Source organism: Mesorhizobium sp. WSM4841, assembly GCF_055811515.1.
The window spans coordinates 1-54,916 of record NZ_JBVVQC010000010.1; the positions used below are offsets into that span (position 1 = coordinate 1).

49 protein-coding genes are annotated in these 54,916 nt (G+C 62.8%); 35 read left to right on the top strand and 14 right to left on the bottom strand.

Going from position 1 to position 54,916, the window contains the following annotated elements; all coding sequences use genetic code 11:
- From AC0L14_RS14220 to AC0L14_RS14240, 5 genes are all read left to right on the top strand, one after another.
- Nucleotides 1-1,902 (top strand): translocation/assembly module TamB domain-containing protein (locus AC0L14_RS14220; protein ID WP_473749908.1); only part of this gene is annotated, 1,902 nt, incomplete at its 5' end.
- 399 nt (nucleotides 1,903-2,301) lie between these two features.
- Nucleotides 2,302-3,954 (top strand): ABC transporter substrate-binding protein, encoded by a 1,653-nt coding sequence (locus AC0L14_RS14225; protein WP_473485179.1) that lies wholly within the window; start codon nucleotides 2,302-2,304, stop codon nucleotides 3,952-3,954.
- A 228-nt stretch (nucleotides 3,955-4,182) separates the two neighbouring features.
- Nucleotides 4,183-5,217: an ABC transporter permease gene (locus AC0L14_RS14230; RefSeq protein ID WP_473485180.1), complete on the top strand. Its 1,035-nt coding sequence runs from the start codon at nucleotides 4,183-4,185 to the stop codon at nucleotides 5,215-5,217.
- 12 nt (nucleotides 5,218-5,229) lie between these two features.
- Nucleotides 5,230-6,387, top strand: a complete 1,158-nt coding sequence (locus tag AC0L14_RS14235) for an ABC transporter permease (protein WP_473485181.1) — start codon at nucleotides 5,230-5,232, stop codon at nucleotides 6,385-6,387.
- A 48-nt stretch (nucleotides 6,388-6,435) separates the two neighbouring features.
- Nucleotides 6,436-8,652, top strand: a complete 2,217-nt coding sequence (locus tag AC0L14_RS14240) for a dipeptide ABC transporter ATP-binding protein (protein WP_473749909.1) — start codon at nucleotides 6,436-6,438, stop codon at nucleotides 8,650-8,652.
- Nucleotides 8,653-8,665: 13 nt separating this feature from the next.
- Here AC0L14_RS14240 and AC0L14_RS14245 read toward each other — a convergent pair whose 3' ends face one another.
- Entirely contained in the window at nucleotides 8,666-9,256 is a 591-nt protein-coding gene (locus AC0L14_RS14245) for a transglycosylase SLT domain-containing protein (RefSeq protein WP_473485183.1), read from the bottom strand.
- Nucleotides 9,257-9,474: 218 nt separating this feature from the next.
- On the opposite strand from AC0L14_RS14245, the gene AC0L14_RS14250 reads away from it, so the two are divergent.
- From AC0L14_RS14250 to AC0L14_RS14260, 3 genes are all read left to right on the top strand, one after another.
- Nucleotides 9,475-11,013 (top strand): trimethylamine methyltransferase family protein, encoded by a 1,539-nt coding sequence (locus AC0L14_RS14250; protein WP_473749910.1) that lies wholly within the window; start codon nucleotides 9,475-9,477, stop codon nucleotides 11,011-11,013.
- A gap of 87 nt (nucleotides 11,014-11,100) precedes the next feature.
- Nucleotides 11,101-13,542, top strand: a complete 2,442-nt coding sequence (locus AC0L14_RS14255) for a GcvT family protein (RefSeq protein WP_473749911.1) — start codon at nucleotides 11,101-11,103, stop codon at nucleotides 13,540-13,542.
- 191 nt (nucleotides 13,543-13,733) lie between these two features.
- Nucleotides 13,734-14,240 (top strand): hypothetical protein, encoded by a 507-nt coding sequence (locus AC0L14_RS14260; protein WP_473749988.1) that lies wholly within the window; start codon nucleotides 13,734-13,736, stop codon nucleotides 14,238-14,240.
- Between the two features lie 353 nt (nucleotides 14,241-14,593).
- Here AC0L14_RS14260 and AC0L14_RS14265 read toward each other — a convergent pair whose 3' ends face one another.
- A complete protein-coding gene (locus AC0L14_RS14265; RefSeq protein WP_473749912.1) occupies nucleotides 14,594-15,370 on the bottom strand; it encodes a VOC family protein in 777 nt (258 codons plus the stop codon).
- 178 nt (nucleotides 15,371-15,548) lie between these two features.
- On the opposite strand from AC0L14_RS14265, the gene AC0L14_RS14270 reads away from it, so the two are divergent.
- Nucleotides 15,549-16,265 carry a gamma-glutamylcyclotransferase gene (locus AC0L14_RS14270; protein ID WP_473749913.1) on the top strand — a complete coding sequence of 239 codons (717 nt, stop codon included), beginning with the start codon at nucleotides 15,549-15,551 and terminating at the stop codon, nucleotides 16,263-16,265.
- A 166-nt stretch (nucleotides 16,266-16,431) separates the two neighbouring features.
- On the opposite strand, the gene AC0L14_RS14275 is transcribed toward AC0L14_RS14270, so the two are convergent.
- The gene (locus tag AC0L14_RS14275; protein ID WP_473749914.1) at nucleotides 16,432-16,689 is read right to left on the bottom strand and encodes a hypothetical protein; all 258 of its coding nucleotides are present in this window, start codon (nucleotides 16,687-16,689) and stop codon (nucleotides 16,432-16,434) included.
- A gap of 248 nt (nucleotides 16,690-16,937) precedes the next feature.
- On the opposite strand from AC0L14_RS14275, the gene AC0L14_RS14280 reads away from it, so the two are divergent.
- The 6 genes from AC0L14_RS14280 to AC0L14_RS14305 all read left to right on the top strand — a co-directional run bounded on the left by AC0L14_RS14280 (nucleotide 16,938) and on the right by AC0L14_RS14305 (nucleotide 22,028).
- Nucleotides 16,938-18,302 (top strand): NAD(P)-dependent oxidoreductase, encoded by a 1,365-nt coding sequence (locus tag AC0L14_RS14280; RefSeq protein ID WP_473749915.1) that lies wholly within the window; start codon nucleotides 16,938-16,940, stop codon nucleotides 18,300-18,302.
- Between the two features lie 2 nt (nucleotides 18,303-18,304).
- Nucleotides 18,305-19,618: an NAD-dependent dihydropyrimidine dehydrogenase subunit PreA gene (preA, locus tag AC0L14_RS14285; RefSeq protein WP_473749916.1), complete on the top strand. Its 1,314-nt coding sequence runs from the start codon at nucleotides 18,305-18,307 to the stop codon at nucleotides 19,616-19,618.
- Between the two features lie 382 nt (nucleotides 19,619-20,000).
- Nucleotides 20,001-20,519, top strand: a complete 519-nt coding sequence (locus AC0L14_RS14290; protein ID WP_473526540.1) for an RrF2 family transcriptional regulator — start codon at nucleotides 20,001-20,003, stop codon at nucleotides 20,517-20,519.
- A gap of 12 nt (nucleotides 20,520-20,531) precedes the next feature.
- Nucleotides 20,532-20,990, top strand: coding sequence for a carboxymuconolactone decarboxylase family protein (locus AC0L14_RS14295; RefSeq protein ID WP_473526541.1), 459 nt, complete (start codon nucleotides 20,532-20,534; stop codon nucleotides 20,988-20,990).
- 62 nt (nucleotides 20,991-21,052) lie between these two features.
- Entirely contained in the window at nucleotides 21,053-21,430 is a 378-nt protein-coding gene (locus tag AC0L14_RS14300; RefSeq protein ID WP_473526542.1) for a DoxX family protein, read from the top strand.
- A 103-nt stretch (nucleotides 21,431-21,533) separates the two neighbouring features.
- On the top strand, nucleotides 21,534-22,028 hold the full coding sequence (locus AC0L14_RS14305) for a DUF3592 domain-containing protein (RefSeq protein WP_292191649.1): 495 nt from the start codon (nucleotides 21,534-21,536) through the stop codon (nucleotides 22,026-22,028).
- A gap of 106 nt (nucleotides 22,029-22,134) precedes the next feature.
- On the opposite strand, the gene AC0L14_RS14310 is transcribed toward AC0L14_RS14305, so the two are convergent.
- Nucleotides 22,135-22,764 carry a TetR family transcriptional regulator C-terminal domain-containing protein gene (locus AC0L14_RS14310; RefSeq protein ID WP_473526543.1) on the bottom strand — a complete coding sequence of 210 codons (630 nt, stop codon included), beginning with the start codon at nucleotides 22,762-22,764 and terminating at the stop codon, nucleotides 22,135-22,137.
- Between the two features lie 255 nt (nucleotides 22,765-23,019).
- Here AC0L14_RS14310 and aptA point away from each other — a divergent pair, with 255 nt between their 5' ends.
- From aptA to AC0L14_RS14330, 4 genes are all read left to right on the top strand, one after another.
- Nucleotides 23,020-24,348 carry an omega-aminotransferase AptA gene (gene aptA / locus AC0L14_RS14315; RefSeq protein WP_095492228.1) on the top strand — a complete coding sequence of 443 codons (1,329 nt, stop codon included), beginning with the start codon at nucleotides 23,020-23,022 and terminating at the stop codon, nucleotides 24,346-24,348.
- Nucleotides 24,349-24,417: 69 nt separating this feature from the next.
- Complete coding sequence (locus AC0L14_RS14320; protein WP_473526544.1) at nucleotides 24,418-25,668, top strand: Zn-dependent hydrolase; 1,251 nt, start codon at nucleotides 24,418-24,420, stop codon at nucleotides 25,666-25,668.
- A 64-nt stretch (nucleotides 25,669-25,732) separates the two neighbouring features.
- Nucleotides 25,733-27,184 (top strand): dihydropyrimidinase, encoded by a 1,452-nt coding sequence (hydA, locus tag AC0L14_RS14325; RefSeq protein ID WP_473526545.1) that lies wholly within the window; start codon nucleotides 25,733-25,735, stop codon nucleotides 27,182-27,184.
- Nucleotides 27,181-27,564, top strand: a complete 384-nt coding sequence (locus AC0L14_RS14330) for a hypothetical protein (RefSeq protein ID WP_473526546.1) — start codon at nucleotides 27,181-27,183, stop codon at nucleotides 27,562-27,564. The genes hydA and AC0L14_RS14330 overlap by 4 nt, the downstream gene beginning before the upstream one ends.
- Before the next feature lie 23 nt (nucleotides 27,565-27,587).
- Here the strand turns inward: AC0L14_RS14330 and AC0L14_RS14335 are convergent, their stop codons facing one another.
- Entirely contained in the window at nucleotides 27,588-27,992 is a 405-nt protein-coding gene (locus AC0L14_RS14335; protein WP_473749917.1) for a cupin domain-containing protein, read from the bottom strand.
- 116 nt (nucleotides 27,993-28,108) lie between these two features.
- Here AC0L14_RS14335 and AC0L14_RS14340 point away from each other — a divergent pair, with 116 nt between their 5' ends.
- The 6 genes from AC0L14_RS14340 to AC0L14_RS14365 all read left to right on the top strand — a co-directional run bounded on the left by AC0L14_RS14340 (nucleotide 28,109) and on the right by AC0L14_RS14365 (nucleotide 33,099).
- Complete coding sequence (locus tag AC0L14_RS14340; protein ID WP_473526548.1) at nucleotides 28,109-28,900, top strand: ABC transporter ATP-binding protein; 792 nt, start codon at nucleotides 28,109-28,111, stop codon at nucleotides 28,898-28,900.
- On the top strand, nucleotides 28,890-29,408 hold the full coding sequence (locus AC0L14_RS14345) for an endonuclease domain-containing protein (protein ID WP_473749918.1): 519 nt from the start codon (nucleotides 28,890-28,892) through the stop codon (nucleotides 29,406-29,408). Before AC0L14_RS14340 ends, AC0L14_RS14345 begins: the two co-directional genes overlap by 11 nt.
- Nucleotides 29,408-30,286 (top strand): ABC transporter permease, encoded by an 879-nt coding sequence (locus AC0L14_RS14350; RefSeq protein ID WP_473526550.1) that lies wholly within the window; start codon nucleotides 29,408-29,410, stop codon nucleotides 30,284-30,286. Before AC0L14_RS14345 ends, AC0L14_RS14350 begins: the two co-directional genes overlap by 1 nt.
- Entirely contained in the window at nucleotides 30,283-31,419 is a 1,137-nt protein-coding gene (locus AC0L14_RS14355; protein ID WP_473526551.1) for an ABC transporter permease, read from the top strand. Before AC0L14_RS14350 ends, AC0L14_RS14355 begins: the two co-directional genes overlap by 4 nt.
- A gap of 81 nt (nucleotides 31,420-31,500) precedes the next feature.
- Nucleotides 31,501-32,472, top strand: a complete 972-nt coding sequence (locus AC0L14_RS14360) for an ABC transporter substrate-binding protein (RefSeq protein ID WP_473526552.1) — start codon at nucleotides 31,501-31,503, stop codon at nucleotides 32,470-32,472.
- A gap of 177 nt (nucleotides 32,473-32,649) precedes the next feature.
- Complete coding sequence (locus tag AC0L14_RS14365) at nucleotides 32,650-33,099, top strand: CHRD domain-containing protein (RefSeq protein ID WP_473526553.1); 450 nt, start codon at nucleotides 32,650-32,652, stop codon at nucleotides 33,097-33,099.
- Between the two features lie 75 nt (nucleotides 33,100-33,174).
- On the opposite strand, the gene AC0L14_RS14370 is transcribed toward AC0L14_RS14365, so the two are convergent.
- From AC0L14_RS14370 to AC0L14_RS14380, 3 genes are all read right to left on the bottom strand, one after another.
- Nucleotides 33,175-34,824, bottom strand: coding sequence for a thiamine pyrophosphate-binding protein (locus AC0L14_RS14370; protein ID WP_473526554.1), 1,650 nt, complete (start codon nucleotides 34,822-34,824; stop codon nucleotides 33,175-33,177).
- The gene (locus tag AC0L14_RS14375; protein WP_473526555.1) at nucleotides 34,821-35,996 is read right to left on the bottom strand and encodes a CaiB/BaiF CoA transferase family protein; all 1,176 of its coding nucleotides are present in this window, start codon (nucleotides 35,994-35,996) and stop codon (nucleotides 34,821-34,823) included. Before AC0L14_RS14375 ends, AC0L14_RS14370 begins: the two co-directional genes overlap by 4 nt.
- 158 nt (nucleotides 35,997-36,154) lie before the next feature.
- Nucleotides 36,155-37,090 (bottom strand): alpha/beta fold hydrolase, encoded by a 936-nt coding sequence (locus AC0L14_RS14380; RefSeq protein WP_473485212.1) that lies wholly within the window; start codon nucleotides 37,088-37,090, stop codon nucleotides 36,155-36,157.
- 196 nt (nucleotides 37,091-37,286) lie between these two features.
- On the opposite strand from AC0L14_RS14380, the gene AC0L14_RS14385 reads away from it, so the two are divergent.
- The 5 genes from AC0L14_RS14385 to AC0L14_RS14405 all read left to right on the top strand — a co-directional run bounded on the left by AC0L14_RS14385 (nucleotide 37,287) and on the right by AC0L14_RS14405 (nucleotide 42,963).
- Nucleotides 37,287-38,306, top strand: a complete 1,020-nt coding sequence (locus AC0L14_RS14385; RefSeq protein ID WP_473749919.1) for a ribonuclease T2 family protein — start codon at nucleotides 37,287-37,289, stop codon at nucleotides 38,304-38,306.
- 106 nt (nucleotides 38,307-38,412) lie between these two features.
- Entirely contained in the window at nucleotides 38,413-40,062 is a 1,650-nt protein-coding gene (gene ettA / locus AC0L14_RS14390) for an energy-dependent translational throttle protein EttA (RefSeq protein ID WP_473749920.1), read from the top strand.
- Nucleotides 40,063-40,107: 45 nt separating this feature from the next.
- On the top strand, nucleotides 40,108-40,878 hold the full coding sequence (gene tam, locus AC0L14_RS14395; RefSeq protein ID WP_473749921.1) for a trans-aconitate 2-methyltransferase: 771 nt from the start codon (nucleotides 40,108-40,110) through the stop codon (nucleotides 40,876-40,878).
- 200 nt (nucleotides 40,879-41,078) lie between these two features.
- Nucleotides 41,079-42,200 (top strand): beta-ketoacyl-ACP synthase III, encoded by a 1,122-nt coding sequence (locus tag AC0L14_RS14400; RefSeq protein ID WP_473485216.1) that lies wholly within the window; start codon nucleotides 41,079-41,081, stop codon nucleotides 42,198-42,200.
- A 145-nt stretch (nucleotides 42,201-42,345) separates the two neighbouring features.
- Nucleotides 42,346-42,963, top strand: a complete 618-nt coding sequence (locus AC0L14_RS14405) for an MOSC domain-containing protein (protein ID WP_473485217.1) — start codon at nucleotides 42,346-42,348, stop codon at nucleotides 42,961-42,963.
- 56 nt (nucleotides 42,964-43,019) lie between these two features.
- Here the strand turns inward: AC0L14_RS14405 and AC0L14_RS14410 are convergent, their stop codons facing one another.
- From AC0L14_RS14410 to tsaA, 4 genes are all read right to left on the bottom strand, one after another.
- Nucleotides 43,020-43,862 carry an SDR family oxidoreductase gene (locus AC0L14_RS14410; RefSeq protein ID WP_473749989.1) on the bottom strand — a complete coding sequence of 281 codons (843 nt, stop codon included), beginning with the start codon at nucleotides 43,860-43,862 and terminating at the stop codon, nucleotides 43,020-43,022.
- 205 nt (nucleotides 43,863-44,067) lie between these two features.
- Nucleotides 44,068-45,027 (bottom strand): aminotransferase class IV, encoded by a 960-nt coding sequence (locus AC0L14_RS14415; protein ID WP_473749922.1) that lies wholly within the window; start codon nucleotides 45,025-45,027, stop codon nucleotides 44,068-44,070.
- 108 nt (nucleotides 45,028-45,135) lie between these two features.
- Complete coding sequence (locus AC0L14_RS14420; protein WP_123151985.1) at nucleotides 45,136-45,447, bottom strand: DUF2293 domain-containing protein; 312 nt, start codon at nucleotides 45,445-45,447, stop codon at nucleotides 45,136-45,138.
- Nucleotides 45,444-45,965: a tRNA (N6-threonylcarbamoyladenosine(37)-N6)-methyltransferase TrmO gene (gene tsaA, locus AC0L14_RS14425; protein WP_473485220.1), complete on the bottom strand. Its 522-nt coding sequence runs from the start codon at nucleotides 45,963-45,965 to the stop codon at nucleotides 45,444-45,446. Before tsaA ends, AC0L14_RS14420 begins: the two co-directional genes overlap by 4 nt.
- Before the next feature lie 144 nt (nucleotides 45,966-46,109).
- Between tsaA and AC0L14_RS14430 the strand changes: the two genes are divergently transcribed.
- Both AC0L14_RS14430 and metF read left to right on the top strand, forming a co-directional pair.
- Nucleotides 46,110-47,132, top strand: coding sequence for an ArsR/SmtB family transcription factor (locus AC0L14_RS14430; protein ID WP_473485221.1), 1,023 nt, complete (start codon nucleotides 46,110-46,112; stop codon nucleotides 47,130-47,132).
- Nucleotides 47,132-48,049: a methylenetetrahydrofolate reductase [NAD(P)H] gene (metF, locus tag AC0L14_RS14435; protein ID WP_123151982.1), complete on the top strand. Its 918-nt coding sequence runs from the start codon at nucleotides 47,132-47,134 to the stop codon at nucleotides 48,047-48,049. The genes AC0L14_RS14430 and metF overlap by 1 nt, the downstream gene beginning before the upstream one ends.
- Before the next feature lie 529 nt (nucleotides 48,050-48,578).
- On the opposite strand, the gene AC0L14_RS14440 is transcribed toward metF, so the two are convergent.
- The gene (locus tag AC0L14_RS14440; RefSeq protein ID WP_473749923.1) at nucleotides 48,579-49,496 is read right to left on the bottom strand and encodes a DMT family transporter; all 918 of its coding nucleotides are present in this window, start codon (nucleotides 49,494-49,496) and stop codon (nucleotides 48,579-48,581) included.
- Between the two features lie 232 nt (nucleotides 49,497-49,728).
- On the opposite strand from AC0L14_RS14440, the gene AC0L14_RS14445 reads away from it, so the two are divergent.
- Together AC0L14_RS14445 and AC0L14_RS14450 are read left to right on the top strand one after the other, a co-directional pair.
- On the top strand, nucleotides 49,729-50,949 hold the full coding sequence (locus AC0L14_RS14445) for an alanine racemase (protein WP_473749924.1): 1,221 nt from the start codon (nucleotides 49,729-49,731) through the stop codon (nucleotides 50,947-50,949).
- A 155-nt stretch (nucleotides 50,950-51,104) separates the two neighbouring features.
- Nucleotides 51,105-52,652 (top strand): acyl-CoA synthetase, encoded by a 1,548-nt coding sequence (locus AC0L14_RS14450; RefSeq protein WP_473526563.1) that lies wholly within the window; start codon nucleotides 51,105-51,107, stop codon nucleotides 52,650-52,652.
- Nucleotides 52,653-52,843: 191 nt separating this feature from the next.
- Here the strand turns inward: AC0L14_RS14450 and AC0L14_RS14455 are convergent, their stop codons facing one another.
- Nucleotides 52,844-53,542 carry an SDR family oxidoreductase gene (locus tag AC0L14_RS14455; protein ID WP_473749925.1) on the bottom strand — a complete coding sequence of 233 codons (699 nt, stop codon included), beginning with the start codon at nucleotides 53,540-53,542 and terminating at the stop codon, nucleotides 52,844-52,846.
- A gap of 154 nt (nucleotides 53,543-53,696) precedes the next feature.
- Here AC0L14_RS14455 and AC0L14_RS14460 point away from each other — a divergent pair, with 154 nt between their 5' ends.
- Entirely contained in the window at nucleotides 53,697-54,605 is a 909-nt protein-coding gene (locus AC0L14_RS14460) for a LysR family transcriptional regulator (protein ID WP_473749926.1), read from the top strand.
- The last annotated feature ends 311 nt before the right edge of the window (nucleotides 54,606-54,916 follow it).

Genomic DNA, 54,916 nt, shown 5'->3' on the forward strand with positions numbered 1-54,916 from the left:
ATTCGCGGCATCGATGTCGATCTCAAGCGTGACGGCGACTGGACAGGCTTTTCCGGCGGCGCCACCGTCAAGGACATTCCGGCCAGGGCCGCCGGCCGCGTCAGGATCGCCGACGGCACGACGACGGTCGAGCTCACCTCCGGCCAGGCGACCATGCGCGGCATCAAAGCAGCGATCGCGCAGGCCTCGACCATCACCATCGCCAACGGCACCACCAGCCTGGATCGGCTCGCGCTCAACCTCGGCGGCGGCACGGCGACGGTTTCGGGTAAGGTCGGGGAGGCGCTCAATCTCAACGCGACTCTGGCGCGGGTGCCGATGTCGCTCGCCAACAGTTTCTCGCCGGGCCTCGATGCCGCCGGCTCGATCTCGGGCACGGTGAAGGTGACGGGCGCGCCGACCAATCCGGCCGTCGCCTTCAAGATCGACGCCGCAGGCGTCCAGACGTCGCAGACCCGCGGTGCCGGTTTCGGCGGCATGGGCGTTTCGTCCTCCGGCACGTATTCGGGCAACAGACTGACCTTCGACGCCAACATGAGCGATGCCGCCGGTCTCGGCCTCAAGGGCGGCGGCACGATGACGACATCAGGCACGCCCACCCTTGATCTCGACTTTTCCGGCAAGGTGCCGTTCGCCTTCCTCACCCGGACACTCGCCGCGCAAGGCCTGTCGTTGAGCGGCACGGCCGACGTCGATTTGAAGGTGCGCGGCCCGGCGACGTCGCCGGTGATCACAGGCACGGTCCGCACGTCGGGTGCCCGCCTGATCGATGCACGCTCGGGACTTGCGATCAACGATATCACCGCCGATGTGGCGATCGGCGGTGGCGTGGCCAGGATCAACCGCTTGACCGGCAATTTGTCGACGCGCGGCAGCCTGTCGGCCAGCGGCACGGTCGGCATCAATCCGGCGCAAGGTTTTCCGGCCGATCTGTCGGTCAAGCTCGTCGACGGCCGCTACACCGACGGCAGGGTGGTCACTGCCAATCTCAGTGGCGACCTGACCATCAAGGGGCCGCTCGCGTCGGCGCCGGTGATCTCGGGTACGATCAACCTGGCCAAAACCGTCATCACCGTTCCCGAAAAGCTGCCGGGCTCGCTGGCGGCGCTCAACGTCAAGCACAGGAACGCACCGGCAGCCGTGCGCGCACAAGACAAAGCGTTGCGCCCGGCGACGGCGAGCGGCAGCAGCGGTGGCGGCGGCCTCAACCTCGATGTCACGGTCAACGCGCCGAGCCAGATATTTATCCAGGGCAGGGGTGTCGATGCCGAGCTTGGCGGTTCGCTGCGGCTGACCGGCCCGGCATCGTCGCCGCAAGCCGTCGGCACCTTCACCTTGCAGCGCGGGCGGCTGACGATCCTCGCCAAGCGGCTGACCTTCACCGAAGGCACGGTCGGCTTTTCAGGCTCGCTGGTGCCTTATCTCAACCTCACGGCGACATCGACGACGAGCAGCGCCACCGTCACCATCGTGGTATCGGGCGAGGCGACCAATCCGAAATTCAACTTCTCGTCGGTGCCGGCGCTGCCGGAAGACGAGGTCCTGGCGCAGTTGATTTTCGGCCGCTCGATGTCGAACCTGTCGCCGCTGCAGATCGCTCAGCTTGCCGAAGCCGCCGCGCAGCTGGCCGGTGTCGGCGGCTCGACCTCGCTGCTCCAGAACTTGCGCAGCGCGATCGGCGTCGACGATCTCGACGTCATCACCGACGAAGAGGGCGGCACCGCGGTGTCGGCGGGCAAATACCTCAACGACCGCACCTATGTGACGATCCAGAAGGGCGACAAGCCGGGTTCGGGCAAGGCGGCGATCGATCTCGACGTCGGGCGCGGCGTCAAATTGCGCGGCGAGGCCACCGACGCCGGCGAAGCCAAGGGCGGCGTTTTCTACGAGCGCGAGTACTGAAGCCGGCCGACGCGAAAGGGTCTGGCAATCCGACGGTCGTCGCCGTTCTGGCACCCTGTCCGGGATCGGCTGGCGCTGTGCAAAGTTTCGCGCATGACGCCGAAAATCGGAATCGATTTTCGGTTAGGAATTATGCGCAAATCAAAGTGCTACAGCGTCCTTTGCGCGCCCAGCAGGACGCGCGGCGCTGTCGTGAATGTCTCAGTTTAATCGATGCCGGAGATTCGAACGAAATCTGCCGGGCAATAGCAATTTTGCGCCAAGACTGTCGTTATCACGCGAACTGCTTCCCTTCCAAAGTTGCACATTCCTTGGCATGTTCCCAACCCGTGCCGTTTTTGACATCATGGCCCGGATGCGGAATGGTAAAAGGCAGAAAGCCAACAATGGGAGTTCGTGATGACAATCTACAAGAGTAATGGCGATCGCGTTCCGGATCACATCCATGCAATGGCCGAAGAAGCCAGGGCCGGACGTGTCGATCGCCGCGAGTTTCTCGCTTTGGCCAGCGTCTTCGGCGCGTCTACGGCGATGGCCTATGGTATGCTCGGCCTCGCCGACCCGACGCCAGCGAGAGCGCAGGACGTACAGGGCAAGAAGGGCGGCATACTGAAGGTCGCTATGTGGATCAAGGATGCGAAGGATCCGCGCAAGGCCGACTGGTCGGAAATCGCCAATGCCGAGCGCCAGGCACTCGAGCCGTTGGTCAAGTACACAACCGAATACACGTTCCGCCCCTACCTGCTCGAGAGCTGGGACGTCAACGACGATGCCACCGAGTACACCCTGCATGTGCGCAAGGGCGTCACCTGGAACAACGGCGATCCGTTCACCGCGGACGACGTCATCTTCAACTTCAAGCGTTGGGCCGACAAGAAGGCCGAAGGCAATTCCATGCCCGGTCGTCTCGGCTCGCTGGTCAAGGACGACAAGCTGGATGAGAGCGCGGTGACCAAGGTCGACGATTTGACGGTCAAGCTGAAGCTCAGCACGCCGGATATCGCGCTCATCCCCAATGTGTGCGACTATCCCGGTCTCATCGTCCACAAGACCTTCGACGAAAAGGGTGGTGATTTCAAAGCCTGCCCGATCGGCACCGGCCCGTTCGAACTCGTCTCCTACGATGTCGGCCAAAAAGTCGTCTACAAGCGCCGCGAAGACAACAAGTGGTGGGACGGCGAGGTCTTTCTCGACGGCATCGAGTTCATCGACTACGGCACCGATCCGGCGGCCACGGTCAGCGCCTTCGAATCCGGAGAGGTCCATACCAATTTCGAGACGTCGGCCGACTATGTGTCGATCCTCGACGGTGTCGACCTGGTCAAGTACGAGGTGGTCACCGCAGCGACCATCGTCTGCCGCACCAATGTGGCCAACAAGCCTTATGACGATCAGAAGGTCCGCAACGCGCTGCAGCTCGCGGTAGACAACGCTGTCGTGCTCCAGCTCGGCAACGGCAATGCCGGCACTGTCGCCGAAAACCACCATGTCAGCCCGGTCCATCCGGAATACTACGAGCTGCCAAAGATTGCCCGCGATCCGGCCAAGGCGAAGGCGCTGATGGAGGAAGCCGGTCAGGCCGATTTCGAGCACGAGCTGATCACGGTCGACGAAGACTGGCACAAGAATACCGGCGATGCGATCGCCGCGCAGATGCGCGACGCCGGCATCAAGGTGAAGCGCACGGTGCTGCCGGGTTCGACGTTCTGGAACGACTGGACGAAGTATCCGCTGTCGATGACCAACTGGAACATGCGGCCGCTCGGCGTCCAGGTTCTGGCGATCGGCTACCGCACCGGCGAAGCCTGGAACGAAACCGCCTGGTCGAATCCCGAATGGGATGCCAAGCTCAACGCCGCGCTTTCGGTCGCCGACGCCGCCAAGCGCAAGGAGATGATGAAGGACATTGAGCAGATCCTGCAGGATTCCGGCATCATCATCCAGCCCTACTGGCGCAAGCTCTACAGTCACTCGGTGGCTGGTGTTAAGAACTACGCCATGCACCCGACCTTCGAGCGCGACTACGGCAAGGTCTGGCTCGACGAGGCCTGATCGGATCGATCGTGGAAGGGGCGGTTCGCCCCTTCCACCCACGCCATGCATGATTCCACAACCGAAAGTAGGCGCAGCAAAGAAAAGCGCGGACTCTTCGGATAGGGGCGTGCAATAAGACAGGGTTGATCGCATTCTGAGGGTCCGTTTGACAGCCAGCTCTGCCGATAGCGGCTGAGTTGGCTCCAAGCCGGCCTCAACCCCAACCAGACCGGCAGGGGGACCGCCATGCTTTCTTTCATCCTTCGACGCCTCGGCACCATGGCATTGACGATGCTGTGCCTGACGATGGTCGTGTTCTTCCTGATCAATCTCGACCCCAACCTGAAAAAGCTGGCGATCAGCCAGACTGAAATGCACACCTCGGCCGAGCAGCTCGAAAGCTGGCTGGTCAATCATGGCTACCGCCAGAATTTCTTCTCCCGTTATGGCCAATGGCTGGGTATCGTGCCCAAACAGCCGGTCACAGACCCGGCAACGGGCAAACCCGCGCGACGTTTTTCCTTCTGCAACGATCCTGTCGAGCCGACGTTCTCCGGCGTGCTGCAGGGTGACTTCGGCTGCTCGACCAAGTTCAAGACGACGGTGGCATCGAAGCTTTTCCCGGCGCTCGGCGCCACCGGCATCCTGATGTTCTGGGTGCTTGTGGTGATGGTGCCGATCTCGCTTCTGATCGGGATCCTCGCCGGCATGCGCGAGGGCTCGCGCACCGATCGGACATTGTCCGTCGCCTCGATCGCCTCGACGGCGACGCCCGAATATGTGTCGGGCGTCATTTTTACCGTCATCTTCGCCTCATGGCTCGGCCTGCTGAACGGTTCGGCGGCTTCGGCCAGCCGGGGCATCACCTTCTACAACTTCACCTTGCCGGTGATGACGCTGGCGATCTACGGCATCGGCTACATCGCAAGAATGACCCGCGCCTCGATGGTCGAGGTGATGACGCAGCAATATATCCGCACCGCGCGGCTGAAGGGCCTCTCCTTCGGCAGCGTCGTGGTCAAGCACGCGCTGCGCAACGCGCTGATCGCGCCGTTCACGGTCATCATGCTGCAATTTCCCTGGCTGCTCACCGGCGTCGTCATCGTCGAGGTGATGTTCCGCTATCAGGGCTTCGGCTACACGCTGGTCGAGGCGGCCGGCAACAACGACATCGATCTTCTGCTCGGCTGCTCGCTGGTCTCGGTGCTCATCGTCCTGATCACACAGCTCATTTCCGATGTCGGCTACGCGTTTCTCAATCCGCGTATCAGAGTTCAATAGGGGATCGGGCGGATGCTGCTTGAATATATCGGCGCCTTCAATGTGGTGCTTGGCGTGCTTGCGCGTTTCTGGCCGGTCTGGATCGCCCTCGTCCTGGTGATGGGGGCGAGCTTCGCCTACAAGAAGCGGCTTGGCCTCTACGGTCAGCTCTTCGACAGCAGCGTCGGCATCGTCGGCGTCGGCATCTGCCTGTTCTGGCTGTTCACGGCGATCTTCGCGTCGACCATCTCGCCCTTCAATCCGCTTGCCCAGGTGGCGATCATGAAGGATGCGCTGCCGGGCGCGATCGAGCCGCAATCGGGACTTGTCTACCTCTTCGGCGGCGACAAGCTCGCCCGCGACGTGTTCAGCCGCATGGTCTATGGCAGCCAGATCGTGCTGATCATCGCGCCGGCGGCGACCGGTTTCGCGCTGATGGTCGGCATCACGCTTGGCCTGCCGGCCGGCTACTATGGCGGCAAGATCGATACGGTGCTGTCCTTCCTCGCCAACCTGGTGCTCGCCTTCCCGGTGATCCTCCTGTTCTACCTGCTGGTGACGCCGGGCATCATGGACACGCCGATTCCCTATGCGATGGCCGGCCTGTTCTTCCTGTTCCCGATCATCTTCTTCAGCGTGCTGTTCTGGACGCGCTACAAGAAACGGTCCGACCGCCTCTACATCCTCTTGGGACTGACGCTGATCATTGGCGGCTGGGTCTATGCCGGCCTGGTCTTCGACGCCGACCCGTTCAGGATCATCCACATCGATCCCAACCAGCTCAACATCTTCGTGGCGGTGGTGTTCGCCTCCAGCCCGGGCGTGTTCCGTATCGTGCGCGGCCTCACCATGGACATCAAGACGCGCGACTATGTTGCGGCGGCGCAGACGCGCGGTGAATCGCCCTGGTACATCATGCTTTGGGAGATCCTGCCCAATGCGCGCGGGCCGCTGATCGTCGACGCCTGCCTGCGCATCGGCTACACCACGATCCTGCTCGGCACGCTCGGCTATTTCGGCTTGGGGCTGGCGCCCGAGAGCCCGGACTGGGGCACCGCGATCAAGGATGCCAGCCGGCTGCTGCGCTCCTTCATCCATCCGGCGCTGCCGCCGACAATCGCGCTGATGTCGTTCGTGCTGGGGCTGAACCTTTTGGCCGACTCGCTGCGTGAACAATCGATGAAAGATTGATGGACGGGTCTTCGACCCTATTTAGAAGAACAAGGATTGGAGCGACCCATGAATGAGGCAGTTCGAAATCCCGCCAAGCCGACCAATGGGCCGATCATCGAGATCGAGAACCTGTCGATCTCCTTCTTCACCCGCAAGGGTGAGATACCGGCCGTTATGGACTTCTCCTGCACGGTCATGCCTGGCGAAGCGATGGGCATCGTCGGTGAATCCGGCTGCGGCAAGTCGACCGTGTCGCTCGGCATCATGCGCGATCTCTCCAACATCGGAAAGATCGTCGGCGGCCGGATAAAGTTCCAGGGCAAGGACATGGGCGAGCTGTCCGACGAGGAACTGCGCGCCATCCGCGGCAACAAGATCGCGATGATCTACCAGGAGCCGATGGCCAGCCTGAACCCGGCGATGAAGGTCGGCCAGCAACTGATGGAAGTGCCGCTGATCCACGACAAGGTGTCGAAGGAAGAGGCTTATCGACGCGCGCTGGAAATGGTGCGCTCGGTCAGGCTGCCCGATCCCGAGCGCATGATGCGCTCGTTTCCGCACCAGCTTTCCGGTGGCCAGCAACAGCGTATCGTCATCGCCATGGCGCTGCTGTCGAAGCCGGCGCTGCTCCTGCTCGACGAGCCAACGACGGCGCTCGACGTGACGGTGGAAGCCGGCATCGTCGACCTGGTCAAAGGGCTCGGCGAGAAGTTCGGCACCTCGATGATCTTCGTGTCGCACAATCTCGGCCTGATCCTGGAAACCTGCGACCGCATCACGGTGATGTATTCGGGCGAAGCGGTGGAGACCGGCAAGATCAAGGACGTCTTCGACCGGATGCGCCATCCCTACACGCAAGGCTTGTTCCGCTCGATCCCGCTGCCCGGCGCCGACAAGAATTCGCGGCCTCTGATCTCCATCCCGGGGCAATTGCCGCTGCCGCACGAGCGGCCGAAGGGCTGCAATTTCGGCCCCCGCTGCCACCATTTCGTCGAGGGTGTCTGCAACGCCGCCGAAATCCCGATGATCGCGGTCGACGGCCACGAAGGCCATTTTTCGCGCTGCGTGCGCTTCAACGAGATCGACTGGGAGGCGCTGCCGCCCGGCGCCAAGAAGGTCAACGAGCGCGTCGAGCCCGGCGCGCCGGTGCTCAAGATCGAGGATCTCAAAAAGTACTACAAGGTCGGCGGCAGCGAAGTGTTCGGCTCGAGCGAGGGCCGCGTCGTCAAGGCCAACGAGACGATCTCCTTCATGGCACGCGAATCCGAGACCGTCGCCATCGTCGGCGAGTCCGGTTGCGGAAAGTCGACGCTGGCCAAGGTGCTGCTCGGACTGGAGACAGCAAGCTCCGGCAGCGTGACGCTCGGCAACCAACAGATCCAGTCGACCGGCGTCGAGAAGCGCAGCGTCGAGACGGTGTCGTCGATCCAGATGGTGTTCCAGAATCCGTTCGACACGCTCAACCCCAGCCACACGGTCGGCTCGCAGATCATCCGCACGCTGGAAAAGTTCAATGTCGGCAACACCGTCGCCGACCGCCGCAAGCGCATGCTGGAGCTGCTCGACCTGGTGAAGTTGCCGCGGGCGTTCGAGACCCGCAAGCCGCGCCAGCTTTCAGGCGGCCAGAAGCAGCGCATCGGCGTGGCGCGGGCCTTTGCCGGCGACGCCAAGGTGGTGGTGGCCGACGAGCCGGTCTCAGCGCTCGACGTGTCGGTGCAGGCGGCGGTGACTGAGCTTTTGATGGACATCCAGCGCAAGAACAAGACGACGATGCTGTTCATCAGCCACGACCTGTCAGTGGTGCGCTACATCGCCGACCGCGTCGTCGTCATGTATCTCGGCTATATCGTCGAGCAGGGCACGACCGACCAGATCTTTTCGCCGCCCTATCATCCCTATACCGAAGCGCTGCTGTCGGCGATTCCGATCGCCGACACCAGCGTGATCAAGAAGCACATCGTGCTGGAAGGCGACATTCCGTCGGCGATGAACCCGCCAACCGGCTGTCCGTTCCAGACGCGCTGCGGCTACAAGAAGCTGGTGCCGGACAATCTTTGTGAGACGCAGGTGCCGCCAGTGAAGAATCTCGGCGACGGTCATATGAGCCTGTGCTGGCTTGCCGACGACGTGCTGGCGAAAATGGAGCCGGTGATCAAGTTCGACAAGGAGCATGCCGCCAATGAAGGCGTGCCGGACGACGCGCCGCACGGCGTCGGTCCGGGCTTTGCCGGCGTTCCGCCCAAGCGTCCACGCGGCAAAAGGCCGAAGCTGACGGATGGCTAGGTCCGAGACGCCGTCAAGGCGCGCATTGGCGTAGCTGCGCGGCGTAGTCCCGAGCCATCTGCTCGGTGGCCCGCGCATAGCGCTGCACCCCGGCATCGCCGCGGTTCCCGCGGCCATAGGCCGTCCAGCCGAGATAATAGGCCAGATAGAGATTGTAGGTGTCGTTTCGGGCGACGCCGAGCGTTTCGGCGGTCTTGGAATGATACCAGCCGACGAAATCGACGGCATCGGCGAACCTGGTGCGGCGCGCCGCCCAACTTCCCGTCTCGCTTTGATACTGCGCCCAGGTGCCGTCAAGCGCCTGCGAGAAGCCGGAGGCGCTGGAGACACGTTTCCAGGGAATGAAGCCGAGAAGCTTGGTGCGCGGCGGCCTGGCGTTGCTCTTGAAGCCGGATTCCTTGCGCACAGTCGCCATCAGCACGGGAACCGGCACGCCGTGCTTCTGTTCGGCGCGTTCGGCCGCCGCCTGCCAGTTGTCGAACCAACCGTCATTCTGGTCGAACACGGCGCAGACATCGTTGATATGGTTCGGCGGCGTCGCGCAGGCCGACAGCGCCAGCAGCACGGTAACAGCTACAATTTTACTAAAACTCGACCTACCCATTGGAGGAGGATTAGGCCGAAAACATAAAAGGAATCTTGCTGCGTTCCTTAACGACCCATCGGCCGCTTTGGTCGGTTCAGAACGAGGATAGATATTCCGACGTTTTCCGTCGCTTTTGTCGGCATGAAGCTACCAAAATGCCGCCTTGGCTAAAATCACGCCCGTTGGTGGCGGATTTCCGACAGCCCGGTCGTCGTGCCGGCGCTTTGATGCGCCGCATGACCGAACCGAGACGCAAGCGCGGCGCTGAGCGAACCAGCAACAGGGGGCCGGCCGCCATCCCGCAACTGCCGCTGCGGCGCGTGACGAATCCCTATCCGCCAATGGCGATGCTCTCGGCCGACCAGATCGAGGCGATCCATCAGGCGTCGATGCACATCCTGGAGAATTTCGGCATCGAGGTGATGAGCCCGCGGGCGCTTTCGCTGTTCGAGAAGGCTGGGGCCAAGGTCGATCATACGTCGATGACTGTCCGCATCGACCGCGGCATGGTCGACGAGGCAGTGGGGGCGACGCGGTCGAGCTATACGCTGACGCCGCGCAACCCGGTCCGTGCCGTTCATCTCGGCGGCAACACCATCAATTTTACGCTCGTCGCCGGACCTCCCAACGTGCACGACATGGAACGCGGCCGCCGCGCCGGCAATTTGCGCGACTATTGTGATCTCACCCGGCTGGCGCAGCATTTCAACTGCATCCACATGCTCGGCAACCAGGTCTGCGCCCCGGTGGAACTGCCGGCCAATTCCCGCCACCTCGACACCTATTTCGCCAATCTGACGCTGACCGACAAAAGTTTTCACGTCTCGGCGATCGGCCGCGGCAGGGCGCTGGACGGCATCGAAATGATGGCGATTTCGCGAGGGTTGACGCTTGATGAGATGCGCGACGATCCAGGCGTCACCACCATCATCTCGGTTAACTCGCCGCGCCGCTTCGACGAGATGATGGCCGAAGGGCTGATGACCATGGCCGAGTTCGGCCAATCGGTCGCGGTAACGCCGTTCACGCTGATGGGGGCGATGAGCCCGGTGACGCTTGCCGGCGCGCTCGCGCAACAGAACGCCGAGGCGCTGTTCGGTGTGGTCTTGACGCAGCTTGTCCGCCCTGGCGCCCCGGTCATGTATGGCGCCTTCACCTCCAATGTTGACATGAAGTCCGGTGCACCGGCCTTCGGCACGCCGGAGAACACCAAGGCCAACATCGCCTCCGGGCAGCTGGCGCGGCACTATCGACTGCCATACCGGACGACGCCGGGCTCGGCCTCCAACGCCGCTGACGCGCAAGGCGCCTATGAGACGCTGATGGCGCTGTGGGGCGCGGTGCTCGGCCACGGCAATCTCGTCTACCACGCTGCCGGCTGGCAGGAAGGCGGGCTGACCGCGTCATTCGAGAAGTTCATTATCGACGTCGAGATGATCCAGCACATGATGGAGTTTTTGCGCCCGATCGAAGTCAACGAGGCGGAACTCGCCGTCGAGGCGCTGGGTGCGGTGCCGACCGGCGGCCACTTCTTCGGCGAGCCGCACACGCTGGAACGCTATGCCACCGCCTTCTACCAGCCGATACTCTCCAACTGGCAGAACTACGAGGCCTGGCAGGAGGCCGGCGGGCTCGACGCCACCGCGCGGGCGACGCGGCTGTGGAAAAAAGCGCTGGAAGACCATGTCGAGCCGACGATGGATGTTTCCGTGCGTGAGGCGCTGGAGGCGTATGTGGCCAGGCGCAAGGAAGCGATCGGGCAGGGCGAGCCGTGATGGTCGAAGGCTTGCGCTCGTGTGGCTTGGCTCCTCCCGCCCCGATTCATCGTTCCCCTCCAACTCCCTGAAATAACGAGAAAACCCATGAAATCGCATGCAAAGGTCGTGGTCATTGGCGGAGGCGTCGTCGGCTGTTCCGTGCTGTTCCATCTGGCCCGCCACGGCTGGACCGACATCGTGCTTCTGGAGCGCGACGAGCTGACTTCCGGTTCGACCTGGCACGCGGCCGGCGGCATGCATACGATCAATGGCGATCCCAACGTCGCCAAGCTGCAGAAATACACGATCTCGCTGTACAAGGAGATCGAGCAGCTGTCCGGCCAGGCGACCGGCGTCCACCTGACCGGCGGCGTGCTTCTGGCGGCGACCGAGGCGCGGCTCGACTGGTTGCGCGGCGTCGTCGCCAAGGGACGCTATCTCGGCATCGACCTCGAGGAGATTTCGCCTGATGAGGCGGCCGAGCTGATGCCGCTGCTCGACCCGAAGCAGTTCGTCGGCGCCGTCCGCAACAAGGAGGATGGCCATCTCGATCCATCGGGGGTCACCCACGCCTATGCAAAGGCCGCGAGGAAGCTCGGCGCCGAGGTTGAACGCTTCACCAAGGTCGAGGACATCGTGCGCCGCGCCGACGGGCTGTGGCGCGTCATCACCAACAAGGGCGAGGTGATCGCCGAGCATGTCGTCAACGCCGGCGGCCTGTGGGCGCGCGAGGTCGGCCGCATGGTCGGGCTGGAATTGCCGGTGCTGGCCATGGAGCACATGTACCTGATCACCGAGGACATGCCGGAGGTTGCCGCCTGGAACCAGAAGACTGGCACGGAGATCATCCATGCGGTCGATTTCGACGGCGAACTCTATCTGCGCCAGGAGCGCGGCGGCATGCTGATGGGTACCTATGAGAAGGCCAACAAGCCATGGTCCGAATTTTCCACGCCCTGGAATTTCGGCCACGAACTGCTGGAGCCTGACATCGACCGCATCGCGCCATCGCTGGAAGTCGGCTTCCGCCATTTTCCGGCCTTCCAGAACACCGGCATCAAGCAGATCATCAACGGCCCCTTCACATTCGCGCCCGACGGCAACCCGCTGGTCGGGCCGGTGCGCGGCCTGCCGGGCTTCTGGGTCGCCTGCGGCGTCATGGCCGGGTTTTCGCAGGGCGGCGGCGTCGGCCTGGCGCTGTCGAACTGGATGATCGAGGGCGATCCCGGCGCCGACATCTGGGCGATGGATGTCTCGCGCTACGGCGACTGGGCGACGAGGGCCTACACCAACGCCAAGGTGCGCGAGAATTATTCGCGGCGTTTTTCCATCCGCTTCCCCAATGAGGAGCTGCCTGCCGGGCGGCCGCTCAAGACCACGCCGGTCTACGACCTTTTGTCGGCCAAGGGCGCGCAATGGGGCGTGGCCTTTGGGCTGGAAGTGCCGCTGTGGTATGCGCCCGAGGGCGTCAGGGACGAGTTCTCGTGGCGGCGCTCAAGCGATTTCGAGCATGTTGCAAAAGAAGTGAGGACAGTGCGGACAAGTGTCGGCCTGTCGGAAATCTCGTCCTTCGCCAAATACAGGGTGACAGGCGAGGGCGCGGCGGCCTGGCTCGACCGCCTGCTTGCCTGCAAGCTGCCAAAGCCCGGCCGCCTGACGCTGGCGCCGATGCTGAAAGAAGATGGCAGGCTGATCGGCGATTTCTCGCTGGCCAATCTCGGCAGCCCCAATTCCAACGGGGAGGACTGGTTCCTCGCCGGCTCCGGCATTGCCGAGCAGTATCACATGCGCTGGTTCGAGGCGCATCTGCCGCAAGATGGCTCGGTCCATATCGAGGCGCTGGGGGCGAAACTGACTGGCCTGTCGATTGCCGGTCCGAGGGCGCGGGACGTGCTGGCAAAAGTCACGCGGGCGGATGTGTCGAATGCGGCGTTTCCGTTCATGGCCATCCGCAAGGTGGATATCGGCATGGCGCCGTGCCTGGTCGGCCGAGTCAGCTACACCGGCGATCTCGGCTACGAGATCTGGGTGGCGCCGGAATATCAGCGTGCCGCGTACCAGACCCTGATGGCGGCTGGCGAAGAATTCGGCATCGGTCTGTTCGGCTCGCGCGCGCTCAATGCGCTGCGGCTGGAGAAGAACTACGGCTCGTGGGCGCGCGAATACCGGCCGATCTATGGTCCGCTGGAGGCCGGGCTCGACCGTTTCGTCGCCTACGGGAAAGAAACCGATTTCATCGGCAAGCAGGCTGCACTGGCTGAGCGCAAGCAAGGCGGCAAGCTGCGGCTGCGCGCCTTTGCCGTCGATGCGGCAGACGCCGACGTCATCGGCGACGAACCGATCTGGTTCGACGGCGCCGTGCGCGGCTGGGTCACGTCAGGCGGCTACGCGCATCATTCGAAGACGTCCGTGGCTATGGGCTACGTGCCGAAGGAAATCGCCGACGAGGCCGACGGTTTCGAGATCGAGCTCTTGGGTAAGCGCTATCCCGCGCGCGTGCAGCCGACGCCGCTGTTCGACGCGAATCTCGAGCGGATGCGGGGATGAAGGCGCCGTTTGTGGCGGCTCAAGCGCTGCGGCGGTTGTCCAGCGCCAAGGCGCCGGGACCGGCGAACAGCCATTCACTTCGCATGGCCTGCCATCAACAACCGGTGATTGGAATGTTCCTCGTCCTTTTATTCTCGCTAGGGTTGCATAAAAATCGCTATAGTTGTATTGATTGCCAGACACTCCAAACCATGTGGGTTCCGTTTGCCATGAGAAAAGTCCTCGTCAGCCTATTCGCCATCCTTGCAGGCACCTGCGTCGCCACGGCCGACGACGCCGGCTGTGCTGCTTTCAAATGGCCGGTGACGCGCGAGGAGGCCCTGTTTGCGGCAGCGCCTGCCGCGCAGCCCGGGGCTGACCTTTCGGTCGGCGAGGCTGCAGATGTGGCGTTGGCGCCGGTCGACACGATCAGCTTCACCGTTCCGCCGGAACGCGCGCCGGCAGCCGGTACATTCGGCACGACGGCAAGCGTGGCCGTGCCCCCTGAGGGAGAGCTCCAGATCAGCCTGTCTGATGAGGCCTGGATCGATGTCGTTCAGGACGGCAAAGCCGTGAAGTTGGCGGCTTTCAGCGGTATGAAGACCTGTCCGGGGATCCGCAAGAGCATGCGCTTCAAGCTGGCCGCCGGCCCGGCGACCATTCAGCTCAGCGGCGCCAAGAAAGAGACCCTTAAGATTGCGGTGCTGGCGCCGGAATGACTTTGCGCGCCCTGAGGCAATTCATTTGCTCGCATCGCACCAACGGTGCGGTGCGGCTGTTCAATTTTGATAGGTATCGGGGCCGGTTCAGCGTCCCGGCGCGATCAGCGCGAAATGCGGGCGAACCGCCGCCATGGGCACGATAGATTTCGCCTAAAGAACGTCACCCGGATCGAATGGTACTCCGGCTCCCCGAAGCTCTTTCGCTAACTCGCGCTCCCAATTCTTGCCGTCGCCGAACGACACATAGCCGATGCCGCGACCGTCCAACTCAGCGGGCCAAAAGGCCGGTCTCAAAGTTGCGGTGCTGACGCTGGAATGATCCAGCGGCAGCACTCAGTTGGTCAGGACGCCTACCGTACCGGCGCCATCAGCGCGAAATGAGCGCCTTGCGGATCCGTGCACTGCACGATCCAGCCGCCGCCGGGGACCTCCATCGGGCCCATCAGGATCTTGCCGCCATTGTCGGTCACCCGCTTGGCCGCCGCGTCGATGGCCGGAACGTTGAAATAGAACTGCCAGACCGGCACGGGAATCTGCTCGGGCTTGTTCATCATGCCGCCAATAGGTTCGCCGCCGGCGGCGAAGAGCTGGTAGATGCCCATCGGCCCCATATCCATGGCGTCGCCCCTGGTCCAGCCGAACTGGCCGGAATAGAAATCGAACGCAGCCCGCCAGTCGGTCGTGTAGAGTTCATGCCAGCCGACATGGCCGGGAGTGGTGGCCGGCACCGGCGGCTGGTCGGGGCCGTTTGGCTGCAGGAAGTTGAAGGCCGTGCCTTGCGGATCGGCGACGACGGCAAAGCGGCCGACGCCCGGAATGTCATCGGGTTCGCGATGAACCGTACCGCCGGCCTGCTTCAACGATTTCGTCGAGGCATCGACATCCCTGGTGTGGATGTAGCCGACCCAGGCCGGCGGCATGCCCATCTTGCGCACTTCGTCCGGCTGGGCCATCAGCCCGGCGACGCCGCGCTCGCCGACATTCATGACAATATAGCGCGGCATGCCGGGCGCGCCATCGAAGGCCTGCGCCTTCCAGCCGACCACATCGGTATAGAACGCCTCGGCGGCGTCGAGATCGGTGGTCATCAGTTCGTACCAGAAGAAGGGCATCGGGGACTTTGGCATTGTCGTGCTCCTTGGGTTTCCAGTGATCGATCATGCGTGATCCATTCTAGGATGATCTTCGCGACGGAATTCCGACATCTGGGCCAGAAATCGATGGCGGCAAGGCACCCTTCGTTCGCAATCTTGCGCATGCTGCGGTTTTCGACTTTGCTTATCGTCCAACGGGGGGTGTTGATCCATGCGTCGGATGTCGCTCACTTCAGAGCTTGTCGCGCTATGCCATCGGGAGGAGGCCGATCCCGGTCCCGATGGCAGCTGGACGCAACTGAACGATGAGGACTTCCAAACCCTCGCGTCGCGGCTATCTGATGAAGCAGACGCGGGCCCCTTGTGGGTGTTCGCCTATGGCTCGCTGATCTGGAAGCCGGCTTTCGAGTCCGTCGAACGACAGCGCGCAACCGCTTTCGGCTGGCACCGGTCCTTCTGCCTCGACATCGCCCGCTGGCGCGGCAGCGCTGCGCAGCCGGGACTAATGATGGCGCTCGAACGAGGTGGGCGATGCGATGGTGTGATCTACCGCTTGCCGGAGGGAGAAAAGCCGCTACAGATCGAAAGACTGTTGCGGCGCGAGATCGACGATCACGAGAGCGTCGGCTCGGTCAGATGGCTTCCGGTGCGTACGGCTCAAGGTTCACTGCGGGCGCTGGGCTTCTGGGTCGGTGTGACCGGCCGGGGGACGTCGCTCAACCAGCCGCTGGAGAGGGTAGCGCAAGTGCTGGCGCGCGCGTGCGGGCATGTCGGGTCCGGCGCCGAATATCTCTACAACACTGTCCATCATCTGGAAGAATTCGGCATTCGCGACCGCAATCTGTGGCGGCTGCAGGAGCTGGTCGCGAAGGAGATCAGGTCGATCCATGGCCGTGCCCTTGATGTCGGCCTCCTATCCGGGCCCTGAGCCCGGACGTTCACGTCGAAAACGCCGGAACAGATCCTACGTGACATCAACAGTCAGATCACCGCTACTCCGGGCGCTGAAACCGCGGACAGGATCCTGATGCCGTATTCGTGCTGCTGGACAGCTCGGCGCGCCGCATCTGCTGTGAAGCGACGTCTCCCAACTGTTATGCCTTGAAGGCAGTACCCTGTTTCGCGTTCATAATATAGCGGACGGTACCGCTTCCTCCTCGATACTCAATGCATGTGACTTCAAATTGGCCGTCAAGCTGAAGCGGCCTGATGTCGGTCACCTCGGCGCATAAGAGGCCATTGGCGTTTATGATGAACGCCGTCATTTCCTTCAATTCGCCTTCTGTCATCGCAAGCACTTGACTCGTGAATGCCATCGAGGCTGCGACAATGGTTCCAAATATTCTTTTCATTCCCTTGAATCCCAGCCCCTTGTAAGCGACATCTGGACGCTATCGCCAATCGAGGGAGTTAGCTACGACAAAAGGACCCTATCGGTACGGCAAGCCTATCTCGGTCGCTTTGGATTGAGATTTAAAACATGAGTGTATATATCATGTTTTTGTCAAGCCTTTTCAGCGGCTTGCGTCGAAAATTGACCAATTGATAAAAAAATAAAACGTGTTAGCCTTCGGCAAAACCACAAGAATGGGGAAGCGGAATGGCAACTGGTCATTTCAAGCAGGGCATCGCCGGCGGCCGGCTTTCGCCTGAACAATATGCGGATAATTTTTCCGACCTGCACCCGCCACTCGATCATCACGAGGCGCTGGTCGAGTCCGATCGCTGCTATTTCTGCTATGACGCGCCGTGCATGAACGCATGCCCGACCTCAATCGACATCCCGCTGTTCATCCGCCAGATCTCGACCGGCAATCCGATCGGCTCGGCCAAGACGATTTTCGACCAGAACATTTTGGGCGGCATGTGCGCCCGCGTCTGCCCGACCGAGACACTGTGCGAAGAGGTCTGCGTGCGCGAAGTAGCGGAAGGCAAGCCGGTGCAGATCGGGCGCCTGCAACGCTACGCCACCGATGTCGCCATGGCTGAGAATAAGCAGTTTTACCGGCGCGCCGCCCCGACCGGCAAGACGGTCGCCGTGGTCGGCGCCGGACCGGCCGGGCTTGCCGCCGCTCATCGGCTCGCCCGCCACGGACATGACGTGACCATCCTGGAAGCCCGCCCGAAAGCCGGCGGCCTCAATGAATACGGCATCGCCGCCTACAAGAGCATCGACAATTTCGCCCAGGCCGAGGTCGACTATATCACGTCGATCGGCGGCATCGACATCCAGAATGGCAAGGCGCTCGGCCGCGACTACCAGCTGTCGGACCTGACCAGGAATTACGACGCGGTGTTTCTCGGCATGGGGCTTGGCGGCGTCAACGCGCTGCGCGCCGACGGCGAGGAGGCGCAAGGCGTCACCAATGCGGTGGAGTTCATTGCCGAGCTTCGCCAGGCCAGCGATCTTGCCAGCCTGCCGGTCGGCCGGCGTGTCGTCGTCATCGGCGGCGGCATGACGGCGATCGACGCAGCGGTGCAGTCAAAGCTGCTCGGCGCCGAAGAGGTGACGATCTGCTACCGGCGCGGGCAGGAGCACATGAACGCTTCCGAATTCGAGCAGGATCTGGCCGCCGCCAACGGCGTCACCATCCGTCATTGGCTGCAGCCGAAGCGGGTCATTGCCGAAGGCGGCAAGGTCTCGGGCATCGAACTCGAATATACGGCGATGAAGGGCGAGAAGCTCGTCGGCACCGGCGAGCGGCTGACGCTTACCGCCGACCAGGTGTTCAAGGCGATCGGCCAGAGCTTTGTTCCGGCTGCGCTCAACGGCAGCGGGGCCTTGCTTGCTTTGGAAGCCGGCCGCATCAAGGTCGATGCCGAAGGCCGCACCTCGCTGGCCAATGTCTGGGCCGGCGGCGACTGCATTTTTGGCGGCGACGACCTCACCGTCTCCGCCGTCGCACAGGGCCGCGACGCGGCTGAATCGATCCACCGGGCACTGACCTCGAACGGGAGGGCATGAGCATGGCAGACATAAGCAACAATTTCGTCGGCATCAAATCGCCGAATCCGTTCTGGCTGGCCTCGGCGCCGCCGACCGACAAGGCCTACAACGTCATCCGCGCCTTTAGGGCGGGCTGGGGCGGCGTGGTATGGAAGACGCTCGGCGAAGAGGGGCCGCCGGTGGTCAACGTCAACGGCCCGCGCTACGGCGCGATCTGGGGCGCCGATCGCCGCCTGCTCGGCTTGAACAACATCGAGCTGATCACTGACCGCGACCTGCAGGTCAATCTGCGCGAGATCAAGCAGGTCAAGAAGGACTGGCCCGACCGCGCCATTGTCGTCTCGCTGATGGTGCCTTGCGAGGAGCATGCGTGGAAGGCGATCCTGCCGGTGGTCGAGGAGACGGGAGCCGACGGCATCGAGCTCAATTTCGGCTGCCCGCATGGCATGTCGGAACGCGGCATGGGCTCGGCGGTCGGCCAGGTGCCGGAATACATCGAAATGGTGGTGCGCTGGTGCAAGGCCAACACCCGCATGCCTGTGATCACCAAGCTGACGCCCAACATCAGCGACATACGCAAGCCGGCGCGTGCCGCCCTTGCCGGCGGCACCGACGCGGTGTCGCTGATCAACACCATCAATTCGATCACCGGGGTCAATCTCGATAGTTTCGCACCGGAGCCGACGATCGACGGCAAGGGTTCGCATGGCGGCTATTGCGGCCCGGCGGTGAAGCCGATCGCCATGAACATGGTGGCCGAGATCGCCCGCGATCCGGAAACGCATGGGCTGCCGATCTCCGGTATCGGCGGCATCACCACGTGGCGCGACGCCGCCGAATTCATGGCGCTCGGCGCCGGCAATGTTCAGGTGTGCACGGCGGCGATGACCTATGGCTTCAAGATCGTGCAGGAGATGATCGCCGGCCTGGAAAACTGGATGGACGAGAAGGGCCATACCTCGCTCGACGACATCGTCGGCCGCGCCACGCCCAACGTCACCGACTGGCAGTATCTCAACCTCAATTACATCGCCAAGGCGCATATCGACCAGGAGGCCTGCATCAAATGCGGCCGCTGCCACATCGCCTGCGAGGACACTGCGCACCAGGCAATCACCGCAATCGTCGATGGCGTCAGGCATTTCGAAGTGATCGAAGCTGAATGCGTCGGCTGCAATCTCTGCGTCAATGTCTGCCCGGTGGAGAACTGCATCACCATGGAGCCGCTGGCGGCCGGCGTGATCGACCAGCGCACCGGCAGACCGGTGTCGCCGGTCTACGCCAACTGGACGACGCATCCGAACAACCCGATGGCGAAGGTAGCGGCGGAATAGGGGCGGACGGGGCGACCTTTCTTATCTCTCACACCGTGTGGGAGCACTGTCGGTGGCGCTTTAGCAGTGCAGCCGTTGAGGTCGGCGCTGCTCCTCATCCGCCTGCCGGCACCTTCTCCCTGTAAACGGGGAGAAGCCCGCTGGCCGCGGCCTTGGCTCTCTATTCTGCAACGCTGGAGATTGGCGAAAACTTCGATGCCGGCGTCTTTCTCCCCGTTCTACGGGGAGAAATGCCCGGCAGGGCAATGAGGGGCGGCTCCATCGATCGGATAAAATCGCGGGCAGGGCAGCCATCCCATTCACAGTCGAGAGACTCTCGATTTCGTATTGCGGATAAAATTTATCCACGATAAGATATATCCATGAATTGGAGATCAGCACAATGAAGCTGGGCGAGGGCGTCGAAGCGGCCATCCACTGCGCCACCATGCTCGCCGGCGTCGAAGGCGCAGCGACCATGCCGGGTGCTGCCATGGCTGAAGCGTTCGGCCTGTCGCCGAGCTATCTCCTCAAGCATCTCAACGCGCTGACGGCGTCGGGCATCCTGGAATCGGTGCCCGGCCCATCGGGGGGTTACCGGCTGGCGCGGCCGGCTGAGCGCATAACGCTGCTCGACATCGTGCTCGCCGTGGAAGGACGCGAGCCGGCCTTCCGCTGCGGCGAAATCCGTCAGCGCGGGCCGGCCAGGCTCGATGCCTCGGTCTATGTCAAACCCTGCGGCATCAGCGTCGCGATGCTGAAGGCGGAGCGCGCCTATCGCGCCGCCCTCGCCGAGGCCCGGCTGTCCGACATCGTGGCGGGATATAGGAGCGATGCCGACCCCCGTTCAGTCGCCGCGAACTGCGCCTTTGTCGAGCGCCATCAGCGACCGCAGAAATCCAGTTCAACCAAGCAAGCGTGAAAGGTAATGACGATGAAGCAGAGGCTGCAATTCTTCGGCGCGGCGCCGGAAATCATGAAAGCTGTGTCGGCGCTCAACAAGGCGGTCGACGAATGCGGGTTGGAGGCAAGCCTGCTGCACCTGATCAAGCTGCTGGCGTCGCAGATCAATGGCTGTTCGTATTGCGTCGAGATGCACAGCCGCGAGGCGCGCCACGATGGCGAGACCGAACAGCGGCTCTATCTCGTCTCTGCCTGGAAGGAATCGCCGCTGTTTTCCGAGCGCGAACGCGCTGCCTTCGCTTGGACCGACGCGGTGACGAAGATCGCCGACAGCGGCGTGTCGGACGATCTCTACGCAAAAACGCTCGAGCACTTCTCAGAAGAGGAACTGGTCAAGCTGTCCGTCGCGATCGGCATGATCAACACCTGGAATCGGCTCTGCGTTCCCTTCCACGCCATTCATCCGGTAGCGGCGGCCAAGGCCGCTTGAGCGGACGGACCTGACGCGCGGCCTTTACGCCGCGCGTCTCTTTTTGCTTTGGGATCAAGAGCATGTTGTCGAATTTTGAGAATGAGATTCTTCTTGCCGCCCGCCTGCTGCTTGGTGGGGCGTTCGTCTTTGCCGGCCTGCGCAATATCCAGAATGCAGGCTTCCTGACCCAGATGATGACGACACGCGGCGTGCCGCAGGCGCGGCTGATGCTGTGGCTGGGGATCGTCCTGCAGATCGTTTCCGGAGCGCTGGTGATATCAGGTGTCTGGACCGCTGCCGCCGCTCTGTGCCTGGTGCTGTTCCTTGTCGTCGCCACCCCGATGTTCCATAATTTCTGGGATCATCAGGGACCCGAGCGCGCGTCCCGCATCAACGGCTTTGTCGGCAATGTCGCGCTGACCGGAGGATTCCTAGCGCTGATGGGCCAGGCGCTTTAAGGAGAATCGCGCAGCCGATATGGTATGAATTGTCATCTGCGCATTAATCGCTCCGTTGCGATTGCCTCGTATGATTGGCTCAGTTTCGCTTGTCGGAGCCTTTATGGAGCAAAGCTGGAATAGCTTCTGGGGAAGCGTTTCGCAGGCCTTTCACCTCGCGCTCTCGCCGCTTCGGGCGCTTGCCGAAACATTCGGCTATTTTCCGAGCGATATCCAACTCTGGTGCTTCGTCTGCGGTCTCTTTTTCCTGGTGCTTGTCGTTCCCCACACCTATGGCGATCTCGTGCTTCGGCACCGTCGCGTCTATGTGACAGGCAAGGTGGTGGAGATAAAGATGTCGGACGACTCGCCCAGGACGCCGACCATCGAATTCGCCGATCGCCTCGGCAAGATCTGGCGCTTTGAATCGCATTTGCCGGTCAATAACATGACTGGTTCGGTCGGAGCGGCGGTAAAGGTCATGTATGACCCCCTGCATCCGAACCGGGCACGGGAAGTGGGGCGGCCGATCATGAAGGCAACCCATACGGCGGTCTGGTATGCCATTATCGCCGGGCTAATGGCGCTGGCCTTCTGGCCCGGCCTGACGTCCGATTGAGCCTTCGTCTGCAACCGTGCGCACTTACGCTGCAAATCGCAGACCGCCGTCGCAGGTCAGCACCTGGCGCTTGCCGCCGAGCGGCGCAGCGCCTGAACTATCGAGGTCAGCTTTTCGGCTTCAGCCCGTCGATGAACAATTGCTCGAGAAACCTTGCGGCGTCCTCGAAGCGGCCGTCGCCGCCTCGGTTGGGGCCGAGCACGGCGCGGACCTGAACGTCGAAATCGGCATAGTGCTGCGTCGTCGCCCAGATCGAGAAGATCAGGTGCCAGGGGTCGGTGCGGGCGATCTTGCCGGCGCGCATCCAGCCTTTGATGACGGCGGCCTTCTCGTCGACCAGCGTCTTCAACTCGCCTTCCAGCATCGGCATGATGCGCGGCGCGCCCTGCAGGATCTCGTTGGCGAACAGCCGGCTTTCCCTAGGGAAATCGCGCGCCATTTCGAGCTTGCGCCTGATGTAGCTGCGCAATTCGGTCAAGGGATCGCCGATGTCGTCGAGTTCGCGCAGCGGCGCCAGCCAGGTGTCCAGAAGCCGCTGCATCAGCGTCTCGTGGATGTCCTCCTTGCGGCGGAAATAGTAGAGCAGGTTCGGCTTCGACATGCCGGCGGCTTCGGCGATCTGGTCGATGGTCGAGCCGCGAAAGCCGTTGGTTGAGAAGACCTCGAGCGCCGCCTCCAGGATCAGCTCGCGTTTTTCCTGCTGAATGCGGGTGCGGCGAGGGGCGGGGGTGTCCATGCCAATCGTCATCCCCGCAGGACATTGCCGCGAGGGTCGTCTGGACCAATTCTCTGGACCAGTTTTTCTCCTGCCTGTGGAGCGCGCTTCAGCTGCCGCATTTCCGCTAGTAATCCCTTGACCGCCGACAGGGCGGTGCTAACGTTTGTCCAACCGGTCAAAAATTTGCGTAGCACGAAAACGCAGCAGAGACCAAGTGTCGGGAAGACCAAGCGTTAGCCGCACCGAAACAGGTTACAAGGGGAAGCCTTGGTCATGTCCAACCGGCTGAAAGTCACGCCGAACGATCTCAGCGCATTCTGGATGCCGTTCACGGCAAACCGGCAGTTCAAGCAGGCGCCTCGCATGATGGTGTCAGCCAAGGACATGCATTACACGACGAGCGACGGGCGCAAGGTTCTCGACGGCACCGCCGGCCTGTGGTGCGTCAATGCCGGCCACTGCCGGCCGAAGATCACCGAGGCGATCCAGAGCCAGGCCGCCGAACTCGACTATGCGCCGGCGTTCCAGATGGGCCACCCGATCGTCTTCGAACTGGCGAACCGTTTGGTCGACCTGGCGCCGAAGGGCATGGACCATGTGTTCTTCACCAATTCCGGTTCGGAATCGGTCGAGACCGCGCTGAAGATGGCGATCGCCTATCACCGCGCCAAAGGCGAGGGCTCACGCACCCGCCTGATCGGCCGCGAGCGCGGCTATCACGGTGTCAATTTCGGCGGCATCTCGGTCGGCGGCATCGTCACCAATCGCAAGATGTTCGGCACGCTGCTTGGCGGCGTCGACCACATGCCGCACACGCATCTGCCGGAGAAGAACTCGTTCACCAAGGGTGTGCCCGAGCATGGCGCGGAATTGGCCAACGAGCTGGAGCGCATCGTCGCGCTGCATGATGCGTCGACCATCGCGGCCGTCATCGTCGAGCCGGTAGCCGGTTCCACTGGCGTTATCCTGCCGCCGAAGGGCTATCTCGAGAGGCTGCGCGAGATTTGCACCAAGCACGGCATCCTTCTGATCTTCGACGAGGTCATCACCGGCTTCGGCCGCCTCGGCACGCCGTTCGCCGCCGACTATTTCGGCGTCACGCCCGATATTATGACGACCGCCAAGGGCGTCTCCAACGGCGTCATCCCGATGGGCGCGGTGTTCGTCAAGAAGGAAATCCACGACGCTTTCATGACCGGCCCCGAGCATATGATCGAATTCTTCCACGGCTACACCTATTCGGGCAATCCGATCGCCTGTGCGGCAGCCCTCGGCACGCTCGACACCTACAAGGAAGAGGGGCTGCTGACCCGCGGCGAGGAACTGGCGCCGTATTGGGAAGACGCGCTGCATTCGCTGAAGGGCGAGCCGAACGTCATCGATATCAGAAACATCGGCCTGATCGGCGCGATCGAGCTGGCGCCCATTCCCGGCAGTCCGACCAAGCGTGCCTTCTCGGCCTTCGTCAAGGCGTTCGAGCGCGGCGCCCTGATCCGCACCACCGGCGACATCATCGCGCTGTCGCCGCCGCTGATCATCACCAAGGGCCAGATCAACGAATTGATCGACCATGTGCGTGAAGTGCTGAGGGCGGTGGACTAGATACTCCACAACCTATAGGGCGGCGACGGGAACCGTCGCCCTGTATGCGAAGAGATGAGAGGAACTTGAATGGCCGCTCCCGGCGAGAATCTGCGAATCAATTCAGACCGTTTGTGGGATTCGATAATGGAGATGGCGAAGATCGGCCCCGGCATTGCCGGCGGCAACAATCGCCAGACGCTGACCGACGCGGACGGCGAGGGGCGGCATCTGTTCAAGCGCTGGTGCGAGGCGGCGGGGCTCGAAATGGGCGTCGACGAGATGGGCACGATGTTTGCCCGCCGCGAAGGCACCGAGCCCGATCTGCCGCCGGTCTATGTCGGCAGCCATCTCGACACCCAGCCGACCGGCGGCAAGTATGACGGCGTGCTCGGCGTGCTCGGCGGGTTGGAGATCGTGCGGTCGCTGAACGAGCTCGACATCAAGACCAAACATCCGATCGTCGTCACCAACTGGACGAACGAGGAAGGCGCGCGCTTTGCGCCGGCGATGATGGCATCCGGCGTCTTCGCCGGCGTCCTCGACCAGGTCGATGTCTATTCGCATGTCGACAAGGACGGCAAGAAGTTCGGCGAGGAGCTCGAACGCATCGGCTGGAAAGGCACCGAGAAAGTCGGTGACCGCAAGATCCACGCCTTCTTCGAGCTGCATATCGAGCAAGGCCCGATCCTCGAGGACGAGGGCATCGACATCGGCGTCGTCACCCATGGCCAGGGGCTGAAATGGCTGCAGGTGACGCTGACCGGCAAGGAGGCGCATACCGGCTCGACGCCGATGCCGAAGCGCCGCAATGCCGGGCTCGGCATGGCGCGGGTAATCGAGCTGGTGCACGAGATTGCCATGGACTATCAGCCCGACGCCGTCGGCGCGGTCGGCCACATGGAGGTCTATCCGAACTCGCGCAACATCATCGCCGGCCACACCGTGTTCACCATCGACATCCGCTCTCCGGAAAAGGAGGTGCTCGACGCCATGGACGGGCGCATCCGCGAAGGCATCGACACAATCTGCGAAGCGCTCGACATCCAATATCAAATCGACCAGGTCGGCCATTTCGATCCTGTCACCTTCGACGCGGGCTGCGTCAAGGCTGTGCGGGATGCGGCAGAGCGCCTGGGCTATACGCATCGCAACATCGTCTCCGGCGCAGGCCATGACGCCTGCTGGATCAACCGCGTCGCGCCGACGGCGATGGTGATGTGCCCCTGCGTCGACGGGCTGTCGCACAACGAAGCCGAAGAGATCTCCAAGGACTGGGCGGCGGCCGGCGCCGACGTGCTGTTCCACGCGGTGGTGGAGACAGCGGTGATTGTGGAGTGAGCTAGAAACCAAGATTCCGAAAGCCGCTCACCAAGAAGCGCGAAGAGAACAAGGGAACAAAAAAATGTCCAAAGTCATCAAGAACGGCACCATCGTCACCGCCGATCGCACCTGGAAGGCCGACGTGTTGTTCAAGCACGGCAAGATCATCGCCATCGGCCCGGACCTGCATGGCGACCACGAGTTCGACGCCACCGGCTGCTATGTGATGCCGGGGGGCATCGATCCGCACACCCATCTCGAAATGCCGTTCATGGGCACCTATTCGGCCGACGATTTCGAGAGCGGCACGCGCGCCGCCCTCGCCGGCGGCACCACCATGGTTGTCGATTTCTGCCTGCCGTCGCCGCAGCAGTCGCTGCTCGAGGCCTTGCAGATGTGGGACAACAAGACCTCGAAAGCTTCCTGCGACTATTCCTTCCATATGGCGATCACCTGGTGGGGCAAGCAGGTGTTCGACGAGATGGCCACCGTCGTCGACAAGGGTATCACCTCGTTCAAGCACTTCATGGCCTACAAGGGCGCGCTGATGGTCGACGACGACGAGATGTATTCGTCGTTCCAGCGCTGCGCCGATCTTGGCGCGCTGCCGCTGGTTCATGCCGAGAATGGCGACGTGGTTGCCGCCCTGTCGCAGAAGCTGCTGGCCGCCGGCAATAACGGCCCCGAAGGGCACGCCTACTCGCGGCCGCCGGAAGTGGAAGGCGAGGCGACCAACCGCGCCATCATGATCGCCGACATGGCCGGCGTGCCGCTCTATGTCGTGCATGTCTCCTGCGAGCAGGCCCATGAAGCCATTCGCCGGGCGCGCCAGAAAGGCATGCGGGTGTTCGGCGAGCCGCTGATCCAGCATTTGACGCTCGACGAGAGCGAATATTTCAATAAGGACTGGGACCATGCGGCGCGCCGGGTGATGAGCCCGCCCTTCCGCAACAAGTTGCATCAGGATTCGCTGTGGGCCGGCCTGCAGGCTGGATCGCTGCAAGTGGTGGCGACCGACCATTGTGCGTTCACCACTAGCCAAAAGCGTAACGGCATCGGCGATTTCACCAAGATCCCGAACGGCACCGGCGGGCTTGAGGACCGCTTGCCCGTGCTGTGGACCACCGGCGTCAACACCGGCCGGCTGACGATGAACGAATTCGTCGCGGTGACCTCGACCAACATCGCGAAGATCCTCAACATGTATCCGAAGAAGGGCGCCATCGTCGAAGGCGCCGACGCCGATATCGTCGTCTGGGACCCGAAGCGCAAGAAGACGATCACCTCCAAGAAGCAGCAGTCGGTGATCGACTACAACGTCTTCGAAGGTTTCGAGGTCACCGGCCTGCCACGCTTCGTCTTTTCGCGCGGCGAACTGTCGATCCAGGAACACGAGGTCAAGGCGAAGCCCGGCCATGGCGAGTTCGTCGCTCGCGAGCCGAATGCAGCGATCAACCGGGCGCTGTCGACCTGGAAGGAAATTTCCGCGCCGCGCAAGGTGGAACGATCAGGCATTCCGGCGACCGGGGTGTGAGCTTGCGCGCTGTTTATCTCGCGGTCGTTGCGTCCGTGATGCTGGCGGCTGGCCAGGCTTCGGCGGCCGCCATCGACCTTTCCAAGCCCTATGGCAACAAGTCCGGCTGCATCAACAAGAACGGTCAGGAAGTCTATGCCGAGGACATGCTGCTGTTGACCGATAAGGAATTCATCACGGTGGCCAGCGCCTGCACCTTCACCGAAACCCAGGTGCAGGCCGACGGTTCGCTGGTGGTGAAGGCGCAATGCCAGGCGGAAGGCGAGGAGGGTGAGTCACCCGGCCAGTTCACCATTAGGCGGAGCACCAGGAATGCCAAGAGGCTGGTGATCGCCGACGAGGCCGGTACCGTTTACGGGGAAGTGTCCCGGTGCCGGTGATTGCCGCTGCCTCAAAGCCGCCCTCAGGGGACCAGCCCATCCAGTTCCGGCAGCAGGACGACGCTTTCCTGTTCGTTGGGATCGGTGCGGGCGATGACCGCCGAGGCCGGGCTGTCGCTCGGATTGGCCGGCAGATGCGGCACGCCGGCGGGTATGTAGAAGAGGTCACCGGCCTTGACCACGATCTGCTGTTCAAGCCGGTCGCCATACCAGGTATGGACTTCGCCGGAGAGCACATAGATCGCCGTTTCATGGCTTTCGTGCATATGCGCCTTGGCGCGGGCACCGGGCGGCATGGTGAGCAGGTGCATGCAGATGCCGGTAGAGCCGACCGTCTCGGCGGCGATGCCGGTGAAATAACTCAGTCCCTGCTTGCCTTCATAAGAGTTTTCGGGGCGGATAAGATGGCAGGTGGGTTTGGGCGGCATCGGGCAAACTCCGGGCGTCGATCGAGTGAGACAAGGTAAGTGGAAAGCAGCATTGTGGCAAAAGCAACGGGATTCCGGCCGGCGCGGCAGCGGCGCGAAAAGGCAGGCTGCGGCCTATGACGGGACAGTCGCCAGCCGTCGTTTCGGCAAGCAAGCTCGGCCTGACCTTCCAGACCAGTGACGGTCCGGTGCAGGCGCTGTCGAATGTCGACCTGACCATCGGCAAGGGCGAATTCGTCTCCTTCATCGGGCCGTCCGGCTGCGGCAAGACGACCTTGCTGCGGGTCATCGCCGATCTGGAGAAGCCGACATCGGGAACCATCTCCGTCAACGGCATGACGCCCGAGCAGGCGCGCCAGAGCCGCGCCTATGGCTATGTCTTCCAGGCGGCCGCGCTTTATCCATGGCGCACGATCGACCGCAACGTGGCGCTGCCGTTGGAGATCATGGGCCTCTCCAAGGCAGAGCAGGCGGCGCGCATCAAGCGCACGCTCGACCTCGTCAACCTGGGCGGCTTCGAGCAGAAATACCCGTGGCAGCTTTCCGGCGGCATGCAGCAGCGTGCCTCAATCGCGCGGGCGCTGGCCTTCGATGCCGATCTTCTGTTGATGGACGAGCCGTTCGGCGCGCTGGACGAGATCGTGCGCGATCATCTCAACGAACAGCTGCTGGAGCTGTGGGAGCGGACCAACAAGACCATCTGCTTCGTCACCCACTCCATTCCCGAGGCGGTCTACCTTTCGACGCGGATCATCGTCATGTCGCCGCGTCCGGGCCGTGTCAGCGACGTCATCGAATCGACGCTGCCGAAAAAGCGGCCGCTCGACATCCGCGAGACGCCGGAGTTTTTGGCGATCGCGGCGCGGGTGCGTGACGGGCTCAGGGCAGGGCACAGCTATGAGGATTGAGCGGGATGGGCTCCCTCCTCTCCCCGACGGGGAGAGGGTGGCCGGAGCGAAGCGGAGGTCGGGTGAGGGGGCGGCGCCGAAAGATCCGACCAAAAGAAGGGCGAAGGCAACCGCTCGCGCTCGGAAGCTGCGGGTTGACGAGACCGAGGCTGAATACAGGCTTTGGGGGGAACTGCGAGGACGTCATCTCAACGGCTACAAATTTGTGAGGCAAGTGCCGCTTGGGCCTTTCTTGGCAGATTTTGTCTGTCGCGAGAGAGCGCTGATTGTGGAAATCGACGGCAGCCAGCACGTCGATTCTCCAACCGATGCCGCGAGAACTGCTTGGCTGAATGACCACGGCTATTCCGTTCTTCGGTTCTGGAACCATGAAGTTTTGGCCGAACGCCGAGCGGTCCTTGATACGGTCTTAGCTTGCCTCGACGGAAAGATTTCTACCCCCTCACCCGGCCTCCGCTTCGCTCCGGCCACCCTCTCCCCGTTGGGGAGAGGAGGGGAACGCTGCTGATGGACTCCTTTCGCGACAAGATCGTTCCGGTGACCTCGATCCTCGCTGGCGTGGTCGTCGTCTGGTATGTTTTCGCTGTCATCCTCAACGCGCCGTTCCAGCGCGATCTCGACCGCCGTGCCGGCGAGACGCCGGGGGTTGTGGAATTCATCGGCAAGACGATGTCGCAGCCGAAGCCGACGCTACCGGCGCCGCATCAGGTGGCGGTGAATTTCTTCGAGAACACTTTTCTGCGCAAGGTCACCAGCAACCGCAGCCTTGTCTACAATGCCTGGGTGACGCTGTCCTCGACGCTGCTCGGCTTCGCCTTCGGCACGGCGCTCGGCATCGTGATTGCCGTCGGCATCGTCCATGTCGCGACGCTCGACCGCAGCCTGATGCCGTGGATCATCGCCTCGCAGACGATTCCGATCCTGGCGGTGGCGCCGATGATCATCGTCGTGCTGGCGGCGATCGGCGTCACCGGCCTGATCCCGAAGGCGCTGATCTCGACCTATCTGTCGTTCTTCCCGGTGGCCGTCGGCATGGTCAAAGGGCTGCGTTCGCCCGAGATCACCCATCTCGACCTGATGCACACCTACAATGCCAGCCCGTCGCAGACCTTCTGGAAACTGCGCGTGCCGGCGTCGGTGCCGTTCCTGTTCACCTCGATGAAGGTGGCAGTCGCCGCCAGCCTGGTCGGCGCCATCGTCGGCGAACTGCCGACCGGTGCCGTCGCCGGCATCGGCGCCAAGCTGCTCGCCGGCGCCTATTACAGCCAAACGATCGACATCTGGTCGGCGCTGGTTGCCGGCTCGATCGTGGCGGCCTTGCTGGTGATGGTGGTCGGCATTGCCGGGCGCATCGTCGACCGCGCCATGGGCGGGAGGCCGGCATGAGCTCTCTCCTCAGCCTTTCGTCGATCACGCCTCGTTCCTGGCAAGGGTATGCAGCGCTTGCGCTGCTTGCCGGGGCGATCCTTCTTTGGCCGCTTGTCGATGCGGCGCCCGGTTATGGTATCGCCACCGCTGCTTTGATTTTCTTGTTGCTGCTTCTGGCAATCGAGGCCGATAATTTCCCCCCGGCAATTGGGGTGGTGTTGCTTTTCCTTGGCGCGCACGGCGCGGCGTGGGTGCTGCTCGCCGGCATAACCGGCAACGAAGGGACCGCTCGCGCATCCTTCTATCTGCTGCTTGCCGCGGCATGGCTTCTGGCCTGGCGCTGCGTGACGGTCCTGTCCGCGCTTCGCCCGACCTCGCGCTGGGCGGCAACCGCTTTGAGGCTGATCATCCCAACGATCTTCGGCGCCTGGATCCTGATTATCTGGGAAGCGGTGACGCGCGGCGCGGGCATTCCTTTCATCCTGCTGCCGCCGCCAAGCGCCATCGGCGTGCGCATCGCCAATTCGCTGCCGGTGCTCGCCGCCGACGTGCGGCAGACCATCTTCAAGGCGGTGATCTTCGGCTACGTCGTTGGCAGTGGTGCCGGCTTCCTTGCCGCCATCGCGGCCGACCGCGTGCCGTTCCTGCGCCGCGGGCTTTTGCCGATCGGCAATATGGTCTCGGCGCTGCCGATCATCGGCGTGGCGCCGATCATGGTCATGTGGTTCGGCTTCGACTGGCAGTCGAAGGCCGCCGTCGTCATCATCATGACCTTCTTCCCGATGCTGGTGAATACGGTCGCCGGGCTTGCCGCCTCCGGCCATATGGAGCGCGACCTGATGCGCACCTATGCGTCTAGCTACTGGCAGACGCTGTTCAAGCTGCGGTTGCCGGCGGCGGCGCCCTTCATCTTCAACGCGCTGAAGATCAATTCGACGCTGGCGCTGATCGGCGCCATCGTTGCGGAGTTCTTCGGCACGCCGGTCGTCGGCATGGGATTCCGGATTTCGACCGAAGTCGGACGGATGAATATCGACATGGTCTGGGCCGAAATCGCAGTTGCAGCACTTGCGGGTTCGGTCTTTTATGGCGTGGTCGCTCTTTTCGAGAGAGCAGTCACGTTTTGGCATCCCTCCGTCCGTGGTGGATAGGGCGGTGGCGGGTTTGGAATCAGGGCGCATTGAAGGTCCTGATCCTAAAAGGGTGAACACTTAACTTCAGAGGGTAAAAACATGAAAAGACTTGTTATCTCGATGCTGGCCGGCGCGATGTCGCTTGCCGCGTTCCAAGCGATGGCCGCCGACAAGGTGACGCTGCAGCTGAAATGGGTCACACAGGCCCAGTTCGCCGGCTACTACGTCGCCAAGGACAAGGGTTTCTATGAGGCCGAGGGCCTCGACGTCGAGATCAAGCCGGGCGGCCCCGATATCGCGCCCGAGCAGGTGATTGCCGGCGGCGGCGCCGACGTCATCGTCGACTGGATGGGCGGCGCGCTGGCCGCGCGCGAAAAGGGTGTGCCGCTGGTCAATATCGCCCAGCCGTTCAAGAAGGCCGGCATGGAACTGGTCTGCCCGAAGGACGGCCCGATCAAGACCGAAGCCGACTTCAAGGGCCGCACACTCGGCGTCTGGTTCTTCGGCAATGAATATCCGTTCTATGCCTGGATGAACAAGCTCGGCCTGAAGACCGACGGCGGTCCGGACGGCGTCACCGTGCTGAAGCAGAGTTTCGACGTGCAGCCGCTGATCCAGAAGCAGGCGGATTGCATCTCGGTCATGACCTACAACGAATACTGGCAGCTCATCGACGCCGGCTACAAGCCGGAGGAGCTGATCGTGTTCAACTACTCGGCCATGGGCAACGACCTGCTCGAGGACGGGCTCTATGCCTTGGAGGACAAGCTCAAGGATCCGGCCTTCGAGGACAAGATGGTGCGTTTCGTGCGCGCTTCGATGAAGGGTTGGAAATATGCCGTCGACAATTCCGACGAGGCGGCCGGCATCGTCATGGACAATGGCGGCCAGGACGAGAACCATCAGAAGCGCATGATGGGCGAAGTCGCCAAGCTGATCGACAATGCCGACGGCAAGCTTGACCCGGCGACTTACGCGCGCACCGCCAAGGCGTTGCTTGACCAGAAGATCATCACCAAGGAGCCGACCGGCGCCTACACGACCGCCATCACCGACAAGGCCATCAAGTAGGGAGCCATCAATAGAGGCGATCAACTGGGCTTCTTCAGTTGAAAAAGGGGGCGGGCGACCGCCCCCTTTTTTGTGGGATGTAAAATAGCCGTTACCGGTGGAAACATCCACTCGCCGCAACCGTTGTTGCGGTGCATCCAGCTTCAGCGGATGTACATCGCCACAACGGAGATTTCCATGCGCATGCAATCCTTCTCGCCGATGCTTTCGGCGCTGGCCGTTTCGGCTTCCTTCCTGTGCGCTTCACCGGCCTTGGCCGACATGATGAAGATGAAGGCGACGCTCGATGGCGCTCAGCAGAATCCGCCCATCACCACAGAGGGCAAAGGCGAGGCCGATCTCGGCTTCAACACCGCCACGAAACAGCTGACCTGGAACGTGACGTATTCAGGTCTCAGTGGACCGGCGACGGCGGGACATATTCACGGTCCGGCAGCAAAGGGTGAAAATGCCGGCGTCGTCATCCCGTTCAAGGGCGCTCCGAAAAGCCCGTTCAAGGGGGCGGCGATCCTGACCGACGCGCAGGCTGCCGACCTGATGGCCGGGAAATATTACATCAACCTCCATACGGCGGTCCACAAGGACGGCGAGATCCGCGGGCAGATCGAGAAGGCAGCGGCGATGTAGCGCAACGTCGCCCGAGGGAGCGCTGCATTACCTGTCGAAGTTTGCGCGAAGGAACTCGGCCTATGCCTCTGGCGCTTACGACCTGTCGCGGATCTGGGTCATTGTCCGGGTCGGCGTGATGGCCTCGGGATCGAGCCTGATCTCGACAATCGACGGCTTGCCGCTGGCACGCGCGCGTTCGAAGGCCGGCGCGAAGTCGGCCGTCTTCTCGACCGTCTCGCCATGGCCGCCATAGGCGCGGGCGAGCGCCGCGAAGTCGGGATTCTTTAGGTCGGTGGCGACGACACGGCCGGGATACTCGCGCTCCTGATGCATGCGGATGGTGCCGTAGATGCCGTTGTTGACGACGACGACGATGATCGGCAGATCGTACTGCACGGCGGTGGCGAACTCTTGGCCGTTCATCAGGAAGCAGCCGTCGCCGGCAAAGGCGATCACGTCGCGCTCGGGAAACAATTCCTTGGCGGCGACCGCCGCCGGCGTGCCGTAGCCCATCGAACCGGAGGTCGGCGCTGCCTGCGTGGCAAAGCGGCGGGAGCGGTGGAAGCGATGCACCCAGGTGGCGTAGTTGCCGGCGCCGTTGGTGAGGATCGCGTCGTCGGGCAGCATTTTTTCGAGATAGTTCATGATCGGCCCCATCTGGACGGCGCCGGGGCCGCTTTCGGGCGGTGTCGACCAGTCGAGATAGGCGGCGTGCAGCTTCGGTGTTTCATCAGCCCATGCCGGCGTGGCGGCCGGCTTGCGCCCGGCAAAGGCTTCGACGAAAGCGGACGGCGAGGCGTTGATCGCCAGCGTCGGCCGATAAACACGGCCGAGCTCGCCGGCGTCGGCATGGACATGGACCAGCGTCTGGTCGGGGTAGGGGCTCTTGAGCAGCGTGTAGTCGGAGGATGGCATCTCGCCCATGCGGCCGCCGACGAGCAGCACGAGGTCGGCCTGCTTGATGGCGGTGGCCAGCTTCGGGTTGATGCCAATGCCGACATCGCCGGCGTAGTTCGGATGGAGATGATCGAACAGCATCTGGCGGCGAAAGGAGCAGCCGACCGGCAGCGACCAGGCTTCGGCGATGGTCCGCATTCGCGCGACGGCCGCCGCATCCCAGCGCGTGCCGCCGAGGATGACGAAAGGGCGCTTTGCCTTGCCGAGCAGCTTTTCCAGCGCATCGATCTCGGCCTCGCCCGGCCGCGTTTCGACCGGCGTGTGGGGCAGGGCTTCCGGCGCTTCGGCCAAGCTGGTCAGCATGTCTTCCGGCAGCGAGATGACGACCGGGCCGGGACGGCCGGACGTCGCCACCGCGAAGGCGCGGGTGACGAATTCGGGGATGCGCGCGGCGTCGTCGATCTCGACCACCCATTTGGCGATATCACCGAAGAACCTGACGTAGTCGACCTCCTGGAAGGCCTCGCGCTGCTTGGCGTGGCTGGCGACCTGGCCGATGAACAGGATGACGGGAACCGAATCCTGCATGGCAATGTGGATGCCGGCCGAGGCGTTGGTGGCGCCGGGACCGCGGGTGACGAAACAGATGCCGGGCCTACCGGTCAGGCGACCATGGCAGTCGGCCATCATCGCAGCACCGCCCTCCTGGCGGCAGACGATGGTGCGGATCGGCGAGTCGTGCAGCGCGTCGAGCACCGCAAGGTAGGATTCGCCGGGCACGCAATAGATACGGTCCGTTCCGTTGGCTTCGAGCGCATCGACGATCAGTTGTCCGCCGGTTTTCATTTTCCTGACCTCTCCAGTTCGGCAAGGATTTCTTTGGTGTGTTCGCCGAGGCGCGGCGAGGGCCGCTCATAGACCAGCGGCGTGCCCGACATGACCATCGGCGCGCGCACCGAGGGCAACAGGTTGCCATGGCCGTCGTCGAGGTCGAGCCGCATGCCGCGCGCGATGGTCTGCGGGTCGGCGAACATCTCGCCGATCGTGTTGATCGGGCTGGCAGGCACGCTTGCCGCCTCCAGCTTGGCCAGCAGCGGATCGCGATCGAAGGTCTTTAGCGCTTCGATTATATGCTCGCGCAGCGTCGCCCGGTTGGCGACCCGGGCGGGGTTGGTGGCGAAATCGGGGTTCGATGGCAGGTCGTCCAATCCGACGGCGGCGCAGAATTTGGCGAACTGGCCGTCATTGCCGATCGCCAGGATGATGTGGCCGTCCTTCACCGGCACCACTTCGTAGGGCGCGATGTTCATATGCGCATTGCCCATCTGCACCGGCGATTTTCCCGAGACCAGATAGTTGAGGTTCTGGTTGCCGAGCGCCGAGATCTGGCTGTCGTAGAGCGCCATGTCGATATGCTGGCCTTCGCCGGTCTTCTCGGCGTGGCGAAGTGCGGCCTGGATGGCGATCACCGAATAGAGGCCGGTGAAAATGTCCGATATGGCGACACCGGCCTTTTGCGGCTCGCGGCCGGCTTCGCCGGTGATCGACATCATGCCGGCCATGCCCTGGATGATGAAGTCATAGCCGGCGCGCGGCGCATAGGGCCCGTCTTGGCCGAAGCCGGTGATCGAGCAATAGATCAACCGCGGGTTGATTTTGCGCAAGCTGTCACAGTCGAGGCCATATTTCTTCAGGCCGCCGAGCTTGAAGTTCTCGATCAGCACATCTGATGTCGCGACCAGCCGGCGCACGGTCTCGGCACCTCCGGGCGTCGAGAAATCGATGGCGATGGAGCGCTTGCCGCGATTGCAGGAATGGTAGTAGGCGGCCGAAAGGTTTTCGCCGTCATGGCTCATGACGAAGGGCGGACCCCAATTGCGGGTGTCGTCGCCGCCATCAGGGCTCTCGACCTTGATCACGTCGGCGCCGAGATCGGCGAGCAGCTGCCCGGCCCACGGCCCGGCCAGGATGCGGGCGAGTTCGATTACGCGGATGCCTTTCAGCGGAGGCTCGGTCATGGATCACCGTGATTGATCGGGAACGCAGGCTCTAGTTTTCTTTTTATGCATGTCGTTATCCCAAAACCGCTGCGCACTTTTGGGCAACATGCACTATCAATCCCGCGTGCTGCTGTCACGGTTCTTGCAATGGGCCAACCCGACCATGCCAATGTCGATCACGCTTGTTTCAGCACCCTATCGGCCCATGCGGCGAAATCGTTCATGATGATATCTCGATTCACCTCGTTCAGGCTTTCATGGCGGGTCTCGGCGTAAACCTTTGAAACGAGATTCGAAAAGCCCATCCTGTGCAGGCGGCCAGCGAGCTGGGCGACCGCCTTGCCGCCGTCGGTGGCGGGGTCCTTTTCGCCGCCGACCAGGCAGATCGGAAGGGTCTTGCGGACGCCGGAAAAGTTAGTGTCGTCGGCACCGTCGAAGACAAAGCCGAACAGGTCGCGCCACATCGACACCGAGGCATCCCAGCCGCACAGCGGATCGGCGATGTACTTGTCGACTTCGGCTGCGTCGCGCGACAGCCAGTCGAACGGCGTCCGGTGATCGGGGACGGCATTGCCCCAGGCTTGGAAGGTCAGTCTAGGCAGCATGCGCGACGGCATGTCGGAGCCGAGCCGGAACTTTTCCCAGGCCAGGATGATTCGCGCGGCACGGCCGGCCAGCCCGGCGGAAAAATTGGCGTTCCAGATGGCGGCGGCGTGCAGCCGGTTCGAATGGTGAAGCATGAAATTCAGCGCGACGAGGCCGCCCATGGAATGGCCGAAGACGATGACGGGCAGGCCGGGATGTTCGGCGGCGATCAGATCGTGCACGGCGGCGACATCGGCGATGACCTTGGCGCCGCCATCCGATTGAGCGAACTGGCCGAGTGGCGCATCTGGCGCCTTGGTGGCGCCATGGCCGCGATGGTCATGGGCGTAGACGTGGTAGCCGCGCTCGCCCAGAAAGGTAGCGAAGCGGACATAGCGCGCCGCGTGTTCGGCCAGTCCGTGATTAATCTGGACGACTGCGCGCGGGCGGCCCTCGGCGCGTTTCACATAAAGGTTGAGCTCGGCGCCGGTCGGTGATCGCATCACGCGCTGCTGGCTGAATGACATTCTCGCTTCGTCTCCAACGCGTCTTTTGCGCCTGCGGACGTTTGTGTGCGCCGACGCCGGTTTTGCGTCAATCCGTGTTTTCCGCAGCGCCGTTCTTGTGTCGCGACGCGGGGTATCGCAATTCTGACATCGAGAATTTGCTACCGAGAGAGGGCGGCGGTTTGTTGCCGCGGCATTTTGCAACCGGAGAGTACCCATGCGTACGCTGACAGGCCTTGTTTTTGGATTGGCACTTGTCGCCGCGTTGCTAACGGGTGCTGCGCGGGCCGAGGTGAAGATGAGCGGCTCCTTCGTGGCCGACGCCACCTGTCCAGCGACGCAGGCCATCAAGAGCGGCAAGAACCCCGGAAATATCGCGACCGATGCAGGACAGAGCTACGAGCTTCTGGCTGGCAACAAGGATGCTCCCACGCACTATCTGATCCGCGTGCCGGGGGCCGATCCGGAGCGCCGCTGGGTGAAGGTCGATTGCGGCCATGTTTCGGGCGCGTCAAGGATGCCGACAGCACCAGTGCCAGCCGACCGGGAGAAGTCTGCTGCGCCCGCTTCGGGAAAACCCGAATATGTCCTCGCGCTGAGCTGGCAGCCGGCCTTTTGCGAAACCAAGCCCAGCAAGACCGAATGCAAGGCACAGACCGCGGCCGGTTTTGACGCGACGCATTTCACCTTGCATGGGCTGTGGCCGCAGCCGAACGGAAATTTCTATTGCCAAGTGGCAGCGGCCGACAAGGCGAACGACAATCCGGCGCATTGGCAGGACCTGCCGCCGGTCGAGCTCGAGCCGAACACGCGGTCGGAGCTCGATCAGGTGATGCCGGGCACCGCATCCGATCTCGACAGGCATGAGTGGATCAAGCATGGCACCTGTTACGGCAAAAGCCAGCAAGAGTATTTTTCCGATGCGCTGAACCTGGCGCGCGCGGTGAATGCTTCACCGGTGCGTGATCTTTTCACGCAAAAAATTGGCCGGGATCTGACCTCCGACCAGATCCGCGCCGCCTTCGACAGTGCTTTCGGTCCCGGCGCGGGCGAGCGGGTTCGCGTCTCCTGTTTGAACGACCGTTCGAGCGGCAGGCGGCTGATCGGCGAACTGACGCTCGGCGTGACCGGGCCGATCGGTCCGAACTCTTCGCTCAGTGAGCTGTTGCTGGCATCAGTGCCGACGAACAATGCGGGTTGTCCGAAAGGCACCGTCGATCCGATCGAGTTCCAGTGACACGTTCGAAATGCCAAAACAGTTTGCCGTTCGGCGCGGCATCGCCTACATAGCGCGCAACTTCCATTCAATCCGACATCCAGTCGACTTTTCAGGGAAAGCGCGCGTGGCACGCCAGTTCATCTATCACATGGCCGGCCTCAACAAGGCCTATGGCACCAAGAAGGTGCTTGAGAACATCCATCTCTCCTTCTACCCCGACGCCAAGATCGGCATCCTCGGCCCGAACGGCGCCGGCAAGTCGACCATCCTCAAGATCATGGCCGGCATCGACAAGGAGTGGAGCGGCGAGGCATGGCTGGCCGAGGGCGCCACCGTCGGTTACCTGGCGCAAGAGCCGGCACTCGATGCGAACAAGACCGTGTTCGAGAACGTCATGGAAGGCGTCGTCGCCAAGACCGCGATCATCGAGCGCTACAACGAATTGATGATGAACTATTCCGACGAGACGGCCGACGAGTCGGCCAAGCTCCAGGACGAGATGGACCGGCTGAACCTGTGGGATCTCGAACAGCAGGTCGAGATGGCGATGGAAGCGCTGGGCTGCCCGCCCAAGGAAGCCGACGTCACCAAGCTGTCGGGCGGCGAGCGCCGCCGCGTAGCACTCTGCCAGTTGCTGCTGCGGCAGCCCGACCTTCTGCTGCTCGACGAACCGACCAACCATCTCGACGCCGAGACGACGGCTTGGCTGGAAAAGCATCTGCGCGCCTATCCGGGCGCGGTGATGATCATCACCCACGATCGCTACTTCCTCGACAACGTCACCGGCTGGATCCTCGAGCTCGACCGCGGCCGCGGCATTCCCTATGAGGGCAACTACACCAAATATCTCGAAGCCAAGGCCAAGCGGCTCAAGCAGGAGGGCCGCGAGGACGACGCGCGCCAACGGGCGATCGGCCGCGAGCGCGAGTGGATCCAGTCCAGCCCGAAAGCCCGGCAGACCAAGTCGAAGGCGCGCATCCAGGCGTTCCAGGATCTGTTGGATGCGGCCGACAAGCGGCGTCCGAGCGACAGCCAGATTGTCATTCCGCATGGCGAGCGGCTCGGCAATGTGGTGATCGAGGTCGAGGGCCTGTCGAAGGGCTTTGGCGACACGCTGCTGATCGACGATCTCGATTTCAAGCTGCCGCCCGGCGGCATCGTCGGCGTCATCGGCCCGAACGGCGCCGGCAAGACGACGCTGTTTCGCATGATCACCGGCCAGGAAAAGCCGGATGCCGGCACGATCCGCGTCGGCGAGACGGTCAAGCTCGGTTACGTCGACCAGAGCCGCGACGCGCTCGACCCGACCAAGACCGTGTGGGAAGAAATCTCGGGCGGCGCCGAAGTGGTCAAGCTCGGCAAGTTCGAGGCCAACACCCGCGCCTATTGCGCGTCGTTCAATTTTCGTGGCGGCGATCAGCAGCAGAAGGTCGGCAATCTGTCCGGCGGCCAGCGCAACCGCGTGCACCTGGCCAAGATGCTGAAGACCGGCGGCAACGTGCTGCTGCTCGACGAACCGACCAACGATCTCGATACGGAAACGCTGGCGGCACTCGAAGACGCGCTGGAAAACTTCGCCGGCTGCGCCGTCATCATCTCGCACGATCGCATGTTCCTCGACCGGCTGGCGACGCACATCCTGGCATTCGAGGGCGACAGCCATGTCGAATGGTTCGAGGGCAATTTCGAGGATTACGAGCAGGACAAGATCCGCCGGCTCGGCCCTGATGCCGTCAATCCGCACCGCATGACGTACAAGAGGTTGACGCGGTAGGGTTTTTTTAGGGCGGCGAATTCTCAAATGATCTGAGGAGCTGAAATGGCAGACTGGTCCGCAGCCCAATATCTCAAATTCGAGGACGAGCGCACGCGGCCGTCGCGCGATCTTGTCGCGCAGGTGCCGGTGGCGATGCCGCGCCGGGTGGTCGACATCGGTTGCGGGCCGGGGAATTCTACCGAATTGCTGGTCGCGCGCTGGCCGAGCGCGCAGGTCAGCGGGTTCGACACCTCGCCTGACATGATCGAGAAGGCGAGGGCGCGTCTGCCTGAAGTAACATTCGAGCTGGCGGATGCGGCGGCGTGGCTGCCCGAACAGCCGGTCGATGTGATCTTTGCCAATGCGGTGTTCCAGTGGCTGCCGGAGCATCCGGCGATCTTCCAGCGGCTGATGGGATTTCTGGCGCCCGGCGGCGCGCTTGCCGTGCAGATGCCCGACAATATGGGCGAGCCTTCACACCGGCTGATGCGGGAGACGGCGGCCGAAATGCCGTTTGCCTCAAAGCTTAGGGGTGCTGCGGGCGGGCCGCTGCCGCCGGTGTCGTTCTACTACGATCTTTTGTCGCCGTTCTCAGACCGGCTCGACATCTGGCACACCGCCTACAATCATCCGCTTGCCGGTGCCGAAGCCATTGTCGAATGGCTGAAGTCGACCGGGCTGAAGCCGTTCCTCGATCCGCTCGACGAGGACGAGCGCCGGCTTTTCCTCAATCGCTACACTGCCAGAATAACCCAAGCCTATTCGAAGACGGCAAACGGCAAGGTGCTGCTGCGTTTTCCGCGCCTGTTCATAGTCGCGCGGCGATCCGCTTAGAAACGGTAGCCACACCGAGAGAGGCAGTGCCTGGCGGCGCTTGATCCGCACCATGCGCATTTCGGCAACGCAAGGTTGTGGTCTTTTGCCTCAGGCATTTGATTTAAGCCGGCGTAAACACCCACCAGGTACGAAAAACAGTTGCGCCCAACCTTCGCGGCGCCCAAATGAGAGCCGCAACGCCTGCGCATGGGGTGGAAATGCATCGCGTCATCATCAGCGGTATCGGCGTTGAAATCCCCGAGCCTTCGATCACCAATGAAGAACTGGTCGACAGCTTCAATGCCTGGGTCGACACGGAGAATGTCCGCCGCGAGGCTTCGGGCGAGACGCTGCTGCAGAAGTCGGACAGTGCCTTCATCGTCCATGCTTCGGGCGTACAGACCCGCCATGTGATCGAGCGGGAAGGCATTCTCGACCCGACCCGCATGGCGCCGCGGATTCCGGTGCGGCCCGACGATGCGCTGTCGCTCGAAGCCGAGTTCGGCATCGCGTCGGCCAGGAAAGCGCTCGACCATGCCGGCCTGGAGCCTGGGGATATCGACCTGGTGATCTGCTCGGCCTCGCATCACCAGCGGCCCTATCCGGCGATCGCTATCGAGATGCAGCAGGCGATGGGCACGAAGGGCGCTGGTTTCGACATGGGCCTTGGCTGCTCATCGGCGGCGGCGGCATTGCATATTGCGGTCAATCTGGTGCGGGCGGGCGCACACAGGCGCGTGCTGGTGACGACGCCCGAGATCATTACCGGCCATCTCAACTTCCGCGACCGGCAGACGCATTTCATCTTCGGCGATGCTTCGGTCTCGATGGTCGTCGAGGGGCTTGCCCAGGGCGATAAGCGACCGGGACGCTTCGAGGTGCTCGACACGCGCACCTGGACGCAGATGTCCAACAACATCCGCACCAATCTTGGCTACTACACACGCACCGCCCAGGACGATCCGTATATGATCAATCTGGAAGGCAACCTGATCAAGCAGGTCGGCAACAAGGTGTTCAAGGAAGTCACCGTCGCCGGGCACAAGTTCATCGTCGAGTTCCTGGCCGAGCACGGGCTGACGCCGCAGGCGATCCGGCGCTTCTGGCTGCATCAGGCCAATGCCCGGATGAACGCCATGATCCTGAAGCTGTCGTTCGGCCACGAGGTCGGCCATGACCGCGCGCCGATGGTGCTGGAGCGCCTCGGCAACACCGCCGGCGCCGGCGCGATCGTCGCCCTGTCGGAGAACCACGCCGACATGAAGGCGGGCGACTACGGCCTGCTCTGCGCCTTCGGCGCCGGCTATTCGATTGGCGGGGCGCTATTGCGCATGCTCTGATCGGTCTTGGCGCGAACGGCACCAGCATTAGCGGGCGCCGGTGTGTAATCGCATCAGTCTGCTTGATTGGGGCATCAGCGCTTTAGACTGGACCTGATGAGCTCACTGCGGCTAATTGCTTGGCATCACGCAAGGAGCGAAGCCTATGCCGGATCTCTTCCCCGAGACCGACAACCCGGTCGAAATCATCCCGGCGCGGAAGCTTGCCGCGCAGGTGGTCGCGGTTTACGTCGCGCCATCAGATCATTTCGAGACACGCGCGGTGGATGAACTACGGCTCGGCTTCGACGGCATTGACGGCGATTTCCACGCCGGCGCGACGCGGCGCTCCGGCGGGCGCGAGCCCTGGTATCCACGCGGCACCGAGATGCGCAACGAGCGGCAGCTGTCTGTTGTGGCGGCGGACGAGCTGGCGATCGTTGCCCGGCGGATGGGCATCGCCGAGATCAAGCCGGAGTGGATCGGCGCCAATCTGTTGATCGAAGGCCTGCCGCATCTCTCCATGCTGCCGTCCGGCACGCTGCTGTTCTTCAGGGGAGGCGTCACCATCAAGGTCGACGCGCAGAACGGACCTTGCCGCATCGCCGGGCGATCGGTCGCCGAAAATGCCGGAATGGCCGACCACGAGGCCGGCGCGCTGCTGTTCCCGAAGGCGGCAAAGCGGTTGCGCGGCCTCGTCGCCTGGGTCGAAAAACCAGGCCGCATCACGACCGGCGAGGAGATTTCGGTGCGTGTGCCCGAGCAGTGGATTTACCGGGCTTAGGGCGGGTGAGGCTGGGGCTACGCCGCCATGGCGGCGTAGCGATTTCCGGATCGGTCTTAGGCGGCCTTGCGGTTCTTGTTCGCGCCCTGCGCCATGATGGACAGGTGATCCCACTTTTCCCACAGCGCGATGCGATTGGCATATTCCTGGTTGGCCATCGGCAGGCCGCCATCGCCGAAGAACACCCTAAGCGGCGGTTCGGCCGCATCGACGATTTCAAGCATTGCCGGTCCGGTGGCGGCGGGATCACCGGCCACCGAGCGCTTGCGGCGCTCCGCCATCGCGGCACGAGCCGGCTCATAGGCAGCGATCGGCTTCGAAACCTTGGCGGACGGTCCGGCCCAGTCGGTGGAGAAACCGCCCGGCTCGACAAGCGTCACGTGGACGCCGAACTCCGCGACCTCCAGGCTAAGCGACTGGCTAAAGGCTTCCAGCGCCCATTTCGAGGCGTGGTAGAGACCGATCATGGCGAAGGCGTTGACGCCGCCGATCGACGAGATCTGGATGATGTGGCCGGACCTCTGCGCCCGCAGGATCGGCAGGGCGGCCTGGGTCACCCAGAGAGCGCCGAACACGTTGGTCTCGATCTGATCGCGGGCCTCCTGTTCGCTGACTTCCTCGATGGCCCCGAAATGGCCATAGCCGGCATTGTTAATGACGACGTCGAGCCGGCCGAAGCGGTTATGCGCTTCGGCAATGGCGGCATCGACGGCCGTCTTGTCGGTGACGTCTAGCTTAATCGCGGCGATATGGTCGCCATATTTGTCGACCAAGTCGGCAAGCGTGCCGGCATCGCGGGCCGTTGCCGCGACGCGGTCGCCGCGGGCGAGTGCTGCTTCTGCCCAGACGCGGCCGAAACCCTTCGACGATCCGGTAATAAACCAAACCTTGTGTGTCATGATCCACCAGTTCTTGCCCTTGCGAGCTTTGATTTTGAGTTCTTGCTTGACCATGATCTCCAGCGAAAACCGGATTCCACTTTCGGGGATCATGGTCTAAACGGAGGCTACTCCGTTCCAGCATATACGGAGCATTCCGGACCTATCAAGGTCGAGCACGTTTTGTTGATGAGAGCCTGCGCCATAACAGTCGGCCAGGGATGGGTCAGGGATAGCGTACCGGGCTAGACCAGACCGGGTCTTCGTGCTTTTGCCAATAGATCGCGATGAGGCGCTTGGTAATCGCGCCGACCTTGCCGTCTGCGACCGGAACACCGTCGATCATCGTCACCGGCATGATGCCGCCGGCAGTCGAGGTGATGAAGACCTCGTCGGACCGACGCAGCGCAGCAACGCTGACATCGGCCGCTGCAACGGCAAGCCGCGCCTCCGCGCAGAGATCGAAGACGGTGCGACGGGTGATGCCGGGCAGTACGCCGACAGCCGGCGTCGACAGTTTACCGTCATCCACGCAAAAGACGTTGAAGCCGGGGCCTTCCGCGACATTGCCGTTGAAATCGAGGAGCAGCGCGGTCTCCGCGCCGCGGTCATAGGCGTCGTAGAGGCCTCGCACCAGGTCGAGCCAATGATAGTTCTTGATCGCCGGGTCGATCGAAGCCGGTGGGATGCGCACCTTGTCGCTGATTGCCACATGCAGGCCGCGCTGCAATTGCTCGGCATTGGCGACCGAGCCGAAGGGAACGGCGAACGCCATGAAACGGTTGACCGCGTCGCGCGGGTCGCGGCTGAAGGTCGGCGAGGTGCCGCGCGTGCACAGCATCTCGACATAAGCGGCGCGATGACCCGACAGCGCCACGCAATTTTCGAGGATCTCGGCGACGCCATCGCGGTCGAACGGCATCGTCATGCGCAGCTTTTCCAGCCCGCCGAAGAAGCGATCGAGATGCAAGTCGAGGCGGAAGAAGCGACCGCCCCAGACATGCACCGTGTCGTAGGTGGCGTCGGAATGCAGGAAGCCCCAATCCAGTACCGAGATCTTGGCCTGCGACATCGGCAGATATTGCCCGTCCAGGAAGGCAACGCCGTCCGGATAGGAGTGAGGGTCTATGTGATGGGCGGAGAGCGAGGGCAGTGGTTTGGCATGCGGATCGATCGAGTTGCTCATCACGTCCTCCGTCAGATCGTTTTTCGCCGCCCAGATGGCGGGATAGAGCGGCTCGGCGGGTGGTACAAGACACAGGCTGGTCTTGCCGCTGGGCCGTCGAGGAACTTGTTACTCTTCCTCCTCGTCATCGAGCAGACGTGTGGCGCGCCAGCGGGTCAGCACGATGTTGGTCTGTTCCATGACGAAGAAGCGCGCCGAGTCGCGGTCGTAGCCTTCGGCCAGCAGTTTTTCGTAGTCGGTGTGCACATGACGGATATGGGCGATGGTCGCCAGCCACACGGCGATCGTCGGCGGCAAGCTCTTCATATGCACCGCGCCGGCGTCGGCGCGGATCTTTTCCATGTCGGCATAGGGCGCCAGCGGCAAAAGCGCTGTCAGCGCCTTGGCGATGGCGCGGCGGCGGCCGGTCGGCGCGCTCATTGCCCATCCCGTCCGGGCCCGTCCCGTCCGGCAATGGTCGCCTCGGCAAAGGCGTCGGTCGATGCGAAATAAGGCTTGATGTCGATGACCGGCGTGCCGTCGAGCACGTCGATGGCATCGATATCGATACGGCCCGTATCGATGTCGAGGGCGACGAGCCTGGCGATATGCAACCCGATCGGGTTCGGCCGGGCCGGGGAGCGCAGCGAAAAAACGCCTTTCGGTTCAGTCGCATGGCGGGGTTTCTGAACAATCAGGGTCCGCGGCGCGTGGTGCAGCCAGGACAGGATGATGACGTGGCTGGCCCGCTCCAGCCCAAGCAGGCCGCTACGATAGCGCTGGTCGATCGTGAGAACCGCCTGCTGTCCGGTTTCCCGCGCGGCTTTCATGTTCTTGGGGCAAGTTTCCCGCGCGGTCCAAGGCGAGGCAATGCGGCCTATGAAGACGACATGGCCGTCCGGCGGCATATCGGCCGGATCGGTTTCCAGAAGCTTTTCGCCGCTGCGCGTCTCGAACATGGATTTTCGCCCCGATCCTGCTTCCGGCTTTGCGCGATCCGTCACGCATGCGCCATTTTCTTGTCCGGAAGCGACATAGCGCTTGCAAGGCTATCAAAATCGACATAAACATATGTTTATATCTTTTTCAAAGAGAATGCTCGCATGCATGTCGCTCTCGACACCATGGTAGATACATTGAAGGCGGCGGCCGAATCCAGCCGGTTGCGCATCCTGGCGTTGCTGTCGCGCGGCGACCTGACCGTCTCCGATCTCACCGAAATCCTCGGCCAGTCACAGCCGCGTGTCTCGCGCCACCTGAAGCTGCTGCTGGAGGCGGGGTTGATCGGCCGCTATCAGGAGGGCTCATGGGCCTTCTTCCGGCTGTCGGATTCGGATGCGGCGCGGGATTTCGTGCTCAGGCTGGTCTCCGGCATCCGGGATGCCGATCCGCAGGTCGAGCGTGACCTCGAGCGGTTGGCAGCGGTCAAGCGCAAGCGGCAGGATCGCGCCGCCGAATATTTCTCCGTAAACGCCGCAAGCTGGGATCATATCCGCTCGCTGCATGTGCCGGACCGTGCCGTAGAGGCGGCGCTGCTCAAGCTCGTCGGCAAACGGCCGTTCCAGTCGATGCTCGATCTTGGCACCGGCACCGGGCGGCTGCTCGAGATTTTTTCGCCGCTCTACCGGCGCGGCATCGGCATCGACATGTCGCGCGAGATGCTGACGGTGGCGCGCGCCAATCTCGACAAAGCCGGCATTTCGAATGCTCAGGTGCGCCAGGGCGATATTTTTGCGCCACCGGTCGAGCGCGACGCCTTCGATCTCGTCACCATCCACCAGGTGCTGCACTATCTCGACGATCCCGCCCGCGCCATCCGCGAGGCAGCAAGGCTGCTGCGCCCGGCAGGCCGGCTGGTGATCGTCGATTTCGCTCCGCACGCACTGGAATTCCTGCGCGACGTGCATGCGCATGTGCGGCTCGGCTTTTCCGACCGGCAGATCACCGAGTGGTTTTCCGAGGCCGGGCTCGATCTCGAGGACAGCCAGGAATTCGAGCCGCGCGGCGGCAACGAGGCCAGGCTCACCGTCAAACTGTGGCTCGGCCGTGACCAGCGCATGCTGATCGCCGATCCTTCCAACCACGCACAACCGGCCAATGCCTATCCGATAGGGGAAACCGCCTGATGAACCAGTTCCGCTTTTCCCGCCGCCCTGACATTGGCGACAAGGTCAGAGTTTCGTTCGAGTTCTTCCCGCCGAAGAGCGACGAGATGGAAGCAAGGCTGTGGGACACAGTCACCCGGCTGCAGCCGCTCAAGCCGAAATTCGTCTCCGTCACCTATGGCGCCGGCGGCTCGACGCGCGAGCGCACGGCGCGCACGGTCAAGCGCATCCTCAACGAAACGGCGCTGACGCCGGCGGCGCACATGACGTGCGTCGATGCGGCGCGTCACCAGGTCGATGAAGTCATTCAGGAATTCGCCGACATGGGTGTCACCCGCTTCGTCGCCTTGCGCGGCGATCCGGCCGAGGGCGTCGGCGCCGCATACCGTCCGCATCCGGACGGCTATGCCAATGGCGCCGAACTGGTGGGGGCGCTGAAAGGTGTCGGCGATTTCGACATCTCGGTCTCCGCCTATCCGGAAAAGCATCCGGAGAGCCCGGATTTCGCCACCGACATCGACATGCTGAAGCGCAAGGTCGACAATGGCGCGACACGGGCGATCACCCAGTTCTTCTTCGACAATGATCTCTACGAGCGCTATGTCGAGCGGGCACGGCGGGCCGGAATCTACATACCGATCGTGCCGGGCATATTGCCGGTCCACAATTTCACCCAGGTCGCCAATTTCTCGGCGCGCTGCGGCGCGCTGGTGCCGGCGTGGATGGCCGAGCGCTTCGACGGGCTGCAGACGGACCCGCAGACGCATGCGCTGGTGGCATCCGCGGTGGCGGCCGAGCAGGTGCTGGACCTTGTCGAGCGCGGCGTCGGCGATTTCCATTTCTACACCATGAACCGGGCCGATCTGGTCTTCGCCGTCTGCCACATGATCGGCATCCGCTCGCATGAGGCTGAAGCTGCGGGGTCTGCTGCGGCGTAAGTCTCGGCCAAGTCTCTGGAAATGCAAAAAGGCCGGGTAAAAACCCGGCCTTTTCGATGACTTGGACTATTCGGTGCTGATCTTCCGTTGCTTTGGCGGGTCTACGGAAGAAAGCCCATTATCAGGGCTCCGATGAATGCAAAAGCAGCACAGATCATCAATGCGTTGATTGGCCTCGTGAGTCCCACGTCATAGCCTCCTCTTAAAGAGCTATGGCCAGAGTCTAGGGTCATTTGTGCCACAGGCAAGCGGAAAATATGCTGCAATGCGACGACATTGTGGAATTTACGACCGGCCATTTGCCGTTAGGTATTGAAACTCTTCGGCAAAATCCCGCTTCGGACCTGTGCATAAAATGTGACGAAGCTGGGGCAAGAATGCATATGACAGCGCTACCGCCGCCGAGAATCGGAATCGATTTTCGAGTCGATGCGAAGATTCAACGAGTTAGAGCGTCGTTTGCGCGTTATCGCAAAGGCGCTGCGCACCCTCGGTTCAAGCCCGAGGGCGTGCTTTTGGGCGACATGCATTAACGTCGGCCGAACAGGCGCCCGTCGATGGTGACGAGGCCGAGCGCGATCAGCGCCATGCCGCCGAGTTCGAACAATTCGAGCCGCTCGCCCAGGAACAGACAACCGAGCAGGATGGCGCTGGCCGGCACGATCAGCGTGACCAGCGAGGCGTTGGTGGCACCGGCCGAGGCGACGAGGTTGAAATAGAGAATGTAGGCGAAGGCGGTGGACAGCAGGGCCAGCGCCAACACCGCTGCCCAGACCGGCAGCGAGGCCGAAAACAGGTTGGCAGTGCCGTGGCCAAGCAGCACGACCGGGATCATGATGATGGTCGAGGCGGTTAATTGTCCGGTGGCGATGACCGGTGACGGCACGCCCTTCAAGTGGCGGGCAATCATCAGGGCCACCGCATAGGACAGCGACGCGCCGACCAGCGCGAATTTCGCCCAGACCGGCCCGCCCAGCCCGGCAAGCAGGCCGGGACCGATCATCACCGCCGTGCCGACGATGCCGAGCGCGATCCCGGCAAGCTTGTTCCAGGAGAGCTTTTCGTCTGATGTCAGCGCGTTGGCGAGGACCAGCGTCCAGAACGGCGTCGTCGAATTGAGCACCGAGGCGACACCGGCACCAAGCTCAGTCTGGCCGGCGAAGATCAGCGAGAAGGGAATGACGTTGTTGACGAGCGCCAGCAGAAAGAACAGGCCGGCATGCGGCAAGGCGAGGCGGAAGGACGGACCGCGCAGGCCGAGATAGAGATGCAGTGCCAGCGCCGCAATGGCGACGCGAAACTGCACCAGCACCAACGGCGGAATCTCGGCAACCGCAATGCGGGCAAAGAAGAACGAGCCACCCCAGATCGCACCGAGCAGCAGAAGCTGTGCCCAGTCTTTCAGGGCCATGGGTCCGCGCATTGCAGTCGTGGTTGTGATCGCCATGGATCGTCCTCCCAGATGGCTCTGAATGCCAAGCCAATCAGGCGTCTGTTCAGGCCATATCCTGTTCGACGGCAAGGGCCACCCGAAACCAGATCGGTAGGCTAGCTTTTTCCTGTTGTCTGGCCTGTCATCTGGCGTAGCGCCGCAGCGTCTGGGCCGCGAGACATAGAATTGTTTTCATTCACGCATAGGTTGGATTAATTGTGCGCAGTCTAGGTCAAGGGATTCGTCCATGCAGCGATTCGAAAATGCGCGCGAAGCGGCGCTGGCGCTTCGCCCGGACGATCCGATCTATTGCTTCCGCCCGCAGGTGCTGAAGGCGGACGCCAAGCAGTTCATGGGTATGTTTCCCGGCAAGACCGCCTATGCGGTCAAGACCAACGGCGAGCAGATCGTGCTGAACGCGCTGGCCGAGGCTGGCGTCAATGCCTTTGACGTGGCCTCGCCCGGCGAATTCGCCGCCGTGCGCGCCGTCTCGCCCGACGCCGAGATGCTCTACATGCATCCGGTCAAGGCACAGTCGGACATCAAGCTGGCGCTGGAGAAATACGGCATCCGCGTCATCTCGCTCGATCATGAGGACGAGATCACCAAGCTGACCCGCGTGGTGCGGGCGCTCGATATCGATCCGGGTGCGATCACCGTGTTCGTGCGCATCCAGACCAAAGGATCGGCCGCCTACGAACTGTCGAAGAAATTCGGCGCCGGGCCGGCCAATGCCGTCGATCTGGCCGAACGGCTGAACCGGACGGGCTACAAGGTCGGCCTGTGCTTCCATGTCGGCAGCCAGATCGAGGATCCCGACACCTATGAGCGGGCGCTGGCCTCGGCCGACTGGGTGCGCAACCGCGTCAGCTTCGACATTGCCGGGCTCGACGTCGGTGGCGGCTTTCCCGCCGAATACGGCCATGATCCCAACCGCAAGCAGATCGAGATGCCATCGCTCGGCCAGATCATGTCGCGGCTGTCCGGCGATTTGAAGGAATACCAGTTCGACCAGATGCCGCTGGTGGCGGAGCCGGGCAGGGTGATCGTGGCGCGTTGCCTGTCACTGATCGTTCGCGTGCTGCTGCGCAAGGGCAAGCGGCTCTACATCAATGACGGCATCTGGGCGTCGCTGTCGGATTCGTGGACCGGCAAGATCACGCTGCCGGCGCGCTTCATTCCAGACCCGGCGATTCGCTCGCGCAATGGCGAGGAGAAGACCATCGTGCCGTTCAAGGTCTGCGGCGCAACCTGCGATTCCGTCGACATCCTGTCGCGGCCGTTTTGGCTGCCGGAAACGGTCGATACCGGCGATTGGATCGAGATCGGCCATATCGGCGCCTATTCGCTGTCGCTGAGGACACGGTTCAACGGCTTCTATCCCGACACGTTCGTCGAGGTGACGACGCCGTTCGACGAAGGCGACGCGCCGCAGGGGTTTGCCAGCCTGGAGACGATGGCGGATTAGTTAGTTCGTGAACTCATAAACCGGCACGGCCCAGCCGCGTACGGAAGTCTGCTTTCGATTTGAAAATGCTTCTTCTTCACGACTGCCTCCATGTCGCGGAAGTGCTAAATGCAGACACGTTGTCGAACCTAAGCCCATGTGCAACATAGCCCAGAATGTCCACATGCCACCATGACTGGATCGCCCATCATGCCGCCCGTCGGCCGGAGGCGCTCGCGGCGGTAAATCTGGAAGACGGCCGCCGCCTCACCTACCGCATGTTTGATCGGCGCATCGCGACCCTGGCGCGGCACCTGCAGGAGGCCTGCGCCGTCTCGCCCAGCGTGCGCGTAGCGCTGCTGGCGCACAATTCGACCGACACGTTTGAGCTACAATTCGCCTGCTTCCGTCTCGGCGCCATTTTTGTCCCGCTGAACTGGCGGCTGGCGCTTCCCGAACTGGACGCCATCATAGCCGATTGCACGCCCGCTGTGCTCATCTACGACCCCGAGTTTGCCGGTGTTGCCGATGAGCTGACGCGCCGCCACAGCATCGTGCATCGCCTGCTGCGCGGTCCTGAGGAGAGCCCCTACGAGCGCGCCATCGCCGCGGCGCAGCCGCTCGCAGCGCCGCACCGGCTCATGCATGACGACGTCTGCACGATACTCTACACCTCCGGCACGACAGGCGTGGCCAAGGGCTCCATCGCGACCCACGGCATGAACTTCTGGAATGCAGTGAACTGCATTGGCGTGGCCGTGCTGTCGCCGCAGACCGTGCTGCTCTGCGTCCTGCCATTATTTCACGCGGCTGGCCTCAACATCTACGCAAATCCCACCTTCTATGCCGGCGGCACTGTCGCGGTGACACGGCGCTTCGATGCCGGCGAGGCGCTGCGGCAGCTGGCCGATCCGATGCTTGGCGTGACGCATCTGCACGGCGTGCCGGCGCATTACCAGGCCATGGCGGCGCACGCGGATTTCGCTGCGGCTGACCTCTCCAACGTCGTGGGGGCCTTCGTCGGCGCGGCACCCGTTCCCGTCCCGCTCCTCGAAACCTGGCGGCGCAAAGGTGTAGTACTCAGACAGAACTACGGCATGACCGAGACAGGTCCGCTGATCCTCAATCTCGAGGCGGCGGATGCTGCGCGCAAGGTGGACTCGGCCGGCAAGCCCGTCATGCACGTCGAAGTGCGCGTGGTGGCCGATGCGGCGCGCGATGCCGCCCCGGGCGAGGTCGGCGAGCTCTGGGTCCGTGGTCCCGCCGTCACGCCGGGCTATTGGAACCAGCCGGAAGCGACGCGCGCCGCCTTCGCCGAGGGCGGCTGGTTGCGCACCGGCGATGCCGTGCGGGTCGACGAGGAGGGTTTTGTCACGATCGTCGATCGCCGGAAGGACATGTACGTCTCCGGTGGCGAGAACGTCTATCCAGCCGAAGTCGAAAATGTTCTCTACAGCCATCCTGAGGTGGCCGAGGCGGCAGTGATAGGTGTGCCCGATTCGCGCTGGGGCGAGGTGGGCTGCGCCATCGTAGTGAGAAAGAATGGTGCGGCGGTCACAGAGGCCGAGCTGCTGGCACACTGCGCCACCGCCTTGGCGCGCTACAAGGTTCCGCGCACGGCGATGTTCGTGGAAGCTCTGCCCCGCAGCGCGGTCGGCAAAGTGCATAAGCCTACTCTGCGGCACCAGTTCCGAAGTGCTGTCTCTGGGGATTCGCAAACATAGCGCGATCATTCTCCCGGTCGAAATCGGGCGGACGTCCGCTCCGGGGTCATACTCGTTGGTTCGGGGCTTTGCGACGAGTTTGAGTGCGGCGGCATAGTTCTCGGGTTGCCGTAACCAGAGATCGATCTCGATCTCGGCTTTTGCCGTCGCGCTGAACAACGTTTGTGGGTTTGGGCATAGGCTGCGGTCGGTCAGGCCACGCCGCCGCCGGCCTGGATGTTTTCGCCGGTCAGCCAGCGGGCCTCGTCGGAGGCGAGGAAAACCGCGACATCGGCGACGTCGCGCGGCGCTCCGATCCTGCCAAAGGGCGACATGCCGGCGGCCACAGCCCGGTCCCGCTCTGGGAGCAGGTCGGTGTCGGTAAAGCCCGGCGAAAGCGCATTCACGGTGACGGAGCGCGGTCCGAGCTCGCGCGAGAGGACGCGGACGAACTGCTCGACGGCTCCTTTGCTGCCGAGATAAAGGGCGGTCTGGGCGAAGAACATCTTGGTTCCACCAGTGGAAACCGCGATGATACGGCCACCGTCGCGCACGCGGCGCGCCGCTTCCTGAAGCGTGAAGAAGGTGCCTTTGGCATTGGCGCCGAAGACGTGGTCGAAGTCGGCTTCGGTGGCCTCGACGAACGGCTTTATGACGGCGACGCCGACATTGGCGACAACGATGTCAATCGCCCCCATCTGCTTTTCGGTCTCATCGAAAAGCCGGCTTATGTCGGAAACGCTGGAGATATCGGCCTGAATGGCGACGGCCTTGCCGCCATTCTCGCGGATCGCAGCAACGGCTTCCTGAGCGGCTTTCTCGTTACCGACATAATTGACGACCACGGCCGCCCCGTGTGTCGCGAGCCCCTCGGCGATGGCGCGGCCGATGCCGCGCGAACTGCCGGTCACGAGCGCGATTTGCCTTCAAGCGAATGATACATAGCTGTCTCGTCTGGCTACGGCCGTTCCAAATCAACCGGCGGTTCCATGTGGAAGTTAGGGGCATGCTATTGCTCAGATAATGGCCTATGATCGAACAGGCTTGTTAAGTCTGGGGTACATAATGCGAGGGACCGAGTTTTCCGAGCTGAAGGCGTTCGCGACGATCGTCGAGGAAGGCAGCTTTGTCCGCGCCGCGGCCAGGCTCAGGATTTCGCCGCCGGCGCTTAGCCAGACGATACGCGGGCTGGAGGAGCGTGTCGGTGTCCGGCTGCTCAACCGCACGACCCGCAGCGTGTCGCCGACCGCTGCAGGCGAAACGCTGTTTGCCCGCCTCGCTCCGGCATTCAGCGAACTGGAAGGGGCTGTCGCCGACGCGCATGCATCACGCGATCGACCGGCAGGCTCGCTGCGCATCAATGTTCCACGCATCGCCGCCATGCGTTTCATCGTGCCCATCCTCGGCGATTTCCGCCGTGCCTATCCCGATATTGCCCTCACCATCATCGTCGACGACATGCTGACCGATATTGTCGAGGGACGATTCGATGCCGGAATCAGGCTTGGTGAGCGGCTGCATAAGGACATGGTGGCGGTGAAACTCGGCGACGAGATGGAGATGGCTGCGGTGGCGGCGCCCAGCTATCTCGAGGATCACCCCATGCCCCGTCATCCCGCCGACCTGCACCATCACCAATGCATCAATTTCCAGTGGCCCGGTGGCGGCAACATCTATCGATGGGAGTTCGCGCGAGGCCAGCGCGCTTTCGAAATAGCCGTGAACGGCGGTCTGACTGTTAACGACACGGAACTGATGATCAGGGCGGCCCTGGATGGGATCGGCGTGGCTTACGTGCTGGATTACCAGGTTCGGCCGTGGATCGAAACCGGCAAGCTCATCCGCTTTCTCGAAGCCTGGTCGCCCAGATTTCCGGGCTTTTACCTATATCATACGAGCTCCCGGCAGGTTCCACCGGCCTTGCGTGTGTTTATCGACTTCCTGCTTGCCAGGCGATTTGACGCCGTTCGGTGAAGGACACACCGCAGGGGTTTGCATAGTGAATAGTGAATAGTGAATGGTTAATTAGTGGATTAGTTAATTATTAGTGACTAACTCAGTAGGCAGCAATTAGTAGTGATTAACTCACTACTCACTACTCACTACTCACTACTCACTGCTCACCATTCACCATTTATTACTCGCTAACCTGCAGCTTCCCCAAAAGCTCCGGCGTCGGGGCCCCCCCCGCCCCCGGGGGCCCCCCCCCCGTCGGCGGGGTGCGAGCCCCGCGGGGGGGGGGGGGCGCCCGGGCGGGGGCGCGGGGCCCCGCAGAGACCACGGGG

Excerpts from the sequence above, each read along its gene's own strand:
- AC0L14_RS14225 (WP_473485179.1), top strand. The coding sequence starts at position 2,302 with ATGACAATCTACAAGAGTAATGGCGATCGCGTTCCGGATCACATCCAT.
- AC0L14_RS14230 (WP_473485180.1), top strand. The coding sequence starts at position 4,183 with ATGCTTTCTTTCATCCTTCGACGCCTCGGCACCATGGCATTGACGATG.
- AC0L14_RS14235 (WP_473485181.1), top strand. The coding sequence starts at position 5,230 with ATGCTGCTTGAATATATCGGCGCCTTCAATGTGGTGCTTGGCGTGCTT.
- AC0L14_RS14240 (WP_473749909.1), top strand. The coding sequence starts at position 6,436 with ATGAATGAGGCAGTTCGAAATCCCGCCAAGCCGACCAATGGGCCGATC.
- AC0L14_RS14245 (WP_473485183.1), bottom strand. The coding sequence starts at position 9,256 with ATGGGTAGGTCGAGTTTTAGTAAAATTGTAGCTGTTACCGTGCTGCTG.
- AC0L14_RS14250 (WP_473749910.1), top strand. The coding sequence starts at position 9,475 with ATGACCGAACCGAGACGCAAGCGCGGCGCTGAGCGAACCAGCAACAGG.
- AC0L14_RS14255 (WP_473749911.1), top strand. The coding sequence starts at position 11,101 with ATGAAATCGCATGCAAAGGTCGTGGTCATTGGCGGAGGCGTCGTCGGC.
- AC0L14_RS14260 (WP_473749988.1), top strand. The coding sequence starts at position 13,734 with ATGTGGGTTCCGTTTGCCATGAGAAAAGTCCTCGTCAGCCTATTCGCC.
- AC0L14_RS14265 (WP_473749912.1), bottom strand. The coding sequence starts at position 15,370 with ATGCCAAAGTCCCCGATGCCCTTCTTCTGGTACGAACTGATGACCACC.
- AC0L14_RS14270 (WP_473749913.1), top strand. The coding sequence starts at position 15,549 with ATGCGTCGGATGTCGCTCACTTCAGAGCTTGTCGCGCTATGCCATCGG.
- AC0L14_RS14275 (WP_473749914.1), bottom strand. The coding sequence starts at position 16,689 with ATGAAAAGAATATTTGGAACCATTGTCGCAGCCTCGATGGCATTCACG.
- AC0L14_RS14280 (WP_473749915.1), top strand. The coding sequence starts at position 16,938 with ATGGCAACTGGTCATTTCAAGCAGGGCATCGCCGGCGGCCGGCTTTCG.
- preA (WP_473749916.1), top strand. The coding sequence starts at position 18,305 with ATGGCAGACATAAGCAACAATTTCGTCGGCATCAAATCGCCGAATCCG.
- AC0L14_RS14290 (WP_473526540.1), top strand. The coding sequence starts at position 20,001 with ATGAAGCTGGGCGAGGGCGTCGAAGCGGCCATCCACTGCGCCACCATG.
- AC0L14_RS14295 (WP_473526541.1), top strand. The coding sequence starts at position 20,532 with ATGAAGCAGAGGCTGCAATTCTTCGGCGCGGCGCCGGAAATCATGAAA.
- AC0L14_RS14300 (WP_473526542.1), top strand. The coding sequence starts at position 21,053 with ATGTTGTCGAATTTTGAGAATGAGATTCTTCTTGCCGCCCGCCTGCTG.
- AC0L14_RS14305 (WP_292191649.1), top strand. The coding sequence starts at position 21,534 with ATGGAGCAAAGCTGGAATAGCTTCTGGGGAAGCGTTTCGCAGGCCTTT.
- AC0L14_RS14310 (WP_473526543.1), bottom strand. The coding sequence starts at position 22,764 with ATGGACACCCCCGCCCCTCGCCGCACCCGCATTCAGCAGGAAAAACGC.
- aptA (WP_095492228.1), top strand. The coding sequence starts at position 23,020 with ATGTCCAACCGGCTGAAAGTCACGCCGAACGATCTCAGCGCATTCTGG.
- AC0L14_RS14320 (WP_473526544.1), top strand. The coding sequence starts at position 24,418 with ATGGCCGCTCCCGGCGAGAATCTGCGAATCAATTCAGACCGTTTGTGG.
- hydA (WP_473526545.1), top strand. The coding sequence starts at position 25,733 with ATGTCCAAAGTCATCAAGAACGGCACCATCGTCACCGCCGATCGCACC.
- AC0L14_RS14335 (WP_473749917.1), bottom strand. The coding sequence starts at position 27,992 with ATGCCGCCCAAACCCACCTGCCATCTTATCCGCCCCGAAAACTCTTAT.
- AC0L14_RS14340 (WP_473526548.1), top strand. The coding sequence starts at position 28,109 with ATGACGGGACAGTCGCCAGCCGTCGTTTCGGCAAGCAAGCTCGGCCTG.
- AC0L14_RS14345 (WP_473749918.1), top strand. The coding sequence starts at position 28,890 with ATGAGGATTGAGCGGGATGGGCTCCCTCCTCTCCCCGACGGGGAGAGG.
- AC0L14_RS14350 (WP_473526550.1), top strand. The coding sequence starts at position 29,408 with ATGGACTCCTTTCGCGACAAGATCGTTCCGGTGACCTCGATCCTCGCT.
- AC0L14_RS14355 (WP_473526551.1), top strand. The coding sequence starts at position 30,283 with ATGAGCTCTCTCCTCAGCCTTTCGTCGATCACGCCTCGTTCCTGGCAA.
- AC0L14_RS14360 (WP_473526552.1), top strand. The coding sequence starts at position 31,501 with ATGAAAAGACTTGTTATCTCGATGCTGGCCGGCGCGATGTCGCTTGCC.
- AC0L14_RS14365 (WP_473526553.1), top strand. The coding sequence starts at position 32,650 with ATGCGCATGCAATCCTTCTCGCCGATGCTTTCGGCGCTGGCCGTTTCG.
- AC0L14_RS14370 (WP_473526554.1), bottom strand. The coding sequence starts at position 34,824 with ATGAAAACCGGCGGACAACTGATCGTCGATGCGCTCGAAGCCAACGGA.
- AC0L14_RS14375 (WP_473526555.1), bottom strand. The coding sequence starts at position 35,996 with ATGACCGAGCCTCCGCTGAAAGGCATCCGCGTAATCGAACTCGCCCGC.
- AC0L14_RS14380 (WP_473485212.1), bottom strand. The coding sequence starts at position 37,090 with ATGTCATTCAGCCAGCAGCGCGTGATGCGATCACCGACCGGCGCCGAG.
- AC0L14_RS14385 (WP_473749919.1), top strand. The coding sequence starts at position 37,287 with ATGCGTACGCTGACAGGCCTTGTTTTTGGATTGGCACTTGTCGCCGCG.
- tam (WP_473749921.1), top strand. The coding sequence starts at position 40,108 with ATGGCAGACTGGTCCGCAGCCCAATATCTCAAATTCGAGGACGAGCGC.
- AC0L14_RS14400 (WP_473485216.1), top strand. The coding sequence starts at position 41,079 with ATGCATCGCGTCATCATCAGCGGTATCGGCGTTGAAATCCCCGAGCCT.
- AC0L14_RS14405 (WP_473485217.1), top strand. The coding sequence starts at position 42,346 with ATGCCGGATCTCTTCCCCGAGACCGACAACCCGGTCGAAATCATCCCG.
- AC0L14_RS14410 (WP_473749989.1), bottom strand. The coding sequence starts at position 43,862 with ATGACACACAAGGTTTGGTTTATTACCGGATCGTCGAAGGGTTTCGGC.
- AC0L14_RS14415 (WP_473749922.1), bottom strand. The coding sequence starts at position 45,027 with ATGAGCAACTCGATCGATCCGCATGCCAAACCACTGCCCTCGCTCTCC.
- AC0L14_RS14420 (WP_123151985.1), bottom strand. The coding sequence starts at position 45,447 with ATGAGCGCGCCGACCGGCCGCCGCCGCGCCATCGCCAAGGCGCTGACA.
- tsaA (WP_473485220.1), bottom strand. The coding sequence starts at position 45,965 with ATGTTCGAGACGCGCAGCGGCGAAAAGCTTCTGGAAACCGATCCGGCC.
- AC0L14_RS14430 (WP_473485221.1), top strand. The coding sequence starts at position 46,110 with ATGCATGTCGCTCTCGACACCATGGTAGATACATTGAAGGCGGCGGCC.
- metF (WP_123151982.1), top strand. The coding sequence starts at position 47,132 with ATGAACCAGTTCCGCTTTTCCCGCCGCCCTGACATTGGCGACAAGGTC.
- AC0L14_RS14440 (WP_473749923.1), bottom strand. The coding sequence starts at position 49,496 with ATGGCGATCACAACCACGACTGCAATGCGCGGACCCATGGCCCTGAAA.
- AC0L14_RS14445 (WP_473749924.1), top strand. The coding sequence starts at position 49,729 with ATGCAGCGATTCGAAAATGCGCGCGAAGCGGCGCTGGCGCTTCGCCCG.
- AC0L14_RS14450 (WP_473526563.1), top strand. The coding sequence starts at position 51,105 with ATGTCCACATGCCACCATGACTGGATCGCCCATCATGCCGCCCGTCGG.
- AC0L14_RS14460 (WP_473749926.1), top strand. The coding sequence starts at position 53,697 with ATGCGAGGGACCGAGTTTTCCGAGCTGAAGGCGTTCGCGACGATCGTC.